General features: G+C 69.9%; 49 protein-coding genes, 1 tRNA gene, 1 pseudogene, 2 CRISPR repeat arrays and 1 riboswitch. Of the genes and pseudogenes, 23 read left to right on the top strand and 28 right to left on the bottom strand.

The annotated features are described in order from the left end of the window. Nucleotides 1–784: 784 nt before the first annotated feature. From AB0C21_RS40065 to AB0C21_RS40055, 3 genes are all read left to right on the top strand, one after another. A complete protein-coding gene (locus AB0C21_RS40065; protein WP_500211436.1) occupies nt 785–1,090 on the top strand; it encodes a hypothetical protein in 306 nt (101 codons plus the stop codon). A 193-nt stretch (nt 1,091–1,283) separates the two neighbouring features. Continuing rightward, nucleotides 1,284–2,030: a phosphotransferase family protein gene (locus tag AB0C21_RS40060; protein WP_500211435.1), complete on the top strand. Its 747-nt coding sequence runs from the start codon at nt 1,284–1,286 to the stop codon at nt 2,028–2,030. Between the two features lie 261 nt (nt 2,031–2,291). Next, on the top strand, nt 2,292–3,005 hold the full coding sequence (locus AB0C21_RS40055) for a S1 RNA-binding domain-containing protein (protein ID WP_500211434.1): 714 nt from the start codon (nt 2,292–2,294) through the stop codon (nt 3,003–3,005). A gap of 169 nt (nt 3,006–3,174) precedes the next feature. Here the strand turns inward: AB0C21_RS40055 and AB0C21_RS40050 are convergent, their stop codons facing one another. Together AB0C21_RS40050 and AB0C21_RS40045 are read right to left on the bottom strand one after the other, a co-directional pair. Then, on the bottom strand, nt 3,175–3,378 hold the full coding sequence (locus AB0C21_RS40050; RefSeq protein ID WP_500211433.1) for a DUF397 domain-containing protein: 204 nt from the start codon (nt 3,376–3,378) through the stop codon (nt 3,175–3,177). Next, nucleotides 3,375–4,241 (bottom strand): helix-turn-helix domain-containing protein, encoded by an 867-nt coding sequence (locus tag AB0C21_RS40045; RefSeq protein WP_500211432.1) that lies wholly within the window; start codon nt 4,239–4,241, stop codon nt 3,375–3,377. The genes AB0C21_RS40050 and AB0C21_RS40045 overlap by 4 nt, the downstream gene beginning before the upstream one ends. Before the next feature lie 830 nt (nt 4,242–5,071). On the opposite strand from AB0C21_RS40045, the gene AB0C21_RS40040 reads away from it, so the two are divergent. The 3 genes from AB0C21_RS40040 (at nt 5,072) to AB0C21_RS40030 (ending at nt 8,943) form a co-directional block, all read left to right on the top strand. Continuing rightward, entirely contained in the window at nt 5,072–5,806 is a 735-nt protein-coding gene (locus AB0C21_RS40040) for an ATP-binding protein (RefSeq protein ID WP_500211430.1), read from the top strand. 104 nt (nt 5,807–5,910) lie between these two features. Next, on the top strand, nt 5,911–6,525 hold the full coding sequence (locus AB0C21_RS40035; RefSeq protein ID WP_500211429.1) for an SUKH-4 family immunity protein: 615 nt from the start codon (nt 5,911–5,913) through the stop codon (nt 6,523–6,525). A 642-nt stretch (nt 6,526–7,167) separates the two neighbouring features. Beyond that, a complete protein-coding gene (locus AB0C21_RS40030) occupies nt 7,168–8,943 on the top strand; it encodes an IS481 family transposase (protein WP_500211457.1) in 1,776 nt (591 codons plus the stop codon). Nucleotides 8,944–9,011: 68 nt separating this feature from the next. Beyond that, nucleotides 9,012–11,056: direct repeats of the CRISPR family, unit length 29 nt; unit sequence GGGACCATCCCCGCGTGCGCGGGGAGCAC. A gap of 79 nt (nt 11,057–11,135) precedes the next feature. On the opposite strand, the gene cas2e is transcribed toward AB0C21_RS40030, so the two are convergent. The 23 genes from cas2e to AB0C21_RS39915 all read right to left on the bottom strand — a co-directional run bounded on the left by cas2e (nt 11,136) and on the right by AB0C21_RS39915 (nt 36,897). After that, a complete protein-coding gene (cas2e, locus tag AB0C21_RS40025; RefSeq protein WP_500211428.1) occupies nt 11,136–11,486 on the bottom strand; it encodes a type I-E CRISPR-associated endoribonuclease Cas2e in 351 nt (116 codons plus the stop codon). Next, a complete protein-coding gene (gene cas1e, locus AB0C21_RS40020) occupies nt 11,483–12,436 on the bottom strand; it encodes a type I-E CRISPR-associated endonuclease Cas1e (protein WP_500211427.1) in 954 nt (317 codons plus the stop codon). Before cas1e ends, cas2e begins: the two co-directional genes overlap by 4 nt. A gap of 3 nt (nt 12,437–12,439) precedes the next feature. Next, on the bottom strand, nt 12,440–13,129 hold the full coding sequence (cas6e, locus tag AB0C21_RS40015) for a type I-E CRISPR-associated protein Cas6/Cse3/CasE (RefSeq protein ID WP_500211426.1): 690 nt from the start codon (nt 13,127–13,129) through the stop codon (nt 12,440–12,442). Then, nucleotides 13,129–13,845 (bottom strand): type I-E CRISPR-associated protein Cas5/CasD, encoded by a 717-nt coding sequence (cas5e, locus tag AB0C21_RS40010; protein ID WP_500211425.1) that lies wholly within the window; start codon nt 13,843–13,845, stop codon nt 13,129–13,131. The genes cas6e and cas5e overlap by 1 nt, the downstream gene beginning before the upstream one ends. Next, the gene (gene cas7e / locus AB0C21_RS40005; protein ID WP_500211424.1) at nt 13,842–15,044 is read right to left on the bottom strand and encodes a type I-E CRISPR-associated protein Cas7/Cse4/CasC; all 1,203 of its coding nucleotides are present in this window, start codon (nt 15,042–15,044) and stop codon (nt 13,842–13,844) included. The genes cas5e and cas7e overlap by 4 nt, the downstream gene beginning before the upstream one ends. Continuing rightward, nucleotides 15,041–15,721, bottom strand: coding sequence for a type I-E CRISPR-associated protein Cse2/CasB (gene casB, locus AB0C21_RS40000; protein ID WP_500211423.1), 681 nt, complete (start codon nt 15,719–15,721; stop codon nt 15,041–15,043). Before casB ends, cas7e begins: the two co-directional genes overlap by 4 nt. Continuing rightward, entirely contained in the window at nt 15,718–17,421 is a 1,704-nt protein-coding gene (gene casA / locus AB0C21_RS39995) for a type I-E CRISPR-associated protein Cse1/CasA (protein WP_500211422.1), read from the bottom strand. Before casA ends, casB begins: the two co-directional genes overlap by 4 nt. Beyond that, nucleotides 17,411–20,311: a CRISPR-associated helicase Cas3' gene (gene cas3, locus AB0C21_RS39990; protein ID WP_500211420.1), complete on the bottom strand. Its 2,901-nt coding sequence runs from the start codon at nt 20,309–20,311 to the stop codon at nt 17,411–17,413. Before cas3 ends, casA begins: the two co-directional genes overlap by 11 nt. 381 nt (nt 20,312–20,692) lie before the next feature. Next, nucleotides 20,693–22,796: a CRISPR direct-repeat array (repeat unit 29 nt; unit sequence GTGCTCCCCGCGCACGCGGGGATGGTCCC). Between the two features lie 114 nt (nt 22,797–22,910). Continuing rightward, a complete protein-coding gene (locus AB0C21_RS39985) occupies nt 22,911–24,392 on the bottom strand; it encodes a hypothetical protein (RefSeq protein ID WP_500211419.1) in 1,482 nt (493 codons plus the stop codon). A 24-nt stretch (nt 24,393–24,416) separates the two neighbouring features. Next, on the bottom strand, nt 24,417–24,800 hold the full coding sequence (locus AB0C21_RS39980; RefSeq protein WP_500211418.1) for a hypothetical protein: 384 nt from the start codon (nt 24,798–24,800) through the stop codon (nt 24,417–24,419). 122 nt (nt 24,801–24,922) lie between these two features. After that, nucleotides 24,923–25,672: a hypothetical protein gene (locus AB0C21_RS39975; protein ID WP_500211417.1), complete on the bottom strand. Its 750-nt coding sequence runs from the start codon at nt 25,670–25,672 to the stop codon at nt 24,923–24,925. A 5-nt stretch (nt 25,673–25,677) separates the two neighbouring features. Then, nucleotides 25,678–26,118 (bottom strand): hypothetical protein, encoded by a 441-nt coding sequence (locus AB0C21_RS39970; RefSeq protein WP_500211416.1) that lies wholly within the window; start codon nt 26,116–26,118, stop codon nt 25,678–25,680. 90 nt (nt 26,119–26,208) lie between these two features. Beyond that, complete coding sequence (locus AB0C21_RS39965; RefSeq protein ID WP_500211415.1) at nt 26,209–27,045, bottom strand: hypothetical protein; 837 nt, start codon at nt 27,043–27,045, stop codon at nt 26,209–26,211. 51 nt (nt 27,046–27,096) lie between these two features. After that, a complete protein-coding gene (locus tag AB0C21_RS39960) occupies nt 27,097–27,918 on the bottom strand; it encodes a hypothetical protein (RefSeq protein ID WP_500211414.1) in 822 nt (273 codons plus the stop codon). 36 nt (nt 27,919–27,954) lie between these two features. Further along, on the bottom strand, nt 27,955–28,746 hold the full coding sequence (locus AB0C21_RS39955; RefSeq protein WP_500211412.1) for a hypothetical protein: 792 nt from the start codon (nt 28,744–28,746) through the stop codon (nt 27,955–27,957). 40 nt (nt 28,747–28,786) lie between these two features. Further along, a complete protein-coding gene (locus tag AB0C21_RS39950) occupies nt 28,787–29,188 on the bottom strand; it encodes a DUF4913 domain-containing protein (RefSeq protein WP_500211411.1) in 402 nt (133 codons plus the stop codon). Between the two features lie 58 nt (nt 29,189–29,246). Beyond that, a complete protein-coding gene (locus AB0C21_RS39945) occupies nt 29,247–31,040 on the bottom strand; it encodes a type IV secretory system conjugative DNA transfer family protein (protein WP_500211410.1) in 1,794 nt (597 codons plus the stop codon). Beyond that, nucleotides 31,037–32,482: a putative type IV secretion/conjugal transfer ATPase gene (locus tag AB0C21_RS39940; RefSeq protein ID WP_500211409.1), complete on the bottom strand. Its 1,446-nt coding sequence runs from the start codon at nt 32,480–32,482 to the stop codon at nt 31,037–31,039. The genes AB0C21_RS39945 and AB0C21_RS39940 overlap by 4 nt, the downstream gene beginning before the upstream one ends. 16 nt (nt 32,483–32,498) lie before the next feature. Beyond that, the gene (locus tag AB0C21_RS39935) at nt 32,499–33,974 is read right to left on the bottom strand and encodes an SCO6880 family protein (protein ID WP_500211408.1); all 1,476 of its coding nucleotides are present in this window, start codon (nt 33,972–33,974) and stop codon (nt 32,499–32,501) included. Next, entirely contained in the window at nt 33,964–35,229 is a 1,266-nt protein-coding gene (locus AB0C21_RS39930) for a hypothetical protein (RefSeq protein ID WP_500211407.1), read from the bottom strand. The genes AB0C21_RS39935 and AB0C21_RS39930 overlap by 11 nt, the downstream gene beginning before the upstream one ends. 131 nt (nt 35,230–35,360) lie before the next feature. Further along, nucleotides 35,361–36,107: a DUF8175 domain-containg protein gene (locus tag AB0C21_RS39925; RefSeq protein ID WP_500211405.1), complete on the bottom strand. Its 747-nt coding sequence runs from the start codon at nt 36,105–36,107 to the stop codon at nt 35,361–35,363. Beyond that, nucleotides 36,104–36,409 carry a hypothetical protein gene (locus AB0C21_RS39920; RefSeq protein ID WP_500211403.1) on the bottom strand — a complete coding sequence of 102 codons (306 nt, stop codon included), beginning with the start codon at nt 36,407–36,409 and terminating at the stop codon, nt 36,104–36,106. The genes AB0C21_RS39925 and AB0C21_RS39920 overlap by 4 nt, the downstream gene beginning before the upstream one ends. Next, entirely contained in the window at nt 36,406–36,897 is a 492-nt protein-coding gene (locus tag AB0C21_RS39915) for a hypothetical protein (RefSeq protein ID WP_500211402.1), read from the bottom strand. The genes AB0C21_RS39920 and AB0C21_RS39915 overlap by 4 nt, the downstream gene beginning before the upstream one ends. A 184-nt stretch (nt 36,898–37,081) precedes the next feature. Here AB0C21_RS39915 and AB0C21_RS39910 point away from each other — a divergent pair, with 184 nt between their 5' ends. The 5 genes from AB0C21_RS39910 (at nt 37,082) to AB0C21_RS39890 (ending at nt 40,512) form a co-directional block, all read left to right on the top strand. Then, complete coding sequence (locus AB0C21_RS39910) at nt 37,082–37,387, top strand: helix-turn-helix domain-containing protein (RefSeq protein ID WP_173392821.1); 306 nt, start codon at nt 37,082–37,084, stop codon at nt 37,385–37,387. Nucleotides 37,388–37,420: 33 nt separating this feature from the next. Beyond that, nucleotides 37,421–38,395: a C40 family peptidase gene (locus AB0C21_RS39905; RefSeq protein WP_500211400.1), complete on the top strand. Its 975-nt coding sequence runs from the start codon at nt 37,421–37,423 to the stop codon at nt 38,393–38,395. A gap of 472 nt (nt 38,396–38,867) precedes the next feature. Beyond that, complete coding sequence (locus tag AB0C21_RS39900; RefSeq protein WP_173398236.1) at nt 38,868–39,032, top strand: helix-turn-helix domain-containing protein; 165 nt, start codon at nt 38,868–38,870, stop codon at nt 39,030–39,032. Nucleotides 39,033–39,176: 144 nt separating this feature from the next. Continuing rightward, nucleotides 39,177–39,353, top strand: a complete 177-nt coding sequence (locus tag AB0C21_RS39895) for a CopG family ribbon-helix-helix protein (protein WP_500211399.1) — start codon at nt 39,177–39,179, stop codon at nt 39,351–39,353. Beyond that, nucleotides 39,331–40,512: a tyrosine-type recombinase/integrase gene (locus tag AB0C21_RS39890; RefSeq protein ID WP_500211398.1), complete on the top strand. Its 1,182-nt coding sequence runs from the start codon at nt 39,331–39,333 to the stop codon at nt 40,510–40,512. The genes AB0C21_RS39895 and AB0C21_RS39890 overlap by 23 nt, the downstream gene beginning before the upstream one ends. Before the next feature lie 102 nt (nt 40,513–40,614). Here the strand turns inward: AB0C21_RS39890 and AB0C21_RS39885 are convergent. Further along, nucleotides 40,615–40,688, bottom strand: a tRNA-Pro gene (locus AB0C21_RS39885). Between the two features lie 235 nt (nt 40,689–40,923). Between AB0C21_RS39885 and AB0C21_RS39880 the strand changes: the two genes are divergently transcribed. The 12 genes from AB0C21_RS39880 to AB0C21_RS39825 all read left to right on the top strand — a co-directional run bounded on the left by AB0C21_RS39880 (nt 40,924) and on the right by AB0C21_RS39825 (nt 55,623). Beyond that, nucleotides 40,924–41,649, top strand: a complete 726-nt coding sequence (locus tag AB0C21_RS39880) for a hypothetical protein (protein WP_500211396.1) — start codon at nt 40,924–40,926, stop codon at nt 41,647–41,649. Between the two features lie 183 nt (nt 41,650–41,832). Further along, nucleotides 41,833–43,725: a PP2C family protein-serine/threonine phosphatase gene (locus AB0C21_RS39875; protein WP_500211395.1), complete on the top strand. Its 1,893-nt coding sequence runs from the start codon at nt 41,833–41,835 to the stop codon at nt 43,723–43,725. A gap of 485 nt (nt 43,726–44,210) precedes the next feature. Beyond that, nucleotides 44,211–44,349, top strand: a riboswitch (cyclic di-AMP (ydaO/yuaA leader). An 11-nt stretch (nt 44,350–44,360) separates the two neighbouring features. After that, on the top strand, nt 44,361–45,134 hold the full coding sequence (locus tag AB0C21_RS39870; RefSeq protein ID WP_500211393.1) for a CHAP domain-containing protein: 774 nt from the start codon (nt 44,361–44,363) through the stop codon (nt 45,132–45,134). A 244-nt stretch (nt 45,135–45,378) separates the two neighbouring features. Then, nucleotides 45,379–48,291 carry a bifunctional glycosyltransferase/CDP-glycerol:glycerophosphate glycerophosphotransferase gene (locus tag AB0C21_RS39865; protein ID WP_500211392.1) on the top strand — a complete coding sequence of 971 codons (2,913 nt, stop codon included), beginning with the start codon at nt 45,379–45,381 and terminating at the stop codon, nt 48,289–48,291. Next, nucleotides 48,275–49,561, top strand: coding sequence for a glycosyltransferase family 4 protein (locus AB0C21_RS39860; protein ID WP_500211390.1), 1,287 nt, complete (start codon nt 48,275–48,277; stop codon nt 49,559–49,561). The genes AB0C21_RS39865 and AB0C21_RS39860 overlap by 17 nt, the downstream gene beginning before the upstream one ends. A gap of 24 nt (nt 49,562–49,585) precedes the next feature. Further along, nucleotides 49,586–50,824 carry an acyl-CoA dehydrogenase family protein gene (locus AB0C21_RS39855; RefSeq protein WP_500211388.1) on the top strand — a complete coding sequence of 413 codons (1,239 nt, stop codon included), beginning with the start codon at nt 49,586–49,588 and terminating at the stop codon, nt 50,822–50,824. Beyond that, entirely contained in the window at nt 50,821–51,600 is a 780-nt protein-coding gene (locus AB0C21_RS39850; RefSeq protein WP_500211386.1) for an SDR family oxidoreductase, read from the top strand. The genes AB0C21_RS39855 and AB0C21_RS39850 overlap by 4 nt, the downstream gene beginning before the upstream one ends. Nucleotides 51,601–51,626: 26 nt before the next feature. Next, on the top strand, nt 51,627–52,244 hold the full coding sequence (locus AB0C21_RS39845; RefSeq protein WP_149264440.1) for a TetR/AcrR family transcriptional regulator: 618 nt from the start codon (nt 51,627–51,629) through the stop codon (nt 52,242–52,244). A gap of 25 nt (nt 52,245–52,269) precedes the next feature. Then, nucleotides 52,270–53,427: an acetyl-CoA C-acetyltransferase gene (locus tag AB0C21_RS39840; RefSeq protein ID WP_500211385.1), complete on the top strand. Its 1,158-nt coding sequence runs from the start codon at nt 52,270–52,272 to the stop codon at nt 53,425–53,427. Between the two features lie 23 nt (nt 53,428–53,450). Further along, a complete protein-coding gene (locus AB0C21_RS39835; protein ID WP_500211384.1) occupies nt 53,451–54,617 on the top strand; it encodes an NADH:flavin oxidoreductase in 1,167 nt (388 codons plus the stop codon). Between the two features lie 56 nt (nt 54,618–54,673). Then, nucleotides 54,674–54,796 (top strand): hypothetical protein, encoded by a 123-nt coding sequence (locus AB0C21_RS39830; RefSeq protein ID WP_500211383.1) that lies wholly within the window; start codon nt 54,674–54,676, stop codon nt 54,794–54,796. Between the two features lie 11 nt (nt 54,797–54,807). Then, entirely contained in the window at nt 54,808–55,623 is an 816-nt protein-coding gene (locus AB0C21_RS39825) for an HTD2 family dehydratase (protein WP_500211381.1), read from the top strand. A 27-nt stretch (nt 55,624–55,650) separates the two neighbouring features. On the opposite strand, the gene AB0C21_RS39820 is transcribed toward AB0C21_RS39825, so the two are convergent. Both AB0C21_RS39820 and AB0C21_RS39815 read right to left on the bottom strand, forming a co-directional pair. Beyond that, nucleotides 55,651–57,315, bottom strand: coding sequence for a glycerol-3-phosphate dehydrogenase/oxidase (locus tag AB0C21_RS39820; protein ID WP_500211380.1), 1,665 nt, complete (start codon nt 57,313–57,315; stop codon nt 55,651–55,653). Between the two features lie 166 nt (nt 57,316–57,481). Next, nucleotides 57,482–57,671: pseudogene (locus AB0C21_RS39815) on the bottom strand (glycerol kinase); the annotation flags it as partial.

The following is a 57,671-nucleotide window of genomic DNA, read 5'->3' as shown; positions in this document are numbered from 1 at the left end:
CAGGTACGTCGACAAGAAGCAGCTCTGCCACCGCGCCCGCAAGGAAGTCTTGCGAGGCCTCGAAACCGGCCGTGACCCCGACTGGGGTGACGTCTTCCGCGACTCCATACCCAAGGCGTCCAAGCGACCCCGCCACCACCAGCACCCCTCGAAGCCTCGTCGCCGACCTCACCAGAACCACGCCACGAAGCCGACGCCATCAGGGACGGCGCCCGCGACCGGCGCCGCCGGAGGCGGCCGGCCCTCGAACCGGACTTCCGCGCAGGCGTCGCCGGGAACACCGGCTCCTACCGCCAAGAATCCCCTGAACTCACACCAGCCTCAGCCGACGTTCACCGCGCGCCAACCCCCTCCCACGCCTATCCCGATTTCACGCACAGCACCGGATGGCCGCGGGACGTGGGGGAGTGGCTGGGCTGGAGCTTGCGCGCTACCCCTTCTCCTTGGCGCTGCTGCCATCTTGAGTAGGTATCGGCGAGCCGTCGCCGCGGCAGCCAGGTCGGCATTCAGCCAGGTGATGAAGCGACGCTCCCAGCCCGAGGCGGTCCTGGGATCTCCAACCTCCGCCGGTCACCCGCCACCCGACCTGCCCGGCATCAGGCCGTACGCCGCAATGGGGGTTTCACTCGACGGACCAGCAGGCGAGAACGCCGTCCGCCGCCTAGCCATAGACGTCCTGACCAGTCGACCAGGCACCACGACCGAGCTCGTTCTCACCCGAGCGGACGCATGGCGACTACTCGGGATAGATATCGGCACTCTGCAAGAGGATCGGGTACCCGGCTTGGTGCTGACCGAGAACCTGGAGCAGACACGGGCCTTCCTCACGCGCCAGACAGGCTCCCGCCGGATTCTTGTCACCTACGGTGGTGAAGCCGAAGGGATCCGCGAATTGCGCAACCAAGGCCGACTCGCGGTCATCTCGTTGTCCTCCCCGACAGAGACGCCCATGGTGGGCGCACGCGACCACGAGGCCCCAGCAAACGCCGTCGCTCTGTCCGGCATCGACTGTCTAGCGCCGCTGTCGAAGGACGATGCCTTCAATCAACTCATGTCCATGCCGACGATCGCCCGGCTCTCCCGCCCGTAGCGACCGCCTACCCCACTCTTGTCCAGCCGTCCGAGGGACAGGCCCGCACTAAGGACTCCTAACAACTTGGCGGGCTTGGCCTGATCAGGGGTCGGTGTCATGCACGAGGCCGCTGCGGGGCGATGGGTCAGATGCGTGATCGAACGCGGAACCCGGGCGACGTCTGTGATCATCTCCGGGATAGTGGTCGCTCATGGATGAGGTCGAGGTCGTCGTCGCCCATTCCGAGCGTGCGACTCTGCGCGTCGGCGACGTGTTCCTGAAGGTGGACGTCGATCAGGCGCATTTCGATGTCGAGGTCGAGGCGATGGCCTTGGCGCCGGTCCCGACTCCTGAGGTCCTGTGGCGCAAGCCGCCCGTGCTCGCGATCGCCGCACTTCCGGGGACGACGCTTGGGCGCCTGGGAGGGCCGTCGACCGGGTCGCCGGCGGCGTGGGCCGCGGCGGGCGCCGCCATCCGGAAACTGCACGACGCGCCGCTGCCGTCCCGGCAGGGCAGGGCTGGGCGGGACATCGCCGCGCTGGCGGCGGAACTCGACGAGGAGTGCGAGCTGCTCGTGGCCGGCGGCGTCCTGCCCGCCGACCTGGTCACCCGCAACCGCCAGGTCGCGGAGGCCGCGCTGCGCCCGTGTACTCCGGCGTTCACGCACGGCGACCTGCAGATCGCGCACGTCTTCGTCGACGGCGACGAGGTCACGGGCATCATCGACTGGTCCGAGGCAGGTCAGGGTGATGCTCTGTATGACCTGGCCACCTTCACGCTCGGACACGAGGAGCACCTCGACGACGTCATGGCCGGCTATGGCCGCGAGATCGACCTCGAGGTGATCCACGCGTGGTGGTCGTTGCGGAGCCTGCTGATCGTTCGCTGGCTGGTCGAGCACGGCTTCGACGCCTTCGCGCCGGGCTGTGAGGTCGACGTGCTGAGATCCCGGATGTGAGGCTGCGCGGACCCGACCGCCACGTATGCGTTCTGACGCTTCGAGCAGGCCATCCCCTGGGACGCATCGCCTGCCCTTGAGCCGAAACGTGACCGGATGGTTGGTACCAGCCGTTCTCCATCCGTTTGTGGGAGCCTTGCGTCATGGGAACTCGGCGGGAGGATGAGTCCCTCGCAGCGTTTCTGGAGACGGTGGACGTCGGGGACATCCTGTCGGGCGTGGTTGCAGAGGTCACCCAGTCGGAGGCGGCCGTGCTCCTTGATGGCTTCCCCGTTTCACCCGATCGGTGTCGTCGGCGCGCTCGATCTGTCCTGGCGCGCGTTCGGCCGACCACCTACTGCGCCACTCGAAGCGGGCGCCCGAGTATCGGCCGAGGTGCTCGCCGTCGATCTTGCGAAGCGGCAGGTGCGGCTCTCCTTGTCCGCCACCGCGCATCCACGCTTGTGGGCGTTTCTCAAGGCATTGCGTCCGGGACAGCGGTTGTCTGGCACGGTCGCGTCGATAGAGCGGTTCGGCGTGTTCATTGATCTGGATGACGGCCCGGACCATCCCGTCTTCCCCGGCGTGGGCTTCATCACCTTCCCCGAACTGTCCTGGCTCCGTTTCGAGGATCCTCGCGATGTCGTCTCCGTGGGCCAGCGCGTCACCTGCGAGTTCCTGGTCTTCGATACTTACAACGGCGAGGCCCGGCTGTCGCTGCGCGCCCTGCTACCCGACCCGTTCCAGCAGTTCGCCAACCGCGTCCGCGTAGGGCAGACCCTTCCCGGCCGGGTCACCAAGCTGGTGCCCTTCGGCGCCTTCGTGCGCGTCGAAGACGGTATCGAAGGCCTGGTCCATCTCAGCGAACTCGCCGACACGCCCCTCGACAGGCCCGAGGACGCAGTCGAGGTCGGCGACTCCATCACCGTGGTCGTCACCGACATCGATCAGCAGCAGCGTCGGCTTTTCCTGTCGCGGCGCAGGGTGCGGCAGTAGACCCCGATCCTCATGAAGGCCGTCGGCGGTCTCCTCCAATGCCCCGAACGGCCAACGACACATGGACGGCCCCGCGTTCGCAGTCGTGCTCTGGCACCTTCCCAAGCCGCGTCCAGAACGTGGCTAATCGAGGGGCGGCACGGCGGACCGTAGCTTGGGTGCCCCGGTGTTAGAGGTCGAGATCGCCGTGGCTTGCGCTCTCGGCCAGTTGGCGCCATCCATCACGGCTCAGAAGAAGTACCGGGCCGTCGGGGTCTTTGGAGTCGCGGACAGCGATCAGCCCTGGGAGTGGAGCGAGTTCGACGCAGCCCTGGCTGCCCTGGCTGGCGGTCGCCTTGCGCCAGGTCAGGCGAAAGGGGGGCTGGTTGGTCATTGGATCTCCTGTTCGACGCTGCGCAGGAAGGCCGCCGTCTCGCGGGGGTCGAGTGCCGATGCCACCAGCAGGTTGAACTTGGTGTTCATGCGGGTCACTTGGTGCGGTTGCTCCAGGTAGGCGTTGCCGGCCTGACTCTCGACATAGACGACGTCCGGGTCGGTGGGCTCGGGAAAGCTGAGTAGGGAGAACGGCCCGTCGAGTCCGACGTGTGCCCCTTTAGCGAAGGGTAGGACCTGCAAGGTGATGTTGGGAGTCTTGATCGCTTCGAGTAGCCGGTGTATCTGCTCGCGCATCACCTGCGGGTCCCCGATGGGCCTGCGCAGTATGTTCTCGTCCAAGATCACCCATAGGGAGAACTGCGGGGAGGGGCGGTCGAGAAGTTGGTGCCGGGCGAGTCGGAGGTCCAGAAGCCGGTCGATGGTCTTGGGTGCTTCGCCAGGGAGCGTCGTCCGCAGCACCTCACGTGCGTACTCGGGAGTTTGCAGCAGTCCGTGGACGAGTTGGTTGTCGAAGTGTCGAAGCTCGGTGGCCTCGCTCTCCAGCCCGATGTAGGAGCCGAAGTGGGGTGGGAAGACGTCCTGGAACTCGCTGTACCACCCCGGTTGTGCCGCTTCCCGGGCAAGCTGGAGCAGGGCGTCTTGGATCCGGGCGTCGGAAGTGCCGAACAACTCCAGGAGATCGCGGAGCTCGCGTTGTTTGGGCGGCTGCGCCTTGCCGGTTTCGATCCGGCTCACCCGTGAGGGCGAGCACTCAAGGTGTTCGGCGACCTGCTCGATCGTGTAGCCGGCGTTCTCCCTCAATTTGCGAAGCTCGGTACCGAGTCGGCGCATCCGTACCGTCGTGACTCGCGGTTGCGGCATGGAGATTCCCCTTTCATGCCTGGCACAAGTTATCTGGTGCAAGTCCTCTTCGCCCGGTGAAGCTCTGACCAGCAGTTGGCTTGCGGAGACTTTCCAGGCAAAGGGTGCATTTTGTTCGGCGTTTTGTCGGCACACTTGTGCAGCACAGGTTCCAGGTGCATGCTTTGCTGTGTTCGGTCGACCACGAAGAGCGACCGGACGGAGTTTGGAGAAAACGATCCCCGCTGATCTTTGTCGGGCGAATCCAGATGAAGCCCTGAGCGGGAGTGAGGCGACCCTGACACGGTGAGGCATCACCGCGGCCGGGGCCTTGATCGGACAGTGGAGGTCCGACCCATGCATGATCGTACGAATCCCCCACCTGGCCCGGTGACCGCATACGCCACAAAGCACGAGCCTGACGGCGGATGGCGCGAGGGGCATACGCTCATCGACTCAACGATGTCCCGGGTGCCATGTAGTACGGCTGGTCACGGCCCAGACCAGGCCGTCGCCGAGCTCGGCCGTCGGTACCCTCGCGCCACGATCTGGTTCGGCGCGTACACGGGAAATTACTGGGCCCTGATCCGTGCCGAGAGCGGTATGCCTCAGCTGATAGAGAAGAGCGCGCCAGAGGAGCTGAGCCGATACCTCGCGAGCCTGGACTCCCTTGCACCGGAGCATCACCGGCCACGGCCGTTCTCGCTCCCCACATCCGGCTACAACTCGGCCCCGCCCGTGACTCGCACAGCCAGTTCCGCTCAATCCATGCCTGGTCGCGAGGCGGCCGGGGCCCTCGAGTGGGGTCGAGACGGTCACCCCAGTTCCTGGACCGAGAGTGGGAGGTACAAGTGCTAACCAGCGAACTGGCCGACATCCCGGCCGGCGGGGCCTGCGCTTTCCCCCTCCCCAGCGACGCGAGCACCGCCTCCCGCGCACGCTCCCTCCTTGCTGCGACGATGCGCCCGCTGGGCTTTGCCGAAGACCAAGTCGAAGACGGAGAACTGGCGGTTTCCGAGCTGGCGACCAATGCCTACACGTATGCGTCCTGGCCGGGACGCGTCTGCGCGGTAGCGCAGGAACTCTGGATCTGGGCGCGCACCTATCCCACCCCGGAACTGGTCGTTTCGGTTTTCGACTCCCACCGAGACGTCTGGCCGGTTACCCGTGATGCGGTGCTGCTCGACGAGCACGGCAAAGGGCTGTCCATAGTCGCGGCCGTTTCCACTAGCACCGGCACCCACCTCACCCGCTCACGCCTGACCGCGGCGCCCGGCAAGTGCGTCTGGTTCACCCTCCCATTACCAGCCACCTGGCAGATTGCCGACCGGGCCATCCCTCCGATCTTCGCGGCATGCCAACTCTCCGGCGCGCTAAAAGCACGCGGCATTCCGACCACCTATCGCAGGGACAGCGGCGGAGCCACCGTCCTCAGCACGCGCACCCTGAACATCTGGGTCGCACCCAAGGCGTTCACCTGGCCCGACAACCACGGTCATATCCGCCAACCACTGATCGACCTCGAAGAGACCGCCGAGCGCATCACCAGCCACCACGAGACCCACCCCTCGGCACCCCGCGCCTGACAGGTCGAGCGCACGGGGTGGGCTGGACTCCATTTGTTGGGACGCGGCGCCGCCTCCTGGCTGCCGCGTCCCCGGCCCGTAGCAGCACGCCAGGACCAGAACCTATGAACATCGAAGCCGACCGCCTTGCTCACCTGCGGCGAAGCAGCGAGAAGATCCGAATGCTCGCCGAACGAGCCGACCGCACCGCCATCGACCGCTTCCTCGCCCGCCCGGAGACCGCCCGCCAGCTCGACGCCCCCACTCTCGACTTCCTCCGCCAAGCCCAAGACCTGATCAGCACCACCGCCCAAGTACTGACGACAGCGCTAGAAGCCGCGGACCCGTCCCACAACGACGGTGGCCAGCCGGCCGCAGCCTCTAACCCAGACCTCTACCTCGCACCACCCGGCGCGGGAGCCGTAACTTCACCCAGCACGCGGCCCCTCGACACCGCCGAGGCTTGGCGGTGCGCCCACCTTCGCCTGTCCCGCCATCACGACGACCCGATCCTCATTCACATCCAAGAATTCGAGGACGGCTACCAGGCCATTCCCATCGCGGTCCATATCCCCGAACCACCGCCCGTCCCCACTGTCGAGACCGCAACCACCCTGGTCATAGACAAGACCACCGGCACCGTCACCCAATGGCCCCTTCTCCCTCTCGACGCCCTAGCCCGCCTGTACCGCCGCTATCGACGGCGAGAACCCATGATCTTCGAGGATCACTCTCGGTAGCGCTGCTAATACAGCTAAGGGGCTTTTAGTCACGGCGCGGGTGTCGGCGACGACCAGGGCCCCGCACCAGCCGTGGTGGACGCTGACGCGAGGATCACCCCCGCGTGCGCGGGGAGCACAGTTCCGCCTGCGCCACGGACACGACGCCGGGGGACCAACCCCGCGTGCGCTGGGAGCACAGGTGCGCGAGCTGCGATTCGGTCAGCAGCCCAGGACCATCCCTGCATGCGTGGGGAGCACCACGTGTCGAGGTTGAACATCGCCTCTCACTTGGGACCATCCCCGCGTGCGCGGGGAGCACTGAGCAAGAACCTCTACAGCAACCATCCGATGGGGACCATCCCCGCGTGCGCGGGGAGCACCGTCTTTTTCAGCGTCCGGGGTTCGTCCGTCTGGGACCATCCCCGCGTGCGCGGGGAGCACCCGGCCGCTGAGCGCGCGGCGCTCGCGGAGGAGGGACCATCCCCGCGTGCGCGGGAGCACGTAAAGAAAGTTCTCATTCGGCTGGTCACAGCGGGATGTCCTTCCTCGGTTGATGCTTGACACTCCGGCATCGGTTGATGCTTGACGCCCTGTCGGCTGGCTTGGCTTTCGCGTGATCGTTGGATCGGTCGCGGGGAGGTCGGGTTGGCGCTGGTGGAGCTGAGCGTCGTGGAGCAGCGGTATCGCGCTGTGCTGGAAGTAGAGGCAGGATGCCCGGTGACCGAGGTCGCCGAGCGGTACGGAGTGTCGCGGCAGAGTGTGCACGCCTGGCTGGGCCGGTATCGGTCCGGTGGGCTGGCGGCGTTGGCGGACCGGTCGCACCGGCCGGCCAGTTGCCCGCATCGCACGGCGGCCGAGGTGGAGGCGCTGGTGTGTGAACTGCGCAGGGCCCATCCGCGGTGGGGACCGGCCCGGCTGGCGCATGAGCTGGCCCGCCGGGGCGTGGATCCGGTGCCCTCAACGGCGACGTTGTCGCGGATCCTGGCCCGCAACGGCCTGGTCGTCCCCGGCGGGCGGCGCCGCCCACGCTCGTCGTATCAGCGGTGGGAACGCGACGCACCCATGCAGCTGTGGCAGATCGACATCATGGGCGGGGTCATGCTCACCGACGGCCGCGAGGTCAAGCTGGTCAGCGGCATCGACGACCACTCCCGGTTCATCGTCATCGCCCGCCTGGTGTCGCGGGCCTCGGCCCGCGCGGTCTGCGCCGCGTTCGCCGCCGCCCTGGCCGAGCACGGGGCGCCCGAAGAGGTGCTGACCGACAACGGTAAGCAGTTCACCGGCCGGTTCACCCGCCCCCGCCCGGTCGAGGTGCTGTTCGAGAGGATCTGCCGCGACAACGGCATCACCGCCCGACACACCAAGATCCGCTCACCCACCACCACCGGCAAGGTCGAACGCTGGCACCGCACCGTCCGCGAGGAGTTCCTGGCCGTCCACGCCCCGTTCCCCAGCCTGCACCACGCCCAGCACGCCCTGGACGCATGGGTCGCCGACTACAACACCGCCCGCCCCCACCAGGCCCTGGACATGGCCACACCCGCCGACCGCTTCACCACCCGGCCCGGCACCGGGCAGAACATGTCGGCGTCGCTGCCGTTGCGGCTGCCCGCCGACCTGGCACCGGTGCCCACCACCCCCGGCCCGCCCACCGCAGGTCCGCCCACGGCCGCCCCCGTCCCGCCGACAGCGGTCCCGGCCGCAGTGGAGTTCGACCGCACCGTCCCGGCCAGCGGCAACATGACCGCGGCCGGACGACAGATCTGGCTCGGCCCCACCCTGGCCGGTCGGCAGGTGACGGTCTGGGCCAGCACCACCACCCTGCACGTCTTCCACCACGACCAGCTCATCAAAACCCACCCGGTCACCCTCACCAGCGACGACCTCCGCCGGCTCCACGCCCGCGGCGCACGCCCCGGCCGCCCGTCCCCGGCCACCGCGCTGCCCGCCGGTGACCTGCCCGCCGACGCGCTGGTCGAGGTCGACCGCACCGTCAACACCGCCGGACTGGTCTCCCTGGCCGGAAAACAGATCAGCGTCGGCCTCCCCCTCGCCGGCCGACGCCTCACCCTGCGCATCGGCCCGCACCTGATCCACGTCCTGGCCGACGGCGCACTGGCCTGCACCCGGCCCAGCCCACTGACCGGCGACCAACGCGCCCGTCTGCAAGGCGCCCGCGCCGCCGACCCCGCCCCCCTCGCCGAGACCAGCCCCGTCCGAGTTCAGCGGGTCGTCTCCAGCCAGGGCTCGCTGATGGTCGCCGGCTGCAAACTCCACCTCGGACAAACCCACCGCGGCAAAGTCGTCACCGTGATCTGCGAAGACACCCAGTTCCGCATCCTGCACGCAGGCCAGGAACTGGCCGTCCACCCCAGAACCCTGATCAAGGAGGTCAACCGCCGCCGAGCAAGCGGCCACATCACCTACGAAACCTAGGGACGGCGTCAACCATCACCCGAACACAAAACGTCAACCATCAACCGAGCTTGCACACTGGTCACAGCGGGACCATCCCCGCGTGCGCGGGGAGCACCCTGGGGACGTCTGCAGGACGTCCAACCCGGCGGGACCATCCCCGCGTGCGCGGGGAGCACAGGACCCAGGACGAGGACGGCCCCGCCTACGAGGGACCATCCCCGCGTGCGCGGGGAGCACTGGCACATGGCGCGCAGGTTCGCCGGGTTGCAGGGACCATCCCCGCGTGCGCGGGGAGCACAACCGGTGATGCATCGCCCACGAGCGCAGGCCGGGACCATCCCCGCGTGCGCGGGGAGCACCACTTCCAGCCGCTCCAATGGACAAGAAGGACGGGACCATCCCCGCGTGCGCGGGGAGCACGTCCACCCGTTCACCGGGCTGGTCGCGATCGGGGGACCATCCCCGCGTGCGCGGGGAGCACGTACCGGCGCCTCAACGGCTGGGTCCATGCCCGGGACCATCCCCGCGTGCGCGGGGAGCACGACGGCTGGACGGCGCTGGACTGCACGCGCAAGGGACCATCCCCGCGTGCGCGGGGAGCACGAGTTCACCTTCTCCAAGCTCAACCTCCAGACGGGACCATCCCCGCGTGCGCGGGGAGCACGAGTTCACCTTCTCCAAGCTCAACCTCCAGACGGGACCATCCCCGCGTGCGCGGGGAGCACACGGCGCTGCGCTGGTACTGGGCGTACGTGAAGGGACCATCCCCGCGTGCGCGGGGAGCACAAGACCCGCGTGTCCGAGCGCGAGATCGACCGGGGACCATCCCCGCGTGCGCGGGGAGCACAGCTCCCACGACAGGAACGCCTGCTCGCCGTTGGGACCATCCCCGCGTGCGCGGGGAGCACGGAACACGTGGAACAGTGCAGGTCAGGGCCCGGGGACCATCCCCGCGTGCGCGGGGAGCACAGATACCGCAGGATCGCGAGACCTACGCGCACGGGACCATCCCCGCGTGCGCGGGGAGCACAGCGGCATGGGGTCCAGCACGACCGGCGTGGAGGGACCATCCCCGCGTGCGCGGGGAGCACCGCCGGCTGGCATGCCGCGCTCGGTTCGGACCGGGGACCATCCCCGCGTGCGCGGGGAGCACGAACCACTCCCCCTCCTTGCGCTGTGCTGCGAGGGACCATCCCCGCGTGCGCGGGGAGCACAGCCGGAACCGGGTCAGGGTGTCCAGGGCGCCGGGACCATCCCCGCGTGCGCGGGGAGCACCGCGCGACAATTCCCGGTACCTACTCGACCCCGGGACCATCCCCGCGTGCGCGGGGAGCACGCCGCCGTGCTGACCCTGATCACCTTGTCCGGGGGACCATCCCCGCGTGCGCGGGGAGCACATCCGGCCGAGCCACCGGTTGTACTTCGTGTCGGGACCATCCCCGCGTGCGCGGGGAGCACGACGCCTCGCGCAGGTGGTCGTCGCGGTCGCCGGGACCATCCCCGCGTGCGCGGGGAGCACCAAGAACGCTGCTGCCGCGCAGGCCTCCAATCGGGACCATCCCCGCGTGCGCGGGGAGCACACCAAGGCGGGCGGCGCGCACACAAGGTGCGCGGGACCATCCCCGCGTGCGCGGGGAGCACCGTATCGACAAGCAGACCGCAGCGGTTGCCGCGGGACCATCCCCGCGTGCGCGGGGAGCACGAGACCACCCGGCCATCGGCGGTCTTGTACTTGGGACCATCCCCGCGTGCGCGGGGAGCACCACGTACCGGCGCGTCTGTGCCGTCAAGTCCCGGGGACCATCCCCGCGTGCGCGGGGAGCACCCCGTCGCCGATCGCCCGTCAGGGCGCCGCTCAGGACCATCCCCGCGTGCGCGGGGAGCACCTTGCCGCAGCATCGTGATCTCTGCTTCGTATGGGACCATCCCCGCGTGCGCGGGGAGCACCCGCCGCAGACCTCTCGTCGCTGGATCCGGTGGGGACCATCCCCGCGTGCGCGGGGAGCACCGGACACTCGATCATCGCTACCAAGAGGCCCGAAGGACCATCCCCGCGTGCGCGGGGAGCACCTGGACGCGGTCACCGCCATCGTCCAGGGCCGGGGACCATCCCCGCGTGCGCGGGGAGCACTCTCGCTGACCTGCGGGTTTATCGGCCGCTGGCCCTGATTTGGAGCACTTTATGAGATCCCGACATTTCGGACTTCAGGTTAGCGCTTGCCGTAGCGCCGTCGTTTTGATGCCTTGCTCCACCCGGCCGGCGGAGGCTTGGACGAGACAGCAGGCTTTGCCTTGGGGCGGCGGATCAGTGTCAGTCCCTCGTGGTCGATGGGCTGCCATTTGTGGTCGCGGCTCTCGAAGGTGAAGCCCTGCTCGTTGTTGGTGGTGTACGCGAGGAGTGCGCGGCCGGTGTCGGCGTACTGGTGCACTTCGTCCCAGAGGGCCTGCCTGATGCGGGCCGACGGGCCGCCGATGAAGACGCCGGGAGCGATCTCCATCAGCCAGCGAGTGAGGAAGCCACGCAAACCGGCAGGGCAGTTGGTGAGGATGATGATGGTCACCAGTACACGTCTTCGGCGTAGTTGCGTCCGGACTCGACATTCATGCCGTGGTCGCTTTGCAGAGTGACGTGGTCGATGCCGTCGCCGGTGGGGTCGTCCGGGGTGTCGTCGGGGAGGAGAAGCCGCTTGATGTCGTGGACGCAGCGGCGCAGCAGGCCTACCTCGTTGACGCGATCGCGAATGGCGCGACGGGTGCGAGACCCGACGTCCTCGGGGCTCTCGGCCGCGACCTCGAAAGCGACGGGGATGGCGATCTCGGTCTTGTAGAGGTCGGCGATGTCCAGGACGAAGGCGAGCTCGTGGCCGGAGTGGATGAATCCGAGACCGGGGGAGCAGCCGAGCGCGGCGACCGTGGTCTGGGCGATGCCGTACATGCATTGAGCCGCAGCGGTGACCGCCTGGTTAGCGGTGTCGCCGGAGTCGAAGTCGCCTGGAGCGTAGTGGCGCCCGTTCCATTGCAAGCCGACCCGGGATGCTTCGTAGCGGTAACGCTCTTTGACACGCCGTCCTTCGCGGCCCAGTAGCTCATGGCGGCCGAGGCCGGACGGGTCTTCACCCGGGAACCGCATGCGATACATGGCGCGAGCAACATCAAGGCGAGTGCGTCGGTTGGCCCATGCAGTGGCCTGCGCTTCGACCAGGGCCGAGGAGCGATTGAGGGACCGGCCGCCGGAGTAGAACCGGACACCTTGCTCACCCACCCAGACGACGCCTGCTCCGCTGTCGCCCAGGACGCTCATCGCTTGATGCGTGACGCGCGTGCCGGGGCCTAAGAGGAGAGTGCCGATGGTGGCGGACGGGATGTGGGTGATGCCATCGGCGTCTTCGGCCGTGATGGCGTTGTCTTCACGGTGCAGAGTGCAGCGTTCGAGGTAGATGAACGAGAGCCGGTCGCCCATCCGTGTGAGTTCGCGGGGCGAAGACGCTCTGCGCTTGCCGACGGTGGACATGGGTCAAGCCGTCGCCAGGGTCATCAGGCCGCATCCGTAGGCTTTGGCCCTGCCAAGTCCGTGCGTGAGGGTGCGCCGGAACGCGTCAGGGTCGGTGACTTCGAGGCGCCCGTCGTAGGTGACGGTGACCAGGGTGACCGGCTTGGTCGACCCCTTCTTCTTGAAGGCGAACTCCCGCCGATTGTGGACGAGCAGCTCATGCTGATCCATCTCGTCCTGGTGGTCTCGCGCTGAGGGCTTGCGGACTACGGCGAACCCTCCGCTCTCTTGCCGCTGCATGAGCCAGCGCATTTGGTGGCGGGGGGTGATGTGCGCGGTTGTCTTGGTCGGCACTCCGTCCTTGTTGCGGACGGAGTGGACGGGATTGGCGGTGAGTCGGAACGCCCACCGATCACCGGCTTTGAGCCGGTCGAGGAAGGGGCCGTAGTCGTAGGTCTCCCAGCGTGCGGTGGTAGGCCAGCCGGCTTGCTCGACCAGGTGAGTGAGATCGGGCTTGTAGGGGCTGACCACGCACAGATGAGTTTGGGACTGCCCAGCGCGGTCGATGCGCCAAAGCACGCGGGGTGCGTCCGACTCCGGGCTGGGGAGTTCAGCGAATGACGACATCACGGCCGCATGCAGGACCTGAGGAGAGGACAGCAGCTTCCGGGCGCCGATCCGTTGCGTGTTGATGCGGAAGCGCGTCAGATACATCACTGGCCTCGCAGGAGGGCGGTCGGGTCGTGGGCGGTGAGTGGCTTGGATTTGCGCCTGGAAGCGGGGTTGGGGATCTCTACGTGCTCGTGGCGAATGCCGCGAAGCGCATACCGGCGGTGCCGCGGGTCGAAACTCAGGGGTTGATCGCGAAGTGTGTCGACTGGGCCGTCGTGCTCGTCAGCCTGGACGATGGTCTCTAGACGTACCGTCGGCCCGCGATGACGGCGCTGGTGCCATGGAGAGGCCCGCCAGGGCTCGTCCTTCAAACGCTCGCGGAGTGTTTGTCCGTGGTGCACGCCCAACTCGACAGGTCGGGACGGAGGGCAGGAACGGCGCCCGAGGTAGGGCAGGAAAACCGGGGCGCGGAGCGCTTCATCGAGCCGCTCAATCAGGTTGTCGTCGCCCTCGACCACGGCGACGAACACCGCGTCCGATAGGTAGAACCGTTCGGAGACCGGCATGGATCGGCCGGTCTCGAAATGCTGAGCGGTCTGATAGTCACGGAGGGGCATACCGCGCTGGTCGACGCGAACACCAAACCGCAGCGCGGCCAGATCGGTCAGGTCGTCGGTGCGCTGTCTGCCGAGGGCAGCGGCCAGGAGGCCGATTACGCCGCTCTTGGTCGGGGCCTGCTCGGTGGTGCGGCGCGCGAACCGTGCCGAGGCCCCCCATGCCTGCAGAGGGCCGGCGAGCTGCAGCGTCAAGACGCTCACTGGTCGACTTCCTGCTGACGTGTGACCTCCTCGCCAACCGCGTTGACCAGCTCGGGCAAGGACACCTCTGTGCCGAGCTCGGACAGCGGTTCAGTGTTCTTGCCGACGCGCAGCACCCAGGTCTGAGCGTCCTCGGCGACACCGTAAGCCTGCTCGATGTCCGGGACGTAGCGGGCCAGGCGAGTGGCGGCCTCGTGCACGTATCCGCCGCTGTTCTGCTGCCTCGTGCAGGCTTCCTCGAACGCGGCGACGAAGCTGATCGGGCGGGACGAACGTATCTTCACCACGACCGCGTCCGGCAGGGTGTGGTTGCCGAACGTGTTGACCTTTCCGGTCGGCATCGAGGTGATGAAGCCCTGTACGAACGCCTCCACCGCCCGCCGGACCGGCTCGGTGACCGGCTCGTCTTCGCGCAAGCCCTTGCCCAGGTTCCTGCGAAGCAGGTCGACGTCGAGCGCTGCGTAGCGGTAGAGGGTGGCAGAGTTGAACTCCACCGTCCCGATCATGCCCGCGCCCAGGTCGTCGTCTTCGCGTTCCTTGTGGTCGTCGACGGCGGTGTAGTAGTCGGATTCGTTCTCCACCTGGTGAACGCTGAGGGCGTGCGCGACCTGGGTGGCGGCGTCGACGTTGATATCGGCGCCGTCGGCGACCATGCGCCCGAACAGCGCGATGTCCACGGAGTGACGGGCATTGGCGATCTGCTTGGCTCGCGCCTTGTTCTCTTTGTCCTTGAAGAAGGTCTTGATGTCGTCGCGGCCCTCGACGGCGAGTTCGGCGAGACCGTCTAGTTGACGGGCACTGAGGAACAGCAGGTACTTCGCCTCGGGCGGCGCGGCCGACTCGTCGCCCTCGTTGGAGGCGGCACCGCGGCGCTTGGGCACTTCGATCTTGGAGCCGGTCGCGTTCTGTACGGCCTCTGCCGCCAACGACCAGGCCTCCGACCGCTCGATGGATTCATCCAGCGCGCGGATGCGGTCGGTGAGCAGCTCGGCCACCCGCTTGGTCCGAACCCCCAGCTCGCTGGGATCCAGGAGATCATGAAAGGCCTTCCGGGTAGCGCGCTTCCACGCCTGGCTGGACACCCGGGCCCGCCGCACACCGCCATACACCGCAGTCTTGGGAGTGCCGGTGTCGTCACGATTCAGGTTGCTGGGCGGGACGCTCTGCAGCACGTGCAAGTCGATGATGGTGCGAGTCATGTGACGTCCTTGTCAGTCGTAGCCTCGCCCTGCGGCGTTCGCTCGGGCTGGGATATATCGCCTTTGTCGCGGACCGGGCGATAGGAGTGGAAGCTGCGGCCCCACTGCTGGCGGACCCGCGTAAGTCCCTCCGGTGTGTGGGCGTGGTAGAGCTGCTTTGCAAGCAATGCGTAGTCCAGGGGGATGGATTCTCGACGCAGGAGAGAGACGATCTCCCGGAGCCGGTAGGCCAGTACGTCCAGGCTGTCGGCCGTGCCCACCCGAACGAATCGACGGCGAATCGGCTCGTCGATCTCTCCCGGCGGCATCAGCCGACGGACGGCGGCACCTAGATCAACACCGGGAACGTTCATCTTCTGGGTCGTCCGCGACTGCTGATGCAGGGCGTACAGCGTCACGGCCAAGAAGGACGCGTTCTCTGCGCGAGTGGCCTGAAGTTCGCTGAGCGACTGGTCCTGGTAGAGCCGCTCGGCCCCGGTCAGCCCCCACAGTTCGGGAACGTCCTGGGGCAGCTTGCCCGCACCGCGCCGCAGCTGGGCCAGACGACTGACCGACGCGCTGGTGTCACGCAGGTACCCGGCCTGCAACTCGGTGACGAATTCGCCGACGACCCGACCGACCAGGTCGGACGCGTACTGCCGCTTGTCTTGCGATGCATCCGGGATCGCGGCGGTCATGTGCTGGCCTCCAAAGGCTCCTTGGGTGCTTCACCCGCCGTCTCGTCGCGGTCGGGGGCGGTGCCAGGCAACGCCTTACGCAATCGGTACTGAAAGGTCGCGTCAGCGCGCGCGGAGGTCAGCCACAACTCCTGCCCTTTGCCGGTCTGGACGACCCGGCCTTCCCAAGCACCGTCTCCGGCGTCGGTGACCTCCTGAGCCCCGAGCTGGGTGACGATGGCACGCGCTTCGTCTTGCCAGGCTTCCCGCTGTGGCTGGGGCGGCTCCTGCGGACGCAGGGCGGCGAGCCATGTGCGGAAGGGGCCGTCCAGCATGCCGTAGCCCTGGCGCATTGCACGGGTGCGGGCGGGCTCGGGGGCGGCACCGACGGCGCGGGCAAGATCGGCGGCCAGGTCTCCCAGCACGTTGACCGCGTTGTCCGCGTCGCCGACCGCGTCGATGGCGGCTTGGCCGAGCCGGGTGTCCCGCTGATGCAGCAGGACCACCGGCATCGCGACGGCATCGTCGATCACCTCATCGATCACCGACTGCTGGGTCCCGTACTGAGCGCCCACCAGCCGTGCACGCACCAGGAAATCCACAGGGAAGTCGCCTTCGACCGTGAGGCGGGAAACCCAGTCCAGGATCCGAGGCCGCACGATGGCCGCAGCCTCTTTGCGCTGCTCCGCCCCCGGCGCCCGCCCGGCTACCAGTGCACCCAGACCACGCCACGCGCCCTGGCTCGGGTCATGTTCGCGCGGCAAGTAGACCTGAGCTAGACCGTGCTTCTTCTCCTGCGCCGGGCTGCGCCGCCAGCTGGTCATCGGCTCTCGCAGGTGCTGGTTGCGCGGACTCAGCGGGTCGCCGTAGCCCAGCACCACGCCGTGGATACCCGTGTCGTCGAAGACGAGCCGGATTCGGCGCGACTGCCAGGTGTAGAGATCACGCACACCTGCCGGGCGCCGGCTGAGCTCCAGAGGGTCCATCTCCGTTGGGCCGGGTGTCGGGTGACGCCAGGCGGGGGAGTCCTGCTCTGGATCGACCCGAAGGTTGTCAGAGTCGAAGGCGATGAGGTTGAGCAGTAGGGTCTCGCGCAGGTTCGCGCCCTCGACGAAGACACCACCCAGGTTCCCCGCCCAGCCGACGCCGAGGGGATAGACCTTGCCGCCCTTGGCCCGTGGGTCACCCACAGCGCCCGTCTTAATGCCGGAGGTGTCGAAGGCGTGCGCATGCACCACCCAACGGGCCGCCTCGGCAAACGACAGGCGCTCGACGCCACGGGCACGCATGGTGAAGAACTGGGAGCCATTGGGGACGTCGGCAACCAGACGATCCAGAGAAGCGACCTCGTTCTTGGCCGTCCGTAACCCAGCTGTCTGGAAGAACGGAGTTTCCGAGTGCAGCAGGTCAAACCGGTGCCGGTGCCGGTCGAGGTACGCGGCGATCCCAGCAGGGCCGTCCACGGGCAGGCCCTCATCCCACAACTGCTGCCAGTGCATCAGGTCGACCGGCCCGTTCACCGCGTCGTGCAACACGGCCAGCAGCAGCCGTAACAACGCGAACTCCTGGGTCGGCACATCCCCGACCAGACGTCGCACGTCGCCGGCCTGAGCGAAGACGTCCAGCAGCGACAGCTGGTCCTCTGTGCCGTCAGCACGCAGGGTCGGCAGCCACGGCTCGCGGATCAGGTCGAACGATGCCGCTGAAAGATCACTGGACACGCGTCACCTCAAGGCCATCGGCACGGCTGTACTGCAGGTCGTAACCTGCCAGCCGGTACCGACAGTTCTCGTCCAGCATCAAGATCAGTTCTCCCGCCAGCCAGTGACTTTCCTTGGACTGCCACGCCGGGACGCACTCGGCCTCCAACTCCTCGATCGCTCGGTCGAGCACCTCGGGGATCGAGAACTGGAACGGCAGCCGCAGCCCGCACGCCGCCACGATCCGGGCAAGATCCCACGACGGCGCCGCTTCGGTCGGCAGCTCCCGTCCGCCCTGCCCGTCCTCCAGCCATGGCAGCGTCTGGACAGTCCCGTCGGCCAACCGCTGGACGACCAGCACCTCCAGTGACTCCCGGCTGTCGCGGACCTGGGCACGGCCGGCCCGGGTATCGTCGGCGTCCCCGACACCCGCGTCGATCCAGCCGACCAGAGCGCGCCCTGGGCGCCCCACGTCGTTGATCTGAAAACTCTCGGCCTTCTCACGCTGCAGCTGCTGATGAAGGAGATGCTCCTTGTAGGCAGCTTCCATCGCGTCCTGCCAGGCAGGTGGCCCGGCCACGGCCGTCCCATACGCCTCCTGCACTAGCGGACTGATGTCCTCCGGAAGCCTCACCACATGGCCCGTCGCGGCCGTCCCTGACAAATACGGCTCCAGCACTGCCGCTGACCGCAGCAGCGCATGACGCCGATAGATTCGCTGCGAGCCCTTGACCGGCTCGACAGGAGCCGCATCCCAGTCCACGCCCACCAGCAGGCAGCGGGCTGAACGCAGGCGTTCGGGACGTTCTCCCTGCCCCTTTCCGCGAGCGTGCCGGTGGAGCCGTCCCATGCGCTGAAGCAGCAGGTCCACCGGGCACAGATCCGTCACCAACAGATCGAAGTCGATGTCCAAGGACTGCTCGGCGACCTGGCTGGCCACCACGATGTGCTTCACCGGACGGTGTCCCGCGCACTGTTCAGGTGGCCCGAACATCTCCAGCAGCTCGGCGTCCTTGCGGGCACGGTCCAAGTCGACGAAACGGGCGTGCGCCACTGTGACGTCGACGTCCGGCAACCGCTCACGCAGGAACTGGGCCGTCTCCAGGACCCGCCCGACCGTGTTGCGCACCACCAGAGCACAGCCACCATCGGCGAGCTCATGCTCCAGACGATCCGCCAGGGCGCCTAGATCGTCACTCAGTCGCTCCAGCCGAACATCCGTACGTCGCCCCGACGGCATCACGCTTTCGACGATCGGACGCTTTGCCGACCCGATAGCCGTCAGCAACGGATAGTCCTTGGCCTCTTCCACCTCCGACAACTTCGCCCCACCAGTGGAGTACGCCTCGGCCAACTCTGCACGCCGCTTCGCAGGCAGTGTCGCCGACAACACCACCACCGGCACCCGGTACGTGCCCAACCACGACAGAACCCTGTCCAGATAGGAGTTCATGTAGGTGTCGTAGGCGTGCGCCTCATCGATGATTACAACCTTGCCCGCCAGGGCCAGGTGGCGCAGAGCGAGATGCCGGCTCTTCAAGCCCATGAACAGGAGCTGGTCGACCGTCCCCACCACGAACGATGACAGCATCGCCTTCTTGCGCCCATGCAGCCACTGGTGCGCCACCAACTCCGCGGAGGAAGCCCGCCGGTCCTTTCGTGGCCGCCACTCGTCCTCGTCGCCATCGATCTCGACCCCGGTGACGACTCGCTTCCCTGCCTGGACGAGCTCACCGAAGTCCTCGTTGAGCGCCGCTTTCGAGTGAGCCAGCATCACAGACCGAAGCGCCCCGCTATCCGCATCCGGCACCTGCCGCAGCCACTTCAACATCCGCGGGAACATCGCATTGGCCGTGGCCATCGAGGGCAAGGCAACGAAAACACCGCCCGCCCCGGACCGGGCCGCGAACACTTCCGCTACCGCCAAGGCGGCCTCGGTCTTCCCCTCGCCCATCGGAGCCTCGATCACGATCAGACCGGGCTCTGACATTCGCTTCGCCACCTCGATGGCGCGCTTCTGAACGGGCCGGATGCGAGCACCGGCCGGCAACTCGAATCGAGATGCGAACAACTCCGCCGCGTCCGCGGCCGCCTCGGCGGGCCGCCATGGCGCCGGAAGAGCAAGCCCCCGCCATGCCGCCTCGACCCTCTCGGTGTCGGTAGCCCCCAACCCGTCAGGGAAATACGGGAAGAGATCAGAATTGCTTGCCACCCAATCGGCGACGATGACCAGCCCTGTCAATGCGACCTGGGCAGCTTGCGAGAGCTGGACCTTTCGCCAATCAGCGAGGCGATCTTCAATGCCGCACATCGCCGCACAAGCGTCCAGAATCTCCGTCTGGACGCGCCGCCAAGCAGCCTCGTAACCAGGTGCACGGAGTAGATCCGGATGTGTGTTCAGTTCGCGGATGCTAGAGAATGTCGGCGGCACTCCATGATGCCCGCCCGCAATGATCGAGAACGGCAGCGTCGACGGCCGGGACCAACCACGCCCAAGCAACCACTCCTGTAAGAGCATCTGCCCCGCAAGCCCGTGAGAAGCGAGCCTGCGGTCGGGCATACGCTTGCCGGACGGCATCCCCAAGCCCGCATCCCGCATCCCGTCAGCAAGCGATTCGACCTGACATGCGAATGCTGGCGTTGCCTTTCCGATGTCATGAGTCGCCGCCGCCCAAACCGCCAGCCCGCGCGCGTCCTCCATGCCCCCAGGCAACTGATCCGCCACGACTACGCGTGCTTGACGAGGCAACCAAAAATCCCACAGCAATCCTGCAACAGCGCCACTGTCGGCAAGATGCCGCCACAACGGCAACCACCCGTCGGACTTTCGATCATGCTTAGCCCAAACCAGCCGAGCCGTGTCCGTCAGACGCCCCTGAAGCCACGCGCCGTTTGTTCCCCCATCGAGCACACGGAAGGTTTAACACGTCGACCTCGATGGCCGTCCGGACAACTGCGAACTGGCGGTGCCCGCCGCCCGTTGCCCGCCTGAGCGCCACTGTGCACACCCCTCGGTGAGCAGGGACAATACGGCCACCGCTGATGACACGAGTCGACACTCCGACCACAATGGGCCACCGCGTACCATGAAGAGCGGCGCGCTGCCACGTCAGCTCCGCCGGAACTAGGAAGTCGTGCCAGTCCACTGGATGTGTGAAGGGCCCCAGCCCGCGATGCAGCCGGACAGGCCGCTCCGCTGACGTCATGCAACTCCGGGAAGTCCGATATGTCCGTCTGTTTAAAAGTGCTCGAAACCAGGCCCGTGCCGCGATAAAAGCCCAGGTCGTGGAGTGTGCTCCCCGCGCACGCGGGGATGGTCCCTCCACGATTTCTGAGGGGTCATCCACGCCTCTGTGCTCCCCGCGCACGCGGGGATGGTCCCTCGGCGAACCGCTGGCGGCACCGCTCCGCACGGTGCTCCCCGCGCACGCGGGGATGGTCCCGGGCTCAGTGCCCGCCCGATCGGGTAGCTGTAGTGCTCCCCGCGCACGCGGGGATGGTCCCGGGTGTCCCGTACTCCCGTACGGTCGCGTCATGTGCTCCCCGCGCACGCGGGGATGGTCCCCGCAAGCTCAACGCGATCGTTGAGGGCGCGCAGTGCTCCCCGCGCACGCGGGGATGGTCCCACCTCGCCCTCGGCGGCGGGGGCCGGTGCGGCGTGCTCCCCGCGCACGCGGGGATGGTCCCGCCTGCGCGGTCGGCGCGAGCTTCTTCAGCGAGTGCTCCCCGCGCACGCGGGGATGGTCCCTCGGCGCGCTCCTCGGGCGGGAGCAGGTCGTGGTGCTCCCCGCGCACGCGGGGATGGTCCCTCGAAGAACTCAAGGGCTGGCTCGAAGGGCTGGTGCTCCCCGCGCACGCGGGGATGGTCCCCGTGCTCGATGAGTAGCATCGAACACGGATGTGTGCTCCCCGCGCACGCGGGGATGGTCCCATCCCGTAGACCGAGGCGCCGGAGTGCATGTGGTGCTCCCCGCGCACGCGGGGATGGTCCCCGGACGTGCCCGACCTGCAACGGGTCCGGCAAGTGCTCCCCGCGCACGCGGGGATGGTCCCGGGTGGGGCACCTCCCCGGACGGGCAGGCGTGGTGCTCCCCGCGCACGCGGGGATGGTCCCGCGGCCTTGTCGGATCAGGTGCGGCAGCTCGGGTGCTCCCCGCGCACGCGGGGATGGTCCATGGCGGCCAGTGTCGGTATCGACCCGGGCGACGTGCTCCCCGCGCACGCGGGGATGGTCCCACAAGTTCCCTGATCACAGGCTATGGCATCCAGTGCTCCCCGCGCACGCGGGGATGGTCCCTGGTATGACGTGTTCGGCTTCAAGCCGCTGACGTGCTCCCCGCGCACGCGGGGATGGTCCCCCGGTGGTGCTACCGCGCCGCCGGTGTGGCTAGTGCTCCCCGCGCACGCGGGGATGGTCCCCCGTACGCCGGGATGTCGTACGGCCCCAGTTCGTGCTCCCCGCGCACGCGGGGATGGTCCCCGCATGGTGTTGGGGGCGGGGCCCGCGGATTCGTGCTCCCCGCGCACGCGGGGATGGTCCCCCCGGTGGGGGCGCGAAACAACCAACTCAATGGTGCTCCCCGCGCACGCGGGGATGGTCCACCCCATCGGACGGATCAGACGCGCCGCCGGCCTGTGCTCCCCGCGCACGCGGGGATGGTCCCTGTCTGGTGAGCCCCCAGAACGGGGCGACGATGTGCTCCCCGCGCACGCGGGGATGGTCCCGCGTCCACCTGCAACGGCCAGACGTCCGCCCAGTGCTCCCCGCGCACGCGGGGATGGTCCCCGCGCCCCCTGAGACGATCAGGTGGCGGAGTTGTGCTCCCCGCGCACGCGGGGATGGTCCCGCGCTACGCGCGGCCGGCGTGACCGGTGCGAGGTGCTCCCCGCGCACGCGGGGATGGTCCCCGCCTCCCACAGGTCGGGCTCGGGCTCTGTGTGTGCTCCCCGCGCACGCGGGGATGGTCCCGGGCACGCCAACGAGGTAGTGCCCGAGCTGGGGTGCTCGCCGCGCACGCGGGGATGGTCCCCCCGCGACACCGACCCCAACCGGTCGGATCCTGTGCTCCCCGCGCACGCGGGGATGGTCCCTGAGTGAGCTGATTGGTGATGGCTTGGGAGTCGTGCTCCCCGCGCACGCGGGGATGGTCCCGGCGGGCGGTCCACGCGACGCCGAGATTTGCGGTGCTCCCCGCGCACGCGGGGATGGTCCCATCGGCCATGCAATCCCGCGCGCCGGCGACGTGTGCTCCCCGCGCACGCGGGGGTGGTCCCATGTATCCGTTGTGCTGCGTGATCGCCTTGTCGTGCTCCCCGCGCACGCGGGGATGGTCCCGCCAGGAACATCGCCAGGGTGGACTTGCCGATGTGCTCCCCGCGCACGCGGGGATGGTCCCCGGCCGGGACGGCGGACGGGCATAGGCTGTGCTCCCCGAGCGTGCAGGAATTTGGCAGCTGGGGTTATGCCCTGCGATGGGAAGGGAGAGCCTGCCGGTTTCCGGGTGCGGTCATCACGAGCGCCGATGCCCCCTCTCAGCTTTGAGGGAGGATCGGGCGGGCGGCCCCGCGCAGTTGTTCGAATTGGTGGGGAGTTCGGTGAGTGTGGTTGGGAAGTCGGCTGCGGCCAGCTTGGGTTGGTTCTGCTCGTTAAGAGTGGTGGCTCGACGGATTATCAGGCCTACTTCTTGAGGTATGGAGTCGGGGGAGAGGAGGTCTTGGATTACGTGACCTAGCGTGGTGATGGCTCGGTTGCCTCTGATCCGGGCTGCGTCATAGCGGGTTGATAGTTCGCGCACCGATACAGATACGCGCGGCAGGTGGGTTGGGTATTTGTTGTGCCGGTTGACTGCGCCTATGGTGGCTGCGTCGTTGATGGCGGCGTGGTGGTGTGCGGCGAGGTTATTGCAGGCTTCGATCGTTTTGAGGGTGACCGCGGCGACGGTTGCTGCGTCGGTGAGGTCGGGGGCCAGTTCATGGGGCGCTTTTAGTCGGCTGGATGCGTGAGGGCTTGGCGTCCAGGCGGGGTCGGCGTGTATGAGGCGGCCCAGGCGGATGATGAGGTCGCTGGCGTCGGTGGCCGGGCCGTTGGCGGGGTGGCCGTAGTGGCCGATGTGCTCGTCCCAGCGCCGGATGATGGTTCTCCAGGTGCGGCCGGTGTGCTGTACGTCTGTTGCCGCCTCTTTGAGAGCGGGTAGGCGCTCAGATTCGTTCAGCTCGTTGATCCGGTGAATCAGTTGGTGGACGGTTTTTGAGCCGATGTCGCAGATGATGGCGGCTGCTCGCGCGAGGTAGCGCCAAGTAGTGATCGAGGTAGTGGTCTGCGGGTTGTTCAGCCGTTGGATGCTGGTGTCGATGCCGGCGAGGGCTTGAGTGACGTCCTCGCCGACCACGGGAGGGATGCGGTCCGGCGTGTGCTGGGGCTGGACGGCGGTGATGGTCGGTGAGGTCTGGTTCTCGCTGTAGATGCGGGAGAGGAACGCCGCCTTCAGGAGCAGTACGCCGGCCTGGCTGGTGGGCGCAGGAGTGCGCCAAGCCAAGTGGCCGATGGTGGAAGTGTGAACGCTGAGTTGGTGCAGCAGGGAGCGGGCGCTGTCGGGCGCTGCGATCACGACCGCGGTCGCTGAGGTCATCTGGTCATGGGCGGTGGGGAAGTGTGTGGACAGTAGGTCCAGGCCGCAGCCCAGGGCGATAGAGGTGGCGCGGAGCTTCTGTGCCAGGGCCGACCGTGGGGTTTCAGTGGCTGCGGGTGGACCGAGGAGGTCTTCGGCTTGCTTGATGAGGTCGCTGGCGCGGCGGGCGCCGTCCCGCACGCCGGTGCCGGCTGGATCGGGGATGCCGAAGCCTTCTGCGATCTGGTCGTGGTAGCGGGCGAGGACGTGGGCGAGGCGTGCCAGCTCAGGCAGGGTCGTGCGACTGCGGATGTCTCTTTCGAAGCGTGCCAGGTGGAGTTGGTTGCGGAGGTCGGTGAGGTGTTCGTTGGCGAGGTTGGTCATCTCCCCGAACGTGGCCATGGGCCGCTACCGGAGTGCGTCGCGTAGGCGTCCGGCGTGCAGGGCGGCTTGGAGGCAGGCCAGCTTGTCGTCGGGATCGCTGGCCAGTTCGGCGGCCCGGACGAGGCTTTGGGAGGTCTTGCGGGCGAGGTCGAACAGGGCGTCGGCGGTCGCGTTCTGGCCGGTGTGGTCGGCGGGAAGGGTGGCGCGCAGGGATGGGGCTTGGCGAAGTGCCTGGTGTGCTTGGACGGCTTCGCCTTCGGCCATGCCCCAGGCGATGAAGCCGTCTGGGGATTGGGCGGCGTAGGCGGTGATGACGCGCTCGGCGTGGGCGAGGTCGTTGAGGGCGCTGTTGAGAAGCTCGGTGAACCAGTTGTGGCGGACGTCTTGGTGCTGGCGTTCGTGAGTCATCGCGGTGTCCTCCGGGTGCACGGTTGAGCCGGTCCGAGAGTCGGCTTGATGGGTGCGGCATGGGTTTGGTCGCGATTGCAGGGGGCGCCTAGGTCGAGGCCATGGGGTGCTCCGATCGGTGGCTATGCGGTGGGAGTTGATCTGCAGGACGCGGGTGGCGGCCGCTTGCGGTCGGGAGTGTCCGACGGTGCTGCGGTGAGGTTGTGGCCGATGTCGGTGGGGAAGTCCGCGGCGGCGGCGTTGGTGTCGGGCTGCCGGAACCTCGCCGCGGCCCGGCGCGGGACGAGTTCGTTGTGGAGACGGGACGCGGAGACGCTCAGTACGGCCAGGAGCCGTTGGCAGTCGTTTTCGAGCTTGGGGCGGGTTGATGCCGGGGCGTTTGGGAGCTGTTTGGTGAGGTTGATGTAGAGCTGTTCGGCTTGGTCGGCGGAGTTCACGGTGCCGAGGATCGTTTTGGTCGGTGGGAACGCGGGTGCGGGCGCCAAGTACGCGGCTGGCTCGGCGTAGATGTAGGGGATGCCGGGCACCGCGACGAGGTAGGTGGTCTCGTCGTCGGGGCCGGTGGTCTGCCAGCCGATGACGGTGCCGCAGCGGGCGTCCTGTCGGGTGAGGCGTACCTGGTCACCGGGCTTGTAGGGGGCGTCCTCGGAAACCTCTTCGGCGTTGAGGGCGCGGCCGGTGCTGACGACGCCGGAGAAGTTGATGCCGTGGTAGTTGGCGTAGTGCTCTAGGTCGCAGACCAGTGCGGCGAGCAGGGCCTCGGTATAGAAGGGGTCGCGTTGCAGAAGGGAAGGTTTGCCAGGGAAGGCGTCCAGCTCGTAGACGGTCAGGGTGTGCGTGGCGCGCTCGATGCGCTTGGCGTTGTGGGGCATGGGGCCTACTTCATGGCCGCGTGGACGTTGCCGGCGTGGTGGACGGCTCGCAGGCAGGCCACTCGATCGGCGGGATCGGTGGTCTTGGAGGCGACGTTGAGGATGGCTTCGGCGACGATCATCACCAGGGCGGCGATGGAGTTGGCGAGTTCCGGTACGTCGGTGTCCGACAGGGAGCGGTCCGGCCAGGTGAGTGTGGGAGCGTCGGCCAGAGCCCACCAAGCGTCGCTCGCCTCGGCGAGGGCGGTCTGGTAGGCGTCCTCGGGTGCGGATTGGGCCAGGACGGTGGTGGCGCGCTCGATCAGTTCCATCCCCATGAAGGCGGCTGCGAGGAGCGTGGGGAGAGAGTCGGCCGTCTTGATCTGTCGGGCGGCGTAGTCGAAGAAGTACTTCAGTGGGACCTCCGTGGCGTGGACGCCCGTCCTCAGGACGTCAGATGCGTGCATAAAAACGCTGTACTCGAACCTCATTGCTTATGGTCGATAGCGCGCCTATGGGGATGCGTTGTCGTGCCGAGTTCTTCCAGGTGGTGGCGGCTAGCGGCGATGGCCGGTGCGCTTGCTGCCACGGGCATCGGAGTGGGGCGTTGTGCGCGGGCCGGGGTGTTGCTCTGTGAGTCCTTGTTCCAGCGGTATGGGGAAGTCCCGTGCGGCGAGCTGGCCGGGGCTGAGCGCTGTGTCCTCGACTTCGATCTCGGCTTGGGCAGGGGTTAGTCGTTGCTCTACCTCGGCCAGCAGCAGGTCGGTGACGTCACGGGTGTCCATGCCGTTCCAGGCCACCAGGGCATCGAGCAGGACCTGGCGATCGTTGAGATCGTCTTGGTGCGGTGGGACGCCGGCGAGGTCGGCCCGTCCGATCCGGGTCATCGCCTCGACGAGGGCCTCTTCGGCCAGAAGTGGGTCACCGATGATGCCCCTCGTGGTGGACGTGGCCGGGAACGGTGCAGTCTCTCGGAGGTCGGCGGCGGGGACGCTGCGGCTGCTGGTCTCGCCGAGGAAGAGGACGTAGTACTCGGTCGGGCCCTCATGAGGAACGTGGATTCCGGTGACGCTGCCCCGGGTCGGTCGCCCGAGCAGGGCCGCCTCGTCGGCGGCCGGTCCTTCGAGTTGGATGGTCGAGCCGATGGCGTAGACGTCGGGGCTGTTGCGTTCGCTGAGGTAGTAGCCGTTGGCTTGGGCGAGAATGTCGTTGAACTCCAGACCGCGGTGCTGTGCGTAGTGCATCAAGTCGATCAGCAGGTCGCCGAGGAGCTCGCGGGCGTGGACGTCGTTGCTTCGGTGGTCGAGGTGCTCGGTCTCCTCGAAGAGGGCTTGGAAGGAGTCCAACGCTGCGGCTCCGAACTCGGCGAACTCTTCGGCGCCGGCTTCGGCCATTCGGCCTCCATGGGTTCGAGTGCGGGTGGCATGCGAGGTGGCGAGGGGGACTCAGGTGTGGCGCTTGGGCGGGTTAGGCCGGTTGCCTGGGCTGGGCCTTGTGCTGGGCGGTCGGTCGGGCGACGGTGAGGGAACCGGGGCCTGGGGGAACTCGGTTGCGGACAGCCGCACTTCAGATCGTCCTCGGCCCGGCGGGACCGGCTTCTGAACGGCGGCCAGGATGCGGTCGTGGAGGTGACGCATGATCGCGTCGGGACGGCCGCCGGACCAGGTCCCCAGCCTCATGGTCAGCTGTGCGAGGTCGGTGAGCGCCTGCTCGTCGGCGACGAGGCCGCTGGCGGCGGCGCGCTTGAGCCGGACACCGATGTCGATGATCGTCGACTCGGCGCCTCGGGCGCTGACGACGACACCAGCCGTTCGCGTGGAGAGCGGCGGGAACGGATCGGCCGGTTCCAGCTCGGACGCCGTAACGTGCAGACCTTGGTGGATGCCCGGCACGCGGACCGTGCACTGTGCGCCGCCGTCTGGCGAGGCTGCCAGTGCGGTGATGAAGCCGCGCCACAGCGGAAACCGCGGCTTGGCCCCTGTGGCGGTGCGCTCCTGCCGGAACTGGACCTCGCTTGCGAGCCGGAAGCGTTCGACCGGGTGGTCGGCCCGCCCGCCGCGATCGAGTCGTTCCTGATGGAGCAGGGCCAAGGTGTCGTCGACTCTCAGGTCCCGGCGCTCGGCGTAGCGGACGAGTTGATCGATGAGCGACTTGCTGAGCAACTCGGCCAGCAGCGGGTCGGCCCGGTGGCTGGGAAGTTTGTCGGGCAAAACTTGCCGCTGGTAGGTGTCGAGCGCGTTGGCGACTGCCTCGTCATGCTCGCGCATTCAGTACCTCCGGATGACTGAGCGGGTAAGGCGGGATCACTTCAGGCGGGGACGTGGTTTGGTGCCTGGCGGCTCGGGCCGGCTGGTGGTTGACGGGGTCGGTTGCTCGCCAGCCAGGCTGGCGGCGATGCTGTTCGGGAACGCGGACGCGGCGCGGCGGGCGGCCGATGAGCGGTCGTCCGGCGACGGCGGGGAGACTCTCGCCTGGTGCCGCAGGTGGTGCAGGACCCGTTGGGGTGTCGTGCCGGACCAGGTAGCCAGGGCGGTGGACAGCTCCTTCAGATCCGCGACTACCTCAGGGGCAGGAGCGGTGTCCCGCTTGGTCGCAAGGTCGCCGAGGATCTCGATGATGGTGTCTTCGGCCTCCAGCGCGGAGAAGACGATCCCGCGGGTGCGAGTCGGTACTGGGACCAGCCGGGTGGCCGGTTCGAGTTGCGAGGTGATGGTGTGCTGCGGGTCGATGAGCCCCGGGACGCGCAGGACACATTCGGCGTCCTGTCCGGAGCCGGATGACTTCAGTTCGGTGATGAAGCCGCAGTGGTCGTCGGCGTCTCGGTCGCGGAACTGGACTTCGGTGTTGAGGCGGAAGCTGTAGAGAGGGTTGCTCAGGGCCCCGCCGCGGTCGATGCGGGCTTGTACGAGTGCGTCCAAGAGGTCGACGACGTCCAAATGGTTGCTCTCGCCGTAGGTGATGAGGTCAACGACGAGGGCGTGCACCAGCCCTTCGGCTTCTGCGCGGTCGTTGCGGTGCCCATGGGCAAGATCCCCGAACAGGTGCTGTTCGTAGGCGTCCAGCGCCAGGGCAGCGGCAGCCAGGCGTCCAGTCACATGGACCTCCAGTCAGCGGTTCGCAGCGTCCGAGGCGAGTTCATGCGTCCGCCGGGGCGAAGTCGTCTTGGTCGACGCCCAGCCACCAGGCGGGGACCGGGATGACGCGCGCCTGGTGCGGGGCCAGATGCTCGTTCTCGGTGCACTGGTAGAAGGGCCCGCGTGGCCCCAGCAGGACGGGGATCTGGTGGTCGAGGTGGTCGCGGTACCACAGGGCCATGCCGGTGGCGCCCTGCAGCCGCATCGCCTCCCAGGAGAACCACAGGGCGGTGAGGCGGGAGATGGCTTCGCCGTGCCGCCACCATTCGGCGCACCAGCGGAATTCGCCGCCGAGGGTGCGCCGGTACATCGGGACGAAGTGCTGGGTCACCCAGGCGGTGACATCCGGATACAGCGGCTTGAGACGTTGGTCGTTCGTGCGTGGGGTATCGGGGCGGGACATGGAGCCTCCAGAGCGGTCGAGTTGTGCACGCAGGGCCCTTTCATGGACAGGGGGCGGATCAGTTGGTGTCGCGGTGGTAGTGGCGGCGGGCGGCGTCAGCGATGGCGATATCGGCGGTCTTGATCGCCGTGTTGATGGCCGCGGCGTGCGGTCCGGCGTACCAGGGACGCAGGCGGATGAGGGCGGGTTTGGTGCCTGTCGCGAGCAGTAGCGCGGTGCCGGTGGGCAGGGCGCGGATGTCGGCGGCTTCGAGGATTTCCTGGCGGCGCAGCGAGATCTGTTCGCTGGCGCGTCCGTCGCTGTAGGTGATGGAGCGGACGGGCACGTCGTGCTGCCCGATGAGGGTCGCCAGGTCGCGGACGAGGCGGGGTGAGTCGATGCCGGCGCCGATGAGTTTGCGGGTTGCGGCGCCCCACAGGGCGGCCATGCCGGGCTCGCCCCAGACGGTGACGCCCTGCTCGTAGCTCTGCAGGATGGTGACCGGGATGATGCCGCGTGAGCCGAGGTGGGAGTAGAGCTGCGGGAGATCGGCGATGCGGCAGATGTTGGCGGCCTCGTCCAGCGCGACGATGAGCGGCGGGTCCAGACGTCCGCCGGCTTGTTCGGCGCGGCGCTCGGCGGCACGCATGGTGGTGTCGGTGAGTGCGGCGATCAGCGGAGCCGCCGCCGAGAGCGACTTCGACAGCAGGTACAGCGTGTCGCGCGAGGTCGCGAACGCGTCCGGGTCGAAGACCGGCAGGTCGCGGGCGGGGGTGACCCAGGCGAGGATCTCCTGGTCGCGCAGTGCCTTGGCCGCCGTCCGAGCGGTCTGGTAGATGCCGTCCCGCGTCTCGACGGCCCCGTTCTGCGTGCCTTTGAGCGAAGAGGCCATGAGCTGGAACCCGGCCTTCTGAAGCAGCTCGATCGGTGTGGGGACGGCCGGCTCGTCCAGCCACTGCGCCACATGATGGAGCGAGCGGCCGGAGGTTGCGGCGGCCAGGAACAAGGCGCACAGCAGGTCTTGTGCGGCCGGCCCCCACAGGTCCTTCTTCTGGCCGTCGTCGACGGTGAGGACGAAGTGCCCGGCGAGCCGGTGGGCGTCCTCGACGGTTGAGAGGCCCGCGAGCGGGTTCCACCACCAGGCTTGCGGCTGGTAGGTGATGTGCTGCGGATCGAACAGCCAGATCTCCCCGCCCGTGCGTTTCGCGCGGACGGTGGCGATCGCTGACCACAGATCGGCCTTGTTGCTGGTCGCGATGACGGGGCCCGGCGCGGAGAGGACGTGTGGGATCGACTGGGTGGTCGTCTTGCCTGAGCGCGGCGCCATGAACGCGACCACGGTGTCCTCGAACGACGCGAACAACGTCGGGCCGGAACGCTCGCCGGGGAGAAGGACGTCGCCCAGGACGAGGCCGATGTCGTCCCGATCCAACTCCTCTGGGGCGGACTTGGCGAGAGATCGTCTCAGCGCGATGGCTTTGCGTGCGGTCGCATCGGGTTGGAGGGCGGTCAGGCCCGGGTTGTCGGCGAGCGCGGCGACAGCATCTCCAGGCTGGGGCAGGCGCGCAGCTATACGCGAGCAGATCTCCCAGGCGCCACACACCACCGCGGTGACCAGGAGCGCGAGGATGAGAAGGACCAGCGGTGTCGGTGTTCCCGGCCATGTGCTGCTGGTCTGACCTTTGGCGAGGGCGATCGCGAAATCGGAGCCGAAGGGCATGACCGTCCCGCCCGTCGCGACCGCGCAAAGCTTGGCAGCGATCCATACGACCCACAGCACGACGATGGGTGTCCAGCAGGCGGCCAGCACCAGCCATCCGGCACCCGCGTTGGAATGCCACAGCGATGCCCGCGGCCCCAGCGCCCGTGTCATCCAGCACCTCTGATGGCCTGGTCGGTGTCGTAGAGGTCGGTTTCGGGGCCGACGAGGGAGAGTTCGACGGGGATGCCGAGGCGTTCGCCGGTCTTGATGAGGTACTTGCCGCGCCCGGGGTGGCGGGCGCCGGGTTGCCAGGAGTCGGGGGCCGACCAGGAGGTCACCAGGCGCTGTTCGGGGCCGGTGAGAGGGGTGATCTCGTGGACGCGGGCCAGTTCGCGTGGCGGGAGTCCGGCCAGAACGGTGATGGCGGAGCGGTCGGCGAAGCCCTTGGCCTTGGCGCGGTCTTCCTCGGTGGCCAGGGCGTCCAGGTCGGAGAGCGAGTGAGTGATCATGATCGAGGCCATGCCTTTGGCGCGGTTGAGGCGGGTCAGGGCGTCGGCGTGCTCGACCAGGCCCGGGGCGCCGCGCAGCGCCCGCCACAGTTCGTCCATGACACCCAGGTAGGAGCGGCGCGGGGCGGCGCCGAGGTCGGCGAGGGCGGTGGCGGCGTCGACCATGCCGAAGGCGTAGGCCCAGGTGCACAGCATCGCGGCGGTGAGGAGCTTGTCGCCGGCGGCTCGCACGCGGGAGATGTCGACGCTGATCGCCGGTGCGTCCAGGTTCAGCGGACGAGTGGTGGGGGAGTCGAAGACGCCGGCGAGCGACCCGGAGATGAGCAGGTCGAGGGTGAAGACCAGGTCGCGGGTCTGGGCCCGGTAGGACTCGGCGGAGTCGGTGCGGGTCGCTGAGCGCAGCTCGTCCGGGCCTTGCTCCAGGATGCGCAGGACGTCCACGACAGTGGGGTCATTGGCCAGGCGCTCGTCGAGCAGGTCGATGGCGCGGCCGAGGAGGACCTCCTCGGCGTTGGTGATGCGGGCTTCGCGGACGAGCGTCGCCAGCGCCAGCAGCAGCGAGAGCCGCCGGGACCGCACTTCCCACCGCAGGGTTTCGGCGTCGGCTCCGGTGAGGCGTTGCCGTGCCTGGTCCAGGGGCCCGGCGTCGAGAGGGTTGATGCGGTCGAAACCGCGGCCGACCCGGATGACTTGGCCGCCGAGGTACTCGACCAGCAGGCTGTAGTCGGGTTTGGTGTCGCCGAGGATGATCGGTGTGGTGCCGGTGGCGACGGCGCCGGTGACCAGGCGCTTGACGAGGGTGGATTTGCCGGTGCCGGGCTGCCCGAGGACGAACATGCCCGGGTTAGTGACCAGGCCTTCGCGGAGCCAGGCCAGTGGGTCGAGGCAGACGACCTCGCCCCAGAGCTGGTGGCGTCCGATCGGGGTTCCGGCGGTGGGTGTTCCTGAGCCGGCGGTGAAGGGGTACAGCCCGCAGACTTGGCTGGTCGTGGCCTGGAACTCCGGGGCGGCTTCGACGTGCGCGGCGCGTCCGGTAGCTGGGCCGCGCCAGCCCCACGGCGGGGCGAGCGGCTCGGACATTGCCGCGGTTTCGGCGTTGGGCAAGCTCGGTTCCTCCGGTTCAGTGCAAGAGGCGGCGAGACAGTTCGGGTGGGCAGATTCCGCACGGCAGGGTGGTGGCGAATCCGGCGGCCTGGCTGCCCCACAGGCGGCGGAGCCGGATCTTGGCCGAGTCGGCGGACGCCTCCACTTGGGCCACGGCGCGTTGGAGCTGGCCGGGGTCGGTGACGGTGACGGTCGCGTACATCGAGACCAGGCAGACCCCGGCGCCCATGGCTTCCTCGGCGGCGGCCTGGCGGGCGCGGGCGGCGTCCCAGCTGTCGCGGGCGGTCTCGTCGCGGCCGGTGCGGCGCCGGAACTGGGCGCGGAACGCCGCCGCATTGACCTCCTGTTGCAGGACGCGGCTCGCCGCCGCGGCGGGCAACGCCCGGTACTGCAAGGTGACGCGCTTGGGGAACGGGCCGGGCGCGACCAGCCTGGCCAGGACGTCCGAGCGCACGTTCTGGCGGGGTGGCTCGTGCCAAGCCCAGCTCACCGAGTGCCCGCCGTCGTGCTCGTAATGGGTGGTGTGCTCGGTCGCTGCGACCGGTCCGGCATCAGCCCACGACAGGATCTCTTCTGAGTTCGGGCGGGCGAGCAGCCGGTTCACCTCACCGCGCGCATCGGGGTCGAAGGCGATCCGTACCGCCCCGGCGATCTCGGCCGCGGTGGCGCGTCCCAGCACGGACACGCCACAGCCACCGAGCCGGGAAGCCAGCCCGTCCAGCGTGCGGCCCAGTTCGGCGACCGCCTCGAACAGGTCCTTCGGGCCGGCCGCGGACGCCTTGGGATCGAAGGTTATCGAGACGCGGGTGTCGACATCGGCGGCTGCTGCGGGAGCTGTGCGGACGAGTTCGCTCATAATGGTGCGGGCCGGTTCCGGCGCGGTGTCCACGACGGCGCGGTCGACGGCGTCGGCGAGTGTCGAGCCGGGCTCGGGGGCGGTGTCGACCGTCACGCTCACCCAGCGGACGGCGGGCATATGTCCGAGTGCGGCGAGCCAGCCGCCCCAGGAGGCGACCCAGGTGTCGGCGTCGCTGCGGTCGGCCAGCCAGGTCGAGGCGGGGACGACTCTGAGCGTGGCGGTCAGCAGACCGGCGCGGCGGTCCCACACGATCCCGTACCGGCCGCCGTAGCCGTCCTCGGCACTGAGCAGCGTCAGCGGCGCGAGCACGCCCGGGAGTTGGAACGCGCGGGGGTGGTCAATGACGACGCCGGCCCGGTAGCGGGTGTGGCCGCGCCACACGCCCCAATGCCAGCGGCACCGCGCCAGAACGATCCGCGCCAGCGGCACGCCACCGACCCGGATCAGGCTCAGTGCGCCGCCGATGAGCGCGGGCGGGAGCAGGTAGACCAGCAGTCGCGGGGCGGTGGCCGCGACCAGCACGAGCAGCATCGCGGTGCCGAGCGCGATGAAGGTCGAGGTGGTGTCCAGGCCGAGCAGGCCGATGCCCTGGCGGCGTCGCCAGCCGCCGTAGGTGCGGATGTCATGCTCCACCGCCGCCACCCCCTCCTCCGGCCGCGCCGGTCGGTCCGCCCAAGCCGCCGGTGGCGGCCCAGCGGACGGTGTCCTCACCGCGACGGCGTTCCCGGTCGGCCGCGCGGAGGCCGGCGGGTCCGACTGGTTCACCGTGACCGCCGTCGGGCGGAGCCCACCCGTGACCGTCGGGCGCGGGCTGCCCTGACCCGGGATGGTCGGTGCCGGGATTGCTGGTTCCTGCGGGGGCGCTTGGATCGGAAGAGTGATGGCCGAGGCCGCCGGCCGGTGCCGATGTGCCAGGTGGCTGACCGGGCGGGGAGGGCGGCTGGTCGGCAGGGTCGTCGCCGGACGGCGGCGGCGCTGGCGGGCCTTGGTCGCCGAGCTGCTGGTTCAGGTAGTCGGCGTGCTCGCCTGCCGAGTCCGACCGGCCACCTGCCGAGCCCAGGGCGCCGTAGGCGCGCAGCGCGCCCAACGCGGTGGCGCTGCCCATCAGCGCGCCGAGGATGCCGCCGCCGGTGCTTGATTCGGTGCCGCCGGTCGTCCAGTTGAAGAACTTCAGCAGGACCGGGAAGGCGATCAGGCTGATCAGCATCATCACGAACCCCATGAGGATCACGCGCAGGTCCTTGCCTTTGCCGACGAGCGTGAACGCCGTCGCATACACCGCTGCCGCGGCGGGCTTGTAGAAGATCAGCGCGAGCATCCAGCCGGAGACGCGGGTGAACCAGGAGCGGGTCGAGGTGGTGATCACACCTGCGGCCGCCAGCGGCAACAGCCCGGCCAAGATGACCAGCGCCGCTCCGCGGAACAGCAGCAGGATCGCCTGGATGATGCCGATGATCAGCGCGATGAGGCAGAGGATGAGGACCAGCGCGGCCGGTGTCCCGCTCGGCACCATCACGATCTGAGTCATCCGCTTGGCGAAGTCTCCCTGCGAGGAGGCGTTCAGCACCCAGCCCGACCACTGGTCACCCCACTGCAGCAGCAGATTCGGAAGGACGGTGCCGATCACGGTGACCGTCGCGAGCACGACCAGGCCGCGTCCGGCGTCGATCAGCGGAACCGCCTTGCGCGACAGCGCCATGCGCGCGGCGACCGCCAGCAACGCCAGTGCCGCGACCGCGATCGTCAGCGGCTGGACCAGGAGCTGCAGGTACCCGATCGCCGGTTCGCCCTCCAGGTCGGGGGAGGGGGTCTTGACCCACCAGGCGGCGGTGTTGGAGATCAGCCAGCCGACCGCCGACTGAAACGACTTGGCGGCCTCGTCCAGCATGTGCCCGCCGACCATGGCCGGGATGTCGGGTATCCCGGGCAGGAACGGGCTTCCGCCGCCGTGGCCGTCGTTGTCGACCGGCTGGACGCAGGCCGGGTCCATGACCGGTGAGCAGGGATCGATTGGAAGCATCAGGAGCCCCCGTTCGGGAGGGGCACATAGCCGTCCGGCGAGTCGATGGGGGATGCTGCCCCGGCCCATGTCCCGCCCGGGGGAGCGAGAAGACGCCAGTCACCGTCCTGCCACTGCAGTTGGAGCCGGGTCACGGCGCGGGCCGTCACATCGCTGTCGCCCGGTCCCGCTGACACCAGATCCAGGCTCGCCGCCTCGGGGGAGTAGCCCTGCCAGCGGAACCCCTCCAGCACGACGTAGCCGCGGCCGAGAACAGCACCATCCGGACGGCGGCCCTTCAGCTGTTCGTAGGCCTCGCGCGTCGCATCAAGCAGGGCGCTGGTGTCGGGGCCAGTGACCTGCCGCTCGATGGTCGGCCCGAACACCTTGCTGCCCCACTGCGCGTTGGCGCGCACCGCGATATGGATCGCGGCCAGCAGAGCCCCGCGCGGCGTCCGAGCGAACCCCGAGGCCAGATCACCGGCGGTGTCGCGTGGCCCGTCCTCAGCGGAGTAGGGCAGGAGAACGCCGTGGTAGTCCCGCCACGACATGCTGGCGAAGGAGATCTGCGGCGCACTGACCATCTGCCCGGCTCGCGACGTCGTTCGCACGATCACCGGAGTCGTCGTGGGAAGCGTCCTGAAGACCGGAGGCGCCAGAAGCCCGACCAGCACTCCGCCGCCGATCACCGACGCCGCGATGACCGGGCCGCGACGCCACCACGCGACGCCGTCGACAGGCTTCGTGTCGTCGTTCGCCCGGGTCATTTGAAGAACACCCCGACGATCGGAGCCGCCGTCGCCGCCAGACTCAGCCCGCCCAGCACCCACGGGATGCCCGTCGCTCCATCAGCGGCGAACGTGGACCGGTTCTTGCGACCAATGGCCATCTGACCCGCGCAGATGAACAGGCCTGCGACGCCGCAGATCAGCACGCCCCACTTGCCCCACGCCAGCAGCGTCTCCATCTTGCTATCGAGCCCAGGCGGGGGAGCTGGGGGCGGATCGGGCACATCGACATCCGCGCCCACGAGCAGGACCGCGGCGAGCATCGACGAGATCAGAGTCACCGGCGCTCCTCACTGACCAGGCGCCGGATCTCAGCGAGTGCCTGGTACGCCTTGCCCGGCAGCGCGACCGTCGAGGGGTCCTCGACGAGCCGCAGCGCCCGCACATGCGGGACGCGCACCACGCCACCGACCCGCGCGGTCAGCAGCCCGTACCGGGCCGTCGCGTCCCGCGACTCCGGCCCGCCGTCACTGACGATCGCCAGCGCGGCCACGCGCTCGCCCCACTCATGCAGGGCACCGATCGCGGCGGTGGCGTGCGTGGCCGCCACCGCGGTGTTGCGCGCCGCCAGCACCACCGGACGGCCCTTGGCCTGCAGCGGCGCCTGTCCGAGATCCAGCAGCTGGCCGATCGAACCCATGTCCCACGCCGCGGGCAGCAGCGCCGCCAGCGTGGAGGTCCCGGCGCCGCCATGCGCGCCGGCCACGACCACGTCAAGGACCTCTGCCGACTGCTCGGCCGGGATCGTTCCGGTTTGTCGAAGACTCACCCGCATACCCCCGAATCAATGCGCTGGGTTGTTGGTCGCTCACAGTACGTGGCAAGATTATGGAGCGCAAGCAACGTCAAACAGTTTCTTCGAGAACCATCTGACCTCAAGAACGTGCTTCCGCAGCGCCCGTCCACCACACTGGAGAGGACGACCCGTGACCGCCGAACCAGGAGCCCCCGCGATGACCGAGACACCCGGCCGCGACCCCGACGTCCTCACCACCGCCGAACTCGCGACCAAACTCGGCCTCTCGCCCCAGACCGTCCGCCGGATGGCCAACGCAGGGCAGATCCCCGCCCTCAAGACCGGCAAGGACTTCCGCTACTCCTGGCAAGCGGTCCGCGAGGTGCTGCGGCAGCCCCACCAACCGGGGGAGACCGCACATGAGCCACCCGAACCCAAGAAGGGCGCCGGATACCGCGCCCAACGCCGCGCCCGCACCGGCGCCCAGAACCAGACCACCCAGGAACAGGTCAGCCAGGAGTAGCCCGCCCCGGCGACCGGTCCAGCGGCCGACGCGGTGAAAACCGCCGCCACCGCATGCGCCGCCGCCCTCGCCCTCCCGCTGGCCCTGGTCATCCTGTTCGCCGACCAGGACTCCGCCGCAGGAACCGGCTCAGAGTTGGCTGGCGCGCCCACCGCCGAAGCCGAACGCGACATCCCACCGGCCTACCTGCGCTGGTACCTCGACGCCGCCGCCACCTGCCCCGGCCTGCCCTGGAACGTCCTGGCAGCCATCGGCAAGGTCGAATCCGACCACGGCCGCTCCACCGCACCCGGCGTCCACTCCGGCCAGAACTTCGCCGGAGCCGGCGGCCCCATGCAGTTCCTCGCCGCCACCTGGGCCGCCTACGGCATCGACGGCGACCACGACGGCCGCAAAGACCGCTACAACCCCGCCGACGCCATCCACGGCGCCGCCCACTACCTGTGCACCAACGGAGCTGGGAAAGGCGGCAAGCACCTCTACCGGGCCATCTGGCAGTACAACCACGCCGACTGGTACGTCCGCAAAGTCCTGGCCCAAGCCGCCCTCTACGCCGCCCCCACCGCCACCGGACGCGGTGCCACCGCCGTCCGCGCGGCCCTGCGCTGGCTCGGCACCCCCTACTCCTGGGGCGGCGGCGGACCCTCTGGCCCCACCTACGGCATCGCCCAAGGAGCCGGCATCAAAGGCTTCGACTGCTCCGGCCTCACCCAATACGCCTGGGCCCAAGCCGACATCCGCCTACCCCGCATCGCCGCCGACCAGTACAACGCCGGAACCCACATCCCCCGGCCCCAACTCCAGCCCGGCGACCTGCTCTTCTTCGCCACCAACCCCCGCAACCCCGCCACGATCCACCACGTCGGCATCTACTACGGCCGCGGCCGAATGATCCACGCCCCCCACACCGGCGACGTCGTCCGCATCTCCCAGTTCACCGGCAACCCCTACCGCGAACGCCAGTACGTCGGCGCCACCCGCCCCGCACCCCACACGGCAGAAGCCTGACCGGAGGCACGCGCATGCACACGCCACGCCATCCCAACTGCTCCGACCATGCCCCCAGGACCGCTCCTGCGCACGCCACCCCTGTCGGCGATAACTCCGAAGAGGCTGCCGCCCTTCGCCCCTCGGACCGCGACCGTGTCGCCGCCCCGCTCACCGACTCGTCCCCACTCCGCCACGTCCGCCACAACGGTGGCACCGAGCCTCTCTACGGCCGTCTCCTCCCCGAAGGGGTTCTTCCTCGAGACGACGGAAGCGGAGGCGGTATCAGCCACACCGGGTGGTGCTGCCAGTGACCCCTCGTTCCGGATTCCCATGTAATGCATGTGAGCGCTGCGGTGCTCCGATTTTGTCCGAGTCGGTACATTCCTCCGGCGACAGGAGTGCGCCGACCACCCACCCCGAGTACGGAGGGGCGCGACCGAGCGATACGGCAGCCGAGAGCGGCTCTACGAATGACGGGAGCCGACTGCGCGTGTACACCGTCGAGCAGGTCGCCGAGATTCTGCAGGTCGGCCGCGACAAGGTGTACATGCTGCTCCGTACCGGACGCCTACGCAGCATCAAGATCGACAGGTTGCGACGGATCACCGATCGGCAACTCGACGACTTCATCGCCTCACTCGAGCAAGTGAAGTAACACTACGTATGCAGTGTGCTACATTGTGCTACGTAAGTCCTTGGGTGTGCCCGGTAAGGGAGGCCCAAGGCTCGCTTCTTGATAACTCCATCGACGCGAGCGCGATCTCAACTCGGCACAGGCAACTGACGAGAGGAGACGCACATGGCCGACGACAGGACGACCCTGCCCGCCGTACGCGTGGACACAGCCTTCAAGCAGCGCTTGTCCGCGTATGCGGAGTCGCAGGAACGCGACGTGTCATGGGTCATCAGGAAAGCGATCAAGGAGTATCTCGACCGACGCGAGGAGCGATCGATTGAGCAAGATCCTGATCGGTAAGTACGAAGGCACCGTCTACCCGGAGAAAGGAGGGTACACAGGGGCCCTTTCCCTCGGCCTCGGCCCCGACGGGAAGCGCAGACGCATCAAGAGGAAGGGAAGGACCAAAGCCCAGGTCCTGGACAAGCTCAAGCAAGTGGTCGCAGAGCTGGAGGCCGGCATCAAGGCCCCGGCGAGCTACACGGTCGAGGACTGCGTCGAAGATTGGCTCGCCAAGGGCCTCAAAGGGCTGGATGACGACACGGTCGGCAACTACCGGAGCCTGGCCCGCAAGCATGTCATCCCGCTGCTCGGTAAGGCCAAGCTCGTCGATCTGCGGGCCGACGACGTCGACGAGTGGCTCGACGGGCTCTCCGGCGCGTTGTCGAACCGGACCTTGCGGCTGGTGCACGCGATCCTCAAGCGCGCGATTCGGCAGGCTCAAGCACGCGACATGGTCATGCGGAACGTGGCCGAGCTGGTCAGGACCCCCAAGGGCACGGCCGGACGACCGAGCCGGGCTCTCACCCTCGACCAGGCCCGCGCTGTGTTGCAAGCGGCCCAGTCATCGCGACTGCACGCCTACGTCGTGGTCAGCCTGCTGACCGGCGTCCGTACGGAAGAAGCCCGCGCGTTGCAGTGGGCGCACGTCGTGGCGTGGAGCGATGAGACGGCCGAATGGCGGCCGGTGGTCAAGGCGGGCTTCGATCGCGACAGGTTCGCCGTCTATGTGTGGCGGTCCGTGCGGGCCCACGGCGACACCAAGACCGAGAAATCGCGGCGGACGCTGGAGCTGCCGCTGCAGGCGGTGGACGCGCTGCGACGGCATCACAAGCGCCAGGCCTCCGACAGGCTCAAAGCAGGGCCAGCGTGGCAGGAGACCGGCCTGGTGTTCTGCTCGACGACCGGAAAGCCGCTGGACGCGGCGAACGTGCGGCGGGGGTTCCGGCTCATCACCAAGAAGGCGGGGATCGGGGAGACCTGGTCGCCGCGCGAACTGCGTCACTCGTTCGTATCGATCATGAGTGACGAGGGAGTGCCCATCGAGGCGATCGCCGACCTGTGCGGGCACTCCTCTCCGGCGGTCACCGGGGAGGTCTACCGGCACCAGCTCAAGCCGGTGATCACCCGGGGCGCCGAGGTGGCCGACGTGGTGTTCGGTCCGGGCAAGTCGGCGTAGGCCGGATGGTGGTGGCTCCCCTTTTGGCTCCCCATCGACCTTCAAGATCGAAAAAGGGCTCCGGAAAGATCTCCGAAGCCCTTCTGACCTGGTCTTTCTCTGTCGGGACGGCGGGATTTGAACCCACGACCCCTTGACCCCCAGTCAAGTGCGCTGCCAAACTGCGCTACGTCCCGGTGCCTGGTGGAGCAGGCGTGAATTACTGTAGCGCAGTCTGCGGGGTCGTGCGTACCGAGATACGGGTGCGCGGATCTCTGGTAGGCAGGCCGGATGGTGCGGTTGCGGGTGGTGCTGGCCGGGGTCGTGGGCCTGGGGCTGGTGTGCGGGTGCGGGGACGGTGGAGGGGCTCGGCCGGTGAGCAGCGGGAGCCCTGAGCCGCGGGTGTCGGGGACGCCTTCCAAGGCGCCGGTCGTGAGGGTGCCGGCGGGGGTGCGGGCCTCGTACGAAGTCTTTGATCGGGCCGCCGGGCGGGTGGTGGTGGCGCGGGCGACGCGGCGGACGTTCCGGTCGGCCTCGGTGGTGAAGATCCTCATTGCGCTGGACTACATGGACCGGCACGCGGTGTCGGCGGCCGATCGGCGGTTGCTCGTGCCGATGCTGCGGTCGAGCGATGACGCGGCGGCCACGGAGTTCTGGCGGCGGGGCGGGCAGGGGCGCATCATCGAGCGGATGGTGCGGAAGGTGGGGTTGGAGGACACCGCGCCGCCGCCCGCGGAGAAGCCCGGGTTCTGGGGGTATACGGCGCTCAGTGCGCGGGACGTGGTGCGGATGTACCGGTATCTCCTGGACGAGGCGCCGGAGGCGCAGCGGGTGTTCGTCCTGGAGCAGTTGCGGAGGTCGACGCCGTGCGGGACGGACGGGTTCGACCAGACGTTCGGGATTCCGCGGGCCCTGAAGCGGCCGTGGGCCGTCAAGCAGGGGTGGTCCGGGTTCGGGGAGACGCCGGCGGAGCCGTGCCGCGGTGTGCGGCCGGCGGCTTGGGGGCCCGATCTGGGGCTGGGGCGGCCGGTGCTGCACACGACGGGGGTCGTGGGGGACAGGATCGTGGTGGTGCTGACCCTGCACCCGGCGGGCACGTCGTTCCGGACGGCGGCGGCGCGGATCACCTCGCTGACCAGGCAGGTAGCGAGGGTGTGACGCGGGTCACAGAGCGGGGAACGGTTCCCTCCCGAGAGGGTCACCGGAAGCGGTCGAGTCCGGGCGGGAACGGAAAACCCGGGCAAAGATATGCCCTCCTTATGAAGAGATGGGCGAATAGTCCCTCACTGACGTATGTAGCTTTTTTCTCCCAGAGGCACGTGACGCCGAACGGGGGACAGGTTGGCGGAAGCGGAGGGCGCCCAGCCCGGGGTCCACGTCGCGGACGTGGAGGACCTGCGGGGCGCGGCACACGACCGCGCGGTGCTGGCCGAGGCGCGGGTCGTGCTGGCCCGCCGGCTCGGCGTTCCGCCGGGTGAGGCCCTGCAGCACCTGATCTGGCTCGCGCGCGACCTCGACATGGACCTGGCCGAGGCGGCGTCCCTGCTGGTCAAGGACGGGGGCGGCGGGCCGGTCGGGGCCGTGGTCGCGGGACGGCGGGCGCCGCGCACCGAGGAGGTCCCGGCGGAGCGCCAGGCGGTGCTGTCGGAGGCCGAGGACGTGCTGCGCCGGGTGACGGCGGAGGACACCGCGGGGGACGCGGAGATCCTCGCGCGGGTGCCCGACGACCCGGCGGCGAAGGCGGTGCTGGACGGGGCGCTCGACTCGGCGGCCCATCTGGTCCCGGTGCGGGGGCCGGACGGCAACGTGGCCGACTTCCTGTTCGCGGAGCTCAACGGCGTCGCCAGGGACATGTTCGGGCGCGGCCCGGAGGAGCTGACCGGGCTGCGGCTGCTGCGGACGGACCCGGGTGCGGTGCTCAGCGGCCTGTTCGACGACTACGTCGAGGTGCTGGAGTCCGGGATGCGGCTGGAGCGCCCCTCGATCCAGTACTCGACGGCCCAGCGCGGCCTGTCCCGCTCGTCGCGGATGAGCGTCCGGTGCGTCCGGGTGCCGACCGGCGTCTGCGTGACCTGGCGGTACCACCTGGCCGAGGACCGGATCGCGCGGCGGCTGGAGCGGGTCGAGCGGCTCGCCCTGATCGGGTTCGGGGAGTGGGACCTCGCGACGGGTGAGGCGGACTGGACGCCGCAGATGCTGGCGAACTACGGCCTGTCCCCCGACGAGGTGCCGCCGGTGCCGCACGACCTGCCGAAGGTGGTGGCGGACGACGACCTCCCGCTGGTCGAGGAGGCCGTCCAGACGATGTTCTCGCGGCGCGAGCCGGTCGAGGCGGAGCACCGGGTGATCGGCCACGACGGGACGCCGCGCCACCTGTGGGTGTTCGCCGAGCCCGTGCTCGGCGAGTCCGGGCTGCCCGTCTCGATCAACATCGTGTCGCAGGACATCACCCGGCGGCGCGGGGTGGAGCGGGCGCTGGCCGAGACCCGGCGGCAGATGCTGCGGCAGCAGGCGCGGACGGCGCAGGAGCGGCGCGTGGCGGTGACGCTGCGGCGGGCCATCCTGCCGGACGAGAACGAGATCGAGCAGCTGCCGGGCCTGTGCACCTCGATCCGCAGCATGGCGGCGGAGAGCACGGCCCGGATCGGCGGCGACTGGTTCGCGACCCGGACGCTGCAGGACGGGCGGGCGATGTTCGCCATCGGGGACGCGGCCGGGCACGGCCTGCCGGCGGCGGCGGCGATGGCGCGCACCCGCAACGGCCTGCTGGGGCTCGCCTGCACGGGTGAGCGGGCGGGGCGGCTGGTCGGCTGGCTGAACGAGCTGATCGGCGCCATGGACCCGCCCGCGACGGGCACCGCCATCGTCGCCCACTACGACCCGTCGCGGCACGTCCTCGAATGGACGTGCGCGGGCCACCCGCCGCCGATCCTGGTGCGGGACGGCCGGGCGGCGCCGCTGGAGGTCGTCCGCGACCCGATGCTCGGCGCCATGCCCGGCTGGGAGTACACGACGATCACCACCCGGCTCCACCCGGGCGACATGCTCTTCCTCTACACCGACGGCCTGGTCGAGCGCAGGGACGCCGACCTGGACGAGCGGATCGTCCGCCTCACCCGCATCCTGCGGGAGAGCTCCATGCGCCCCGATCTGGTGCTGGACGAGGTGCTGGGCCGGATGGAGCACGACCGGGCGGCGGACGACACCACGCTCTTCGCGGTCTACGTGGTGTGACCGTCCGCGCCCCGCGGTGAGGAACGACACCCCTGACCAGCGAAGATCGCTGCGTGTGATGTGCGCCTCACTCGGAGGGCGGGGAGAGGGGCTCCGGCGGCGCGGCCCGGCCCGCCGGCCGCTCCTTTTCGATCTTCTTTACCTTTTCCGGGAGAACCGGTAAGCCCATCGGGCAAAGGGCTGCGCGGCACTCCGACAAAGATCGGGAAGACGCGGCGGGGTGCCGGTGTTGGGAGTCCCTTGGAAGGGCTTTGAGCAGGCAAGACTTTACTTTATGCCTGGTTTGCTTTTCTTGGGATGGTTGGTACGTTCGATCCCGAATCACGCAGCGCGTCCCATGCGTTGCCACCGGTCGCACCATGCGCGGCCGAGGATCGCGGAGCGGTATCCGCACGCGATGCGCGCCAGGTGATGCGCGCCCCCTCATCAAGATCAGCCAGCAGAACATCCGTATACCGGCACCGCGTCCGCGGTGCGAGGCCGAGTCCGTCCGGTCGCAGAGACCGGAACGGAGCCGGGGACCCACGTTTCTGGGGTGAATCGGCGCGTCCGAGAGTCGCGCCGTAGGGCTGCTTCCATGCCCGAATCCGTCAGCTAACCCGGTAGGCGCCATGGAAGACAAGGAGATTCCCTGCATGTCCGGTCGCTTTGATCGTCTTTCGCTCAACCGCTTCACGTCCGAGGACAAGGCCCTTGGCATCGCCGCAGGCGCCGTCCTGGCGGGCGCGGTCGGGCTCTCGGTGCTCAACCCCCTCGCCGGCGGCCGCGCGGCCGCCGAGACCCCCGCCGGCGCGGCGGCGGTCGCCGAGCAGGGCACCGCCTCCCACGCCTCCTCCGGCGCCAAGACCGTGAAGGCCGAGCGGGCCTCCGCCGCCGCCGAGGCGCGCCGCGAGGGGTTCAAGGTTCCCCCGCACGCCGTCAAGCCCGCCGAGGTCATCAAGCTCGCGAAGAAGCAGGTCGGCGTGCAAGAGGGCAAGGGCGGCATGACCAAGTACCACAGGTGGTACGTCTCGACTCCGCACGCCAAGGAGACCGCCAAGCGCGACGGCGGCTTCTCGGTGAAGGAGTACAACGGCGCCCAGTGGTGCAACATGTTCGTGTCCTGGCTCGGCGCCCAGACCGGCGTCAAGAACATGGGCTGGGACGCCTACACCGTCCAGCACGCCAACTGGTTCAAGGAGACCGGCCGCTGGGGCCACACCGCCAAGCCGGGCTCCGTGGTGTTCTTCGACTGGCAGGACGGCTCGAAGGCCGGCATCGGCGACATCGACCACGTCGGCATCGTCGTCAAGGACAACGGCAACGGCAAGATCACCACGATCGAGGGCAACACCGACAACGCGGTGAAGGAGAAGGTCCGCGACAAGTCGCAGGTCGTCGGCTTCGGCTACCCCGACTACGCCCGCTGACCCGACCACGCCCACTGACCCGACCACGGTCCACGAAGGCGCCCGTTCCTCCCGGAGGCGCCCCTCCCCAGAAGGCGCCCGGCCGCACGGCCGGGCGCCTTCTGGCGTTCCGGGTGTTGTGCCCAATGTCTCCGGGGACGGTGGGTAATGCCAAGCGTTGACAGGCTTTGATCCCCCTTGGACCTCAGTGCGGCGTTCCTGGAAAGGAATCCAGCACGCCGGAGTCTGCGGAGGGGGGATGCCCATGGCGGCGCGCCCGGATGTCAGCGTCGTGGTGATCGCCTACAACGACGCCCGCCGGCTCCCGAGGGCGGTGGCCTCGACGCTGGCGCAGTCGCTGGGCGGCGTCGAGACGCTGATCGTCGACGACGCGAGCACCGACGGCACGGGCGAGGCCGCCGACCGGCTCGCCGCGGCCCACCCGGGGCGGGTCCGGGCCGTCCACCTGCCGGTCAACTCCGGCGGCTGCGGCCGTCCCCGCAACACCGGGATCGAGGCGTCCACCGGCCGGTACCTGATGTTCCTCGACAGCGACGACCTGCTGGACCGGCACGCCTGCCTCAACCTGCTCGCCGCCGCCGAGGACACCGGCGCCGACATGGTCTCGGGGCTCTGCGACCGGATCTTCCTCGACGTGCCGAGGGGCGCTAAGGGGCGGGTCCGCCCCTGGTATCCGTGGCTGTACCGGCACAGCGCCGTCCACGAGTCGCTGAGCGAGAACCCCGATCTCCTGTACGACACCCTTTCGACCAACAAGGCGTACCGGCGGGGCTTTCTGGAGGAGCACGGGCTGCGGTTCGTCGAGCGGCTGCACTACGAGGACCTGCTCTTCACCGCCGAGGCCTACCTGGAGGCCGGACGGACCGCCCTGATCCCGCACCGCGTCTACAACTGGCTCGTCAAGGAGCGGACGCCGGATCCGTCGATCTCCAACCGGCGCGCCGAGCTGGCCAACTTCGCCGACCGGCTGGAGATCCACCGCCGCATCGACATGCTCTTCGCGCTGCGCGGCGCCTACGACCTGCAGCGGGCCAAGGACGTCAAGTTCGTCAACCACGACCTCGTGCTGTACCTGCGGGAGCTGCGCGGACGCGACCCAGCCCTCCAGGCGCGCTTCCTCGACCTGGCCGCCGCCTACCTGGCCGAACTGGACCCGCGGGTCTTCGAGGAGGCCAACCCGATGCCCGCGATCGCCGCGCACCTGGTCCGCGAGGGCGACCACGCGGGAGCGCTCGCCGCCGCCGAGTACGACCCGGCCAGGCGCACGGAGCTGCGCGCCCGCCTCGTGGAGCGGGACGGGCGCGTCTACTGGGGCGCCGGGCGCCCGCGGGGCCGGATCGGCCGCCGCGTCCTGGACGTCACCGGCTTCGGCTTCCACCTGCGGCCCCTCCGCGAACTGCGCCCGGCGAACACCGTCACGCGGCTGGAGACGCGCGGTGTCCGCGTGCTCATGGCCGGCTACGTGCTGAACCCGCTGGGGCGGATCCCGCCGGAAGCCGAGCTGACCGGGACGCTGGAGTTCTCCGACCGGCGCCGCCGCTCCAGGAGGGCGCGGATCCGCGCGTCCGTCCGGCACGAGGGCGACCGGCTCACCTGGCGGGCCGAGTTCGACCCCGCCCGGAAGATCCGCCCGTACGGGTTCATCGACCCCGTCTGGGACGCCCGGCTGCGCATCCGGGTGGACGGCGAGGAGATGGTCACCCGCCTCGGCGAGGGACGCGGGTCGCCGCCGCTCGGCGGTGCCGCGCTGCCCGTCCGGCCCCGGCTGACGCGGTTCGCGGGGGACCGGCTCCGCTCGTACGTCACCGAGGGAGGGCACCTGGCGTTCGCCCTGGAGACGGGGAGCCCGTGGGCGAGGCTCGCCCGGGCCGTCGCGCGCCGCGCCGCCCGGTCCCGGCCGGGACGGCTGGCCAGGTACCGGGCGCAGGGGCTCGGCACCTCGGTGCGCCGGACGCTGACCGCCCGCAACACCAAGATCGTCGTATTCAACCGGGTGCTGAGCCGGCTGCCCGTCCGGACCGGCCTGGCGGTCTTCGAGAGCCAGCTCGGCCGCCACTTCTCGGGCAACCCCAAGTACGTCTACCGGGAGCTGCGCAGGTCCGGCCGCCCGGTGGAGGCGGTGTGGTCGTACGCGTCGTCCCCCAAGGGGTTCCCGGACGACGCCCGGCTCGTCAAGCGCGGATCATGGGCGTACTACCTGGCGCTCGCGCGGGCCCGGTACTGGATCGACGACCAGGGCTTCCCGGACGGGCTGCGCAAGCGTCCCGAGACGACCTACATCCAGACCTGGCACGGCTCGGCGTTCAAGCTGATGGGCATGGACCAGCCGCGGCTGAAGTCGGGCCCGGCCTCCGACCAGGCGCGGCTGCGTCGGATGGTGGAGCGGTTCGACTGCTTCCTGGTGCGCTCCGGGCATGACGCCGAGACGCTGTGCAACGGCCTCGGCGTCCGCTCCGAGCTGCTTCCGGCGGGCTACCCCCGCAACGACCCCCTGGTCAACGGGGTGGACGGCGATCCGGAGCTGGCCGCCGAGGTCGCGGAGCTGCGGGACTCGCTCGGCCTGGACGACGGGCGCCGCGCCGTCCTGTACGCCCCGACGTACGCCATCGGGCCGAAGGGGCGGCGGATCCGGCTGCTGGACCCGCCCGTGGATCCCGCCGTCTTCGCGCGGGAGCTGGGGGAGGAGTTCGTGCTGCTCGTCCGGCCGCACTACCTGTGCCGGGCCAACGTGCCGCCCGGCGCCCGCGAGGTCATGCGGGACGTCGGCGCGGTGCCCGACGTGACGCCGCTGATGCTGCTCGCGGACGCGCTCGTCACCGACCACTCCTCGATCATGTTCGACTTCGCGCTCCTCGACCGGCCGATCGTGCTGCACCTGCCGGAGGACCGGGACCTCGCCACCGGCTACTTCGACCTGGAGCGCCACGCCCCCGGGCCGATCACCCGCACCGAGGACGAGCTCGTCGCCGCGCTCGCCGGCCTGGACGCCGCCGAGGCCGAGTACGCCGCGCGGCGCCGGACGTTCGCGGCGCGCTTCGGCGAGCACGACCGCGGCGCCGCCGCCAGGACGGTGGCGGACCGCTACTTCCCGGCCGCGCCGCCCGGCAGGAGGGGGCCGCCGAGCAGGAGGAGGGAGCGCCATGGCCGCGCCGCGTGACGTCTTCATCGTGTGCAACAACGCCGACGACATGGGCGGCCTCCAGCGCTGGGCGCACCACATGGCGCGGCTGCTGGCCGGGCGCGGCGACCGCGTCACCCTCGTCGGGATCACGCGCGGGCCGGAGCCGTACCACCACGGCCGCGACGGCTCCTATGCCGTCGAGGTGCTGCACGGGGAGTGGCGCCCGCCCGCCATGGCGTGGCGTCCGCGGAAGGCCCTGCGGCGGCTCGATCCGGTGGCGCGGGCCCGCGACCTGTGGCGGTCCGCCGTCCAGCGGCGCGGCGCGGTGAGGCTGTCGGAGCTGTTCGCCGCCGCGAGGCCGGGAGCGGTCGTGATCGCGGCGCAGGTGTGGGCGATGGAGTGGGTGCGGCTGGCCGACACCTCCGGGCTGCGCGTGGTGGCGATGAGCCACGAGTCGTACCAGGCGACCCGCGCGTCCTCGCGGTACCGGCGGGTCAAGGAGCACTACCCCTGGGCCGACCGGATGCTGGTGCTCACCGCCGAGGACGCCGACGCCTGGGCCAGGGACGGAATGACCAACGTCGACCACATCCCGAACGCGCTGCACGTCACGCCCGGCGTCCACCCCACGCTGGACCTGCCCGTCGTCGCCTGCGTCGGCCGCCTGTCCTACGAGAAGGGCGTGGACCTGATGCTGGAGGCATGGGAGCGCGTCGCGGGACGGCATCCGGGGTGGCGGCTGCACATCTACGGCACCGGCCCGGACGAGGGGGACCTGCGGGCCCAGGCGGACGCCGCCGGGCTGTCCCGCTCCGTCGAGTTCCGGGGCGCGGTGTCCGACGTCGAGGAGGCGCTGGTCGAGGCTTCGGTGTTCGCGCTGCCCTCGCGGGCCGAGGGGTTCCCGATGTCGGTGCTGGAGGCCATGGCGTACGGGCTGCCCACGGTGGCGTTCGACTGCGCGCCGGGCGTCCGGGTCCTGATCGAGGACGGGCGGGACGGTCTGCTGGCCGGTCCGGGCGACATCGCCGCGTTCGCCGCCGCGCTCGACCGGCTCATCGAGGACCCGGACCTGCGCCGCGCGCTCGGCACCGAGGCCCGCGCGTCGGTGCTGCGGTTCCAACCGGACACCGTCCTCGCCCGCTGGGACCGGCTGTTCGACCTGCTCCACCGCGAGCTCCCGGCCACCGCGCCGGATCCCGCGCCGACCCGTGCGCCGGCCCGCGCGCCGGGCCGTGCCGCGTCCCCCGTTCCGGGGCGGATCGCGACGCGGGGGGCCGAACCCGCCCTGGGGGGTGATTCTTTCTAACAACTGTTTGGTAGAGTGCGGGGCGTGAAGCAGAACGAGTCCCCCGCGGACCGGGCCTTCCGCGCCGAGGTCCGCGACTGGCTCCAGGACAACCTGTCGGGTGAGTTCGCGCACGCCCGCGGGCTCGGCGGGCCCGGCCGCGAGCACGAGGCGTTCGAGGAGCGGCTGGCCTGGGAGCGGCACATGGCCGCCGCCGGCTGGACGTGCGTCGGCTGGCCCCGCGAGTACGGCGGGCGCGGCGCCACCGTCGAGCAGCAGGTGATCTTCCACGAGGAGTACGCGCTCGCCGACGGCCCCGCCCGGGTCAACCACATCGGCGAGAACCTGCTCGGCCCCACGATCATCGCGTTCGGCACCGACGAGCAGCGCGCCCGCTTCCTGCCGCCGATCGTGGCGGTGCGGGAGCTGTGGTGCCAGGGGTACTCCGAGCCCAACGCGGGGTCCGACCTCGCCAACGTGCAGACCCGCGCCGAGCTCGCCGGCGACCACTGGCTGGTCAACGGCCAGAAGGTGTGGACGTCGCTGGCCCTCGAAGCCGACTGGTGCTTCGTGGTGTGCCGCACCGAGCCCGGCTCGTCCCGGCACAAGGGCTTGTCGTACCTGCTCGTCCCGATGCGGCAGGACGGCGTGGACATCCGGCCGATCGTCCAGCTCACCGGCACCTCCGAGTTCAACGAGGTGTTCTTCGACGGCGCCCGGACCGACGCGGGGAACATCGTCGGAGCGCCCGGCGACGGCTGGAAGATCGCGATGGCGACGCTCGGGTTCGAGCGCGGCGTCGCGACCCTCGGCCAGCAGGTCGGGTTCCGGCGCGAGTTCGAGGGCGTCGCCGACCTCGCCCGGCGCACCGGCGCCATCGACGACCCCCTGCTGCGCGACCGGCTGACCAGGTCGTACATGGGCCTGGAGATCATGCGGCTGAACGCGGTGCGCACCATGGCGGGCGTCGCGGCGGGCGCGCCCGGTCCCGAGTCGTCGATCTCCAAGCTCGTCTGGGGCACCTGGCACCGCGAGCTCGGCGAGCTGGCCATGGACGTCCTCGGCGCCGCCGGCCTCGTCGCCGACGGGGCGCCGGGCGCGGGCCCGGACGGCGGGTCCGCGGAGGCGCAGCCCTACGACCTGAACGACTGGCAGCGGCTGTTCCTGTTCTCCCGCTCCGACACGATCTACGCCGGGTCGAACGAGATCCAGCGCAACATCATCGCCGAGCGCGTCCTCGGCCTGCCCCGTGAACCGGCCGCCGACAGAAAGGCACGCGGATGACCCCGCCCCCCTACGTCCCCGGGCACGGGCTGCTCGCCGGCCGCGCCGTCGTGATCACCGCGGCGGCCGGCGCCGGGATCGGCGGGGCCACGGCCCGCCGCTGCCTGGAGGAGGGCGCCCGCGTCCTCGTCTCCGACGCTCACGAGCGCCGGCTCGCCGCGACGGCGGAGGAGCTGGTGAAGGAGTTCGGCGCCGACCGGGTCGCCTCGCTGCCCTGCGACGTCACCTCCGAGGAGCAGGTGCAGGCCCTCTACGGCGCGGCCGTGGAGCGGTTCGGGCGCGTCGACGTCGCGGTCAACAACGCCGGCCTCGGCGGGACGGCGGACCTCGTCGACATGACCGACGAGCAGTGGGGACGCGTCCTCGACATCACCCTCACCGGCACGATGCGCTGCACCCGCGCCGCCCTGCGCCTCATGCGGGACCAGGGCTCCGGCGTCATCGTCAACAACGCCTCGGTGATCGGCTGGCGGGCGCAGAAGGGCCAGTCGCACTACGCCGCAGCCAAGGCCGGCGTCATGGCGCTCACCCGCTGCTCCGCCCTGGAGGCCGCCGAGTTCGGCGTCCGGGTCAACGCGGTCTCCCCGTCGCTCGCCATGCACCCCCACCTGGTCAAGGTGACGTCCGAGGAGCTGCTGGAGGAGCTGACCCGCCGGGAGGCGTTCGGCCGCTACGCCGAGCCGTGGGAGGTGGCCAACGTTATCGTCTTCCTGGCCAGCGACTACTCGTCGTACATGACGGGGGAGGTCGTCTCCGTCTCCTCCCAGCACGCATAGGGACACCGGCACATGAGGAAGAGCGCATGAGTCCACGACGGCGCGACGCCGAGGGCACCGCCGCCGCCCGCGCGGGGCGGCGGGCCGAGCTGCTCGCCACGGCCGCCGAGGTGTTCGCCTCCCAGGGGTACTCCGCCACCACCGTCCGGAAGGTGGCCGACGCCGCCGGGATCCTCGGCGGCAGCCTCTACTACCACTTCGACTCCAAGGAGTCGATGGCCGACGAGATCCTGTCGACCTTCCTGGACGACATGTGGACCGCCTACGACCGCGTCCTGAGCGCGGGCCTCAGCGCGCGCGACACCCTGGAGGCGATCGTCGTCGAGTCGTTCCGCTCGATCGACAAGCACCGCCCCGCCGTCGTGCTCTACCAGAACGAGTCCAAGCACCTCGCGACGAGCGAGCGGTTCCACTACCTCCTGGACTCCCAGCGCCGGTTCGAGGAGATGTGGCTGTCCCTGCTGGACCGCGGCGTCAAGGAGGGCGCGTTCCGCGCCGACCTCGACCGGACCCTCATCTACCGGTTCATCCGCGACACCGTCTGGGTCGCGGCCAACTGGTACCAGCACGGCGGGCGCCTGTCCGCCGACGACATCGCCAAGCAGTACCTCGCCATGTTCCTCGAAGGCATCCAGGCGAGCTAGGCCCCCGTACGAAGGAGACATCCCCATGGCCGAGGCATACATCGTCGACGCGGTCCGCGCCCCGGTCGGGCGCCGCAACGGCGGGCTCGCCGGAGTGCACCCCGCCGACCTCGGCGCGCACGTGCTGACCGCGCTCATGGACCGGACGAAGATCGACCCGGCCGCCGTGGAGGACGTGGTCTTCGGCTGCGTCGACACCCTCGGCCCGCAGGCCGGCGACATCGCCCGCACCTGCTGGCTCGCCGCCGGCCTCCCCGAGGAGGTCCCCGGCGTCACGGTCGACCGGCAGTGCGGCTCGTCCCAGCAGGCCGTCCACTTCGCCGCGCAGGCCGTGCTGTCCGGAACCTCGGACCTGGTCGTCGCGGGCGGCGTGCAGAACATGTCGCAGATCCCGATCGGCTCGGCGATGACCGCCGCGGCGCCGCTCGGCTTCACCGAGGGCCCCTTCGCGGGCTCCGCGGGCTGGGCGCGCCGCTACGGCGACACGGAGGTGTCGCAGTTCAACGGCGCCGAGATGATCGCCCGCGACTGGGACCTCTCCCGCGAGGAGATGGAGGCCTTCGCCTACGAGTCCCACCAGCGCGCCATCCGCGCCATCGACGAGGGCCGATTCGAGCGCGAGATCGCCCCCCTGGAGGGCGTCGCCGCCGACGAGGGCCCGCGCCGCGACACCACCCTGGAGAAGATGGCGGGCCTGAAGACGCTTGTGGAGGGCGGCCGGCTCACCGCGGCCGTCTCGTCGCAGATCTCCGACGGCGCCGCCGCGCTGCTCATCGCCTCCGAGCAGGCCGTCAGGGACCACGGCCTCACCCCCCGCGCCCGCATCCACCACATCTCCGCGCGCGGCGAGGACCCCATCCGGATGCTGTCCGCGCCCATCCCCGCCACCGCGTACGCGCTGAAGAAGACCGGGATGACGATCGCCGACATCGACGCCGTCGAGATCAACGAGGCGTTCGCGTCCGTGGTGCTCGCCTGGCTCAAGGAGACCGGCGCCGACCCGGCGACGACCAACCCCAACGGCGGCGCCATCGCCCTCGGCCACCCGCTCGGCGCCACCGGCGCCCGGCTGATGACCACCCTCCTGCACGAGCTCGACCGCACGGGGGGCCGCTACGGCCTCCAGACCATGTGCGAAGGCGGCGGCCAGGCCAACGTCACCATCATCGAGCGGTTGGCCTAGCCGGAGAGGGCGGGAGGCGGATCGTGGAGGTTTTCGAACCGGCGCGGCTCGGGCCGTTGACGTTGCGGAACCGGGTGATCAAGGCGGCCACCTTCGAGGGGATGACGCCCGACGCGCTCGTGACGGACGACCTGATCGAGTACCACCGGCGGCCGGCCGCCGGGGGAGTGGGGATGACCACGGTCGCCTACTGCGCGGTCGCGCCCGAGGGGCGGACCGAGGGGCGGCAGATCTGGATGCGGCCGGAGGCCGTCCCCGGGCTGCGGCGCCTCACCGACGCCGTCCACGCGGAGGGGGCCGCCGCGTCCGCGCAGATCGGGCACGCCGGCCCGGTCGCCGACGCGAGCTCCACCCGCCTGCCCGCGATCTCGGCCGGACGGTTCTTCAACCCGCTCGGCATGGCCTTCACCAGGGTGGCCACGGCCGAGGACATCGAGCGCATCACCCGCGCCCACGCCGGGGCGGCCAGGCTCGCGATCGAGGCGGGCTTCGACGCCGTCGAGATCCATTTCGGGCACAACTACCTGGCCAGCTCGTTCCTCAGCCCCCGGCTCAACCGGCGCAAGGACGGCTTCGGCGGGCCGATCGAGAACCGGGCCAAGGTCGCGCTCGGCATCGCCCGCGCCGTCCGGGACGAGGTCGGCGACCGCATCGCGATCACCGGCAAGCTCAACATGCGCGACGGCGTGCGCGGCGGCCTGGAGATCGACGACAGCCTCTACGTCGCCCGCAGGCTCCAGGAGGAGGGCACCGTCGACGCGCTGGAGCTGACCGCCGGCAGCTCCCTGCTCAACCCGATGTACCTCTTCCGCGGCGAGATGCCCATCCCGGAGTTCGCGGCCAGCTACAAGGCGCCCATGCGGATCGGCCTGCGGATGTTCGGCAAGCGGTTCCTGCGCACCTACCCCTACCAGGACGCCTACCTGCTGGAGCACGCCCGCAGGTTCCGCGCCGAGCTCGATCTGCCGCTGATCCTGCTGGGCGGCATCACCGACCGCGCGGCCATGGACACCGCGATGGCGGAGGGCTTCGAGTTCGTCGCGATGGCCCGCGCCCTGCTCCGCGAACCCGACCTCGTGAACCGGATCGCCGCCGACCCGTCCACGCCGTCGCTGTGCATCCACTGCAACCGGTGCGTCCCGACGGTCTACCAGGGCACCCACTGCCCGCTCGTCCCGGAACCGAATTGACCTGGAGCGCACTCCAGCTCCTAGTTTCGGGGGCATGACCCCCGGACGACCGGCCCGTGCGGCGCGGACGGAGCGGCGACCCCTCCAGCGGTGTGCGCTCCTACGCGGTCGACCCGGAGGAGGCCCGGCGGCTGTGGGCGCTGTCGGCGGAGCTGACCGGGGTGAACGCGTTCGCGTAGCGCCTGCGACGATGGGGCCCGTGATCGACATCGCGGGATGGGCGCCGGAACCGCAGGAGACGACCGAGGTCATCGGCGCCGGGCCGGCGGCGGCCCTGGCCGGGGTACTCGACGTCGAGCCGCCGGGGGAGGAGCTGCCGCCCCTCTGGCAGTGGCTGCACTTCCTCGAACGGCCCGCGCAGCGCGAGCTGGGGCCGGACGGGCATCCGCGCGAGGGGCGTTTCCTCCCGCCGATGCCCGACCGGCGGCGCATGTTCGCCGGCGGGCGGTTCCGGATCCACGAGCCGCTCCGCATAGGGGACGCCGTCACGCGCCGGGCGGAGCTCGCCTCCACCGCCGTGAAGCAGGGGCGCAGCGGGGAGATGCTGTTCGTGACCGTCCGGCACACCTTCGTGCGGGACGGCGCCGAGATCGCGGTCGAGGAGCAGGATCTCGTCTACCGCAGCGGGGACACGGCGCCCCGTCCGGAGCGGGCGGTGTTCGAGGCGCCGGACGTGGACGCGCCGTGGACGCTGAGGACGGCCGCCGACCCGGTCATGCTGTTCCGGTTCAGCGCCCTCACCTACAACGCCCATCGCATCCACTACGACGAGGCGTACGCGACCGAGGCGGAGGGCCACGCCGGCCTCGTCGTCCACGGGCCGCTGCTCGCGATCCTCTGCCTGGAGCTGCCGCGCCGGGCGGGCCTGAAGGTGCGCGAACTGTCGTTCCGCGCCCGCAGGCCCGTCTACGCCAGGCAGCCGTTCGTGGCGGCCGGATCCCCGGACGGCGCCCTCGCGATCCATGCGCCGGGCGACGTCACGGCGATGACCGCCACCTTCGCGTAGGCGCCGCCTGCGTGCGGTGGCCCCGCCCTAGGCGGCGGGGACCGGTGCCTCCTCGACCGCCGGGCCGCCGCGGCGCTCCGCCGCGACCTGCTGGACGTAGCGCTTCACCTCGCCGCTCACCCGCTCGTCGTCCCAGCCAAGCCAGGGCGCGATGAGCTCGGCGACGCGGGCCGCCGCGGCGACGCCGCCGTCCCACTCCTCGATCGAGATGCGCAGCCGCCGCGAGAGGACGTCCTCCAGGTGCAGCGCTCCCTCGTGCGTCACCGCGTAGACGGCCTCGGCGCACAGGTAGTCCTCGGCGCCGGGGACGGCGGCGCCGAGCGCCGGGTCGTCCGCGACCAGGGCGAGGACCTCCCGGGCGCACGACCCGTACCGGTGCAGCAGGTGCTCGATCCGCGCGACGTGCAGGCCGGACTCGGCGGCGAGCCGGCGCCGCTCGTTCCACAGCACCTCGTAGCCGGTGGCGCCGAGGATCGGCAGCCGGCCGGTGACCGACGCGGGAACCGAGTCGTCCAGGCCCTCGGCGACGACGTCGACCGCGTCCCGCGCCATCACGCGGTAGGTGGTGAACTTCCCGCCGGTGACCACGACGAGGCCGGGCACCGGCTCGGCGACGGCGTGCTCGCGCGACAGCCGCGTGGTGTCGTCCATCTCGCCGGACAGCAGGGGTCGCAGCCCCGCGTAGACGCCCTCGATGTCGTCGTGCGTGAGCGGCGTCCGCAGCACGGCGTTCGCCTGCTCCAGGAGGTAGCCGATGTCGGTGTGCTCGGCGACGGGCCCGTCGGGGCCGTGGTCGTGGGGGGTGTCGGTGGTGCCGACGAGCCAGTGCCGCCCCCACGGGATGATGAACAGGACGCTCTTGGACGTCCGCGTGATCAGCCCGGTGCCCATCGGGATCCGGTCGCGGGGCACGACCAGGTGGACGCCCTTGGACGCCCGCACGCCGAACGAGGCCCGCGAGCCGGTCATCGCCTGGGCGCCGTCCGTCCACACCCCGGTCGCGCACACCACGCTCCGGGCCCGCACGGCGATCTCCCGGTTCCCCTCCAGGTCCAGGACGTGGACGCCGGTGACCCGCTCGCCCTCGCGCAGGAACCCCGTCACCTCGGCGCGAGTGGCCACCCTGGCCCCGTACTGGGCCGCGGTGCGGGCGACCATCATCGTGTAGCGGGCGTCGTCGACCTGCGCGTCGTAGTACTGGACGGCGCCGACCAGCGCGTCCGACCGCAGGGCGGGGGCCTCCCGCAGGGCGGCCCGCCGCGTGAGCTGGCGGTGCCGGGGCAGCGACCGCGCGCCGCCCATCGAGTCGTACAGGGTCACGCCCGCGCTGACGTACGCCCGCTCCCAGACCCGGTTGCGCAGCGGGTAGAGGAACCGGACGGGGCGGACCAGGTGCGGCGCGAGCCGCTGGAGGAGCAGGCCGCGCTCCCGCAGCGCCTCCCTGACCAGCGCGAAGTCGCGCTGCTCGAGGTAGCGCAGCCCGCCGTGGATCAGCTTGCTGGACCGGCTGGACGTGCCTGCCGCCCAGTCCCGCGCCTCCACGAGGGCGACGGACAGGCCCCGCGAGATCGCGTCGAGCGCCGCGCCGGCGCCGACGATGCCGCCTCCGACGACCACGACGTCGAACTCGGTCTCCGCCAGGTCGCGCAGGGTGTCCTCGCGGTACTGCGGGCCGAGGGCTACGGATGTCACTGCATGCTCCCGAAGAGAGGTCAGGTCGAGTGTCGTGCGGGCGGGTTGCGGCGGGCCGTCGCCCGGAGGACCTCCGGGCCAACGGCCCGCCGCTTCCCGGCGAAGTGCGGTGAGCGTCAGGTGCCGCTCGGCCCCCGTGGCGAGGGGCCGAGCGGCGCCCCCGTGCTCAGTCGCCCAGGTCGACCCAGTCGAGGGTCCGGTCGACGGCCTTCTTCCAGGCCCCGTAGCCCTGCTGGCGCTTGTCGTCGTCCCAGGTGGGCTGCCAGCGTTTGTCCTCGTTCCAGTTCTGGCGGAGTTCTTCGGTGGTGTTCCAGAAGCCGACGGCGAGGCCGGCGGCGTAGGCGGCGCCGAGGGCG

It is taken from the genome of Spirillospora sp. NPDC049024, from assembly GCF_040649235.1.
GTDB lineage: Bacteria > Actinomycetota > Actinomycetes > Streptosporangiales > Streptosporangiaceae > Spirillospora.
Note: the sequence above shows the minus strand (reverse complement) of the source record. Positions and strands in the feature narration are given on the sequence as shown.

What these genes read in the sequence shown, in the direction of transcription:
- AB0C21_RS39870 (WP_500211393.1), top strand. Translation starts at nt 44,361, where the DNA reads ATGTCCGGTCGCTTTGATCGTCTTTCGCTCAACCGCTTCACGTCCGAG.
- cas1e (WP_500211427.1), bottom strand. Translation starts at nt 12,436, where the DNA reads ATGTCCACCGTCGGCAAGCGCAGAGCGTCTTCGCCCCGCGAACTCACA.
- AB0C21_RS39895 (WP_500211399.1), top strand. Translation starts at nt 39,177, where the DNA reads ATGGCCGACGACAGGACGACCCTGCCCGCCGTACGCGTGGACACAGCC.
- AB0C21_RS39970 (WP_500211416.1), bottom strand. Translation starts at nt 26,118, where the DNA reads ATGCACGCATCTGACGTCCTGAGGACGGGCGTCCACGCCACGGAGGTC.
- AB0C21_RS39965 (WP_500211415.1), bottom strand. Translation starts at nt 27,045, where the DNA reads ATGGCCGAAGCCGGCGCCGAAGAGTTCGCCGAGTTCGGAGCCGCAGCG.
- AB0C21_RS39925 (WP_500211405.1), bottom strand. Translation starts at nt 36,107, where the DNA reads ATGACCCGGGCGAACGACGACACGAAGCCTGTCGACGGCGTCGCGTGG.
- AB0C21_RS40035 (WP_500211429.1), top strand. Translation starts at nt 5,911, where the DNA reads ATGAACATCGAAGCCGACCGCCTTGCTCACCTGCGGCGAAGCAGCGAG.
- AB0C21_RS39945 (WP_500211410.1), bottom strand. Translation starts at nt 31,040, where the DNA reads ATGACACGGGCGCTGGGGCCGCGGGCATCGCTGTGGCATTCCAACGCG.
- cas6e (WP_500211426.1), bottom strand. Translation starts at nt 13,129, where the DNA reads ATGTATCTGACGCGCTTCCGCATCAACACGCAACGGATCGGCGCCCGG.
- AB0C21_RS39950 (WP_500211411.1), bottom strand. Translation starts at nt 29,188, where the DNA reads ATGTCCCGCCCCGATACCCCACGCACGAACGACCAACGTCTCAAGCCG.
- AB0C21_RS39910 (WP_173392821.1), top strand. Translation starts at nt 37,082, where the DNA reads ATGACCGAGACACCCGGCCGCGACCCCGACGTCCTCACCACCGCCGAA.
- AB0C21_RS39985 (WP_500211419.1), bottom strand. Translation starts at nt 24,392, where the DNA reads ATGACCAACCTCGCCAACGAACACCTCACCGACCTCCGCAACCAACTC.
- AB0C21_RS39860 (WP_500211390.1), top strand. Translation starts at nt 48,275, where the DNA reads ATGGCCGCGCCGCGTGACGTCTTCATCGTGTGCAACAACGCCGACGAC.
- AB0C21_RS39980 (WP_500211418.1), bottom strand. Translation starts at nt 24,800, where the DNA reads ATGACTCACGAACGCCAGCACCAAGACGTCCGCCACAACTGGTTCACC.
- AB0C21_RS39865 (WP_500211392.1), top strand. Translation starts at nt 45,379, where the DNA reads ATGGCGGCGCGCCCGGATGTCAGCGTCGTGGTGATCGCCTACAACGAC.
- AB0C21_RS40055 (WP_500211434.1), top strand. Translation starts at nt 2,292, where the DNA reads ATGGCTTCCCCGTTTCACCCGATCGGTGTCGTCGGCGCGCTCGATCTG.
- AB0C21_RS39960 (WP_500211414.1), bottom strand. Translation starts at nt 27,918, where the DNA reads ATGCGCGAGCATGACGAGGCAGTCGCCAACGCGCTCGACACCTACCAG.
- AB0C21_RS39840 (WP_500211385.1), top strand. Translation starts at nt 52,270, where the DNA reads ATGGCCGAGGCATACATCGTCGACGCGGTCCGCGCCCCGGTCGGGCGC.
- casB (WP_500211423.1), bottom strand. Translation starts at nt 15,721, where the DNA reads ATGACCGCCGCGATCCCGGATGCATCGCAAGACAAGCGGCAGTACGCG.
- AB0C21_RS40050 (WP_500211433.1), bottom strand. Translation starts at nt 3,378, where the DNA reads ATGACCAACCAGCCCCCCTTTCGCCTGACCTGGCGCAAGGCGACCGCC.
- AB0C21_RS39825 (WP_500211381.1), top strand. Translation starts at nt 54,808, where the DNA reads ATGGGGCCCGTGATCGACATCGCGGGATGGGCGCCGGAACCGCAGGAG.
- AB0C21_RS39975 (WP_500211417.1), bottom strand. Translation starts at nt 25,672, where the DNA reads ATGCCCCACAACGCCAAGCGCATCGAGCGCGCCACGCACACCCTGACC.
- AB0C21_RS40060 (WP_500211435.1), top strand. Translation starts at nt 1,284, where the DNA reads ATGGATGAGGTCGAGGTCGTCGTCGCCCATTCCGAGCGTGCGACTCTG.
- cas7e (WP_500211424.1), bottom strand. Translation starts at nt 15,044, where the DNA reads ATGACTCGCACCATCATCGACTTGCACGTGCTGCAGAGCGTCCCGCCC.
- AB0C21_RS39845 (WP_149264440.1), top strand. Translation starts at nt 51,627, where the DNA reads ATGAGTCCACGACGGCGCGACGCCGAGGGCACCGCCGCCGCCCGCGCG.
- AB0C21_RS39930 (WP_500211407.1), bottom strand. Translation starts at nt 35,229, where the DNA reads ATGCTGGACGAGGCCGCCAAGTCGTTTCAGTCGGCGGTCGGCTGGCTG.
- AB0C21_RS39850 (WP_500211386.1), top strand. Translation starts at nt 50,821, where the DNA reads ATGACCCCGCCCCCCTACGTCCCCGGGCACGGGCTGCTCGCCGGCCGC.
- AB0C21_RS40045 (WP_500211432.1), bottom strand. Translation starts at nt 4,241, where the DNA reads ATGCCGCAACCGCGAGTCACGACGGTACGGATGCGCCGACTCGGTACC.